At 70.9% G+C, this 57088-nt stretch carries 53 protein-coding genes (2 of these 53 cut by a window edge); 14 read left to right on the top strand and 39 right to left on the bottom strand.

Going from position 1 to position 57088, the window contains the following annotated elements:
* On the bottom strand, positions 1–621 hold the start of the coding sequence (gene yczR, locus ABD466_RS04735; RefSeq protein WP_344655672.1) for a MocR-like transcription factor YczR. Its footprint begins 897 nt before the window's first position; 621 of the gene's 1518 nt are visible here — the first part of the coding sequence; the start codon lies at positions 619–621; the stop codon falls past the left edge of the window.
* Between the two features lie 117 nt (positions 622–738).
* Between yczR and yczE the strand changes: the two genes are divergently transcribed.
* The gene (gene yczE, locus ABD466_RS04730; RefSeq protein WP_344655671.1) at positions 739–1560 is read left to right on the top strand and encodes a membrane protein YczE; all 822 of its coding nucleotides are present in this window, start codon (positions 739–741) and stop codon (positions 1558–1560) included.
* Between the two features lie 66 nt (positions 1561–1626).
* Here yczE and ABD466_RS04725 read toward each other — a convergent pair whose 3' ends face one another.
* The 5 genes from ABD466_RS04725 to ABD466_RS04705 form a co-directional block, all read right to left on the bottom strand.
* Positions 1627–2094 (bottom strand): pyridoxamine 5'-phosphate oxidase family protein, encoded by a 468-nt coding sequence (locus ABD466_RS04725; RefSeq protein ID WP_344655670.1) that lies wholly within the window; start codon positions 2092–2094, stop codon positions 1627–1629.
* 13 nt (positions 2095–2107) lie between these two features.
* Positions 2108–2866, bottom strand: a complete 759-nt coding sequence (locus tag ABD466_RS04720) for an SseB family protein (protein WP_344655669.1) — start codon at positions 2864–2866, stop codon at positions 2108–2110.
* A 79-nt stretch (positions 2867–2945) separates the two neighbouring features.
* Complete coding sequence (aspS, locus tag ABD466_RS04715) at positions 2946–4718, bottom strand: aspartate--tRNA ligase (RefSeq protein WP_344655668.1); 1773 nt, start codon at positions 4716–4718, stop codon at positions 2946–2948.
* Entirely contained in the window at positions 4715–5977 is a 1263-nt protein-coding gene (gene hisS, locus ABD466_RS04710) for a histidine--tRNA ligase (RefSeq protein WP_344655667.1), read from the bottom strand. The genes aspS and hisS overlap by 4 nt, the downstream gene beginning before the upstream one ends.
* 17 nt (positions 5978–5994) lie before the next feature.
* Complete coding sequence (locus ABD466_RS04705; protein ID WP_344655666.1) at positions 5995–6690, bottom strand: MBL fold metallo-hydrolase; 696 nt, start codon at positions 6688–6690, stop codon at positions 5995–5997.
* Positions 6691–6895: 205 nt separating this feature from the next.
* Here ABD466_RS04705 and ABD466_RS04700 point away from each other — a divergent pair, with 205 nt between their 5' ends.
* The 3 genes from ABD466_RS04700 to ABD466_RS04690 all read left to right on the top strand — a co-directional run bounded on the left by ABD466_RS04700 (position 6896) and on the right by ABD466_RS04690 (position 9968).
* Entirely contained in the window at positions 6896–7759 is an 864-nt protein-coding gene (locus ABD466_RS04700; protein ID WP_344655665.1) for a peptidylprolyl isomerase, read from the top strand.
* Positions 7760–7978: 219 nt separating this feature from the next.
* The gene (locus tag ABD466_RS04695) at positions 7979–9223 is read left to right on the top strand and encodes a DUF349 domain-containing protein (RefSeq protein WP_344655664.1); all 1245 of its coding nucleotides are present in this window, start codon (positions 7979–7981) and stop codon (positions 9221–9223) included.
* A 190-nt stretch (positions 9224–9413) separates the two neighbouring features.
* Positions 9414–9968, top strand: a complete 555-nt coding sequence (locus ABD466_RS04690; RefSeq protein ID WP_344655663.1) for a hypothetical protein — start codon at positions 9414–9416, stop codon at positions 9966–9968.
* A 24-nt stretch (positions 9969–9992) separates the two neighbouring features.
* Here the strand turns inward: ABD466_RS04690 and ABD466_RS04685 are convergent, their stop codons facing one another.
* The 16 genes from ABD466_RS04685 to ABD466_RS04610 form a co-directional block, all read right to left on the bottom strand.
* Positions 9993–10988 (bottom strand): RpnC/YadD family protein, encoded by a 996-nt coding sequence (locus ABD466_RS04685; RefSeq protein WP_344655662.1) that lies wholly within the window; start codon positions 10986–10988, stop codon positions 9993–9995.
* Positions 10989–11075: 87 nt separating this feature from the next.
* Positions 11076–13478, bottom strand: coding sequence for a RelA/SpoT family protein (locus ABD466_RS04680; RefSeq protein ID WP_425558533.1), 2403 nt, complete (start codon positions 13476–13478; stop codon positions 11076–11078).
* Between the two features lie 548 nt (positions 13479–14026).
* Positions 14027–14608, bottom strand: a complete 582-nt coding sequence (locus ABD466_RS04675; RefSeq protein ID WP_344655661.1) for an adenine phosphoribosyltransferase — start codon at positions 14606–14608, stop codon at positions 14027–14029.
* 30 nt (positions 14609–14638) lie between these two features.
* Complete coding sequence (gene secF, locus ABD466_RS04670; RefSeq protein ID WP_344655660.1) at positions 14639–15814, bottom strand: protein translocase subunit SecF; 1176 nt, start codon at positions 15812–15814, stop codon at positions 14639–14641.
* Positions 15814–17736, bottom strand: a complete 1923-nt coding sequence (secD, locus tag ABD466_RS04665; protein ID WP_344655659.1) for a protein translocase subunit SecD — start codon at positions 17734–17736, stop codon at positions 15814–15816. The genes secF and secD overlap by 1 nt, the downstream gene beginning before the upstream one ends.
* Positions 17737–17942: 206 nt before the next feature.
* Positions 17943–18371, bottom strand: coding sequence for a preprotein translocase subunit YajC (gene yajC / locus ABD466_RS04660; RefSeq protein ID WP_344655658.1), 429 nt, complete (start codon positions 18369–18371; stop codon positions 17943–17945).
* A gap of 293 nt (positions 18372–18664) precedes the next feature.
* Complete coding sequence (gene ruvB / locus ABD466_RS04655) at positions 18665–19678, bottom strand: Holliday junction branch migration DNA helicase RuvB (RefSeq protein ID WP_344655657.1); 1014 nt, start codon at positions 19676–19678, stop codon at positions 18665–18667.
* 120 nt (positions 19679–19798) lie between these two features.
* Positions 19799–20275, bottom strand: coding sequence for a hypothetical protein (locus tag ABD466_RS04650; protein WP_344655656.1), 477 nt, complete (start codon positions 20273–20275; stop codon positions 19799–19801).
* 84 nt (positions 20276–20359) lie between these two features.
* Complete coding sequence (gene ruvA / locus ABD466_RS04645; protein WP_344655655.1) at positions 20360–20986, bottom strand: Holliday junction branch migration protein RuvA; 627 nt, start codon at positions 20984–20986, stop codon at positions 20360–20362.
* Positions 20987–21022: 36 nt separating this feature from the next.
* Positions 21023–21535 carry a crossover junction endodeoxyribonuclease RuvC gene (gene ruvC / locus ABD466_RS04640; protein ID WP_344655654.1) on the bottom strand — a complete coding sequence of 171 codons (513 nt, stop codon included), beginning with the start codon at positions 21533–21535 and terminating at the stop codon, positions 21023–21025.
* Positions 21536–21689: 154 nt separating this feature from the next.
* The gene (locus tag ABD466_RS04635; RefSeq protein ID WP_344655653.1) at positions 21690–22079 is read right to left on the bottom strand and encodes a RidA family protein; all 390 of its coding nucleotides are present in this window, start codon (positions 22077–22079) and stop codon (positions 21690–21692) included.
* 79 nt (positions 22080–22158) lie between these two features.
* Complete coding sequence (locus ABD466_RS04630; protein ID WP_344655652.1) at positions 22159–22914, bottom strand: YebC/PmpR family DNA-binding transcriptional regulator; 756 nt, start codon at positions 22912–22914, stop codon at positions 22159–22161.
* 30 nt (positions 22915–22944) lie between these two features.
* Positions 22945–23541 (bottom strand): pyridoxal 5'-phosphate synthase glutaminase subunit PdxT, encoded by a 597-nt coding sequence (pdxT, locus tag ABD466_RS04625; protein WP_344655651.1) that lies wholly within the window; start codon positions 23539–23541, stop codon positions 22945–22947.
* A 15-nt stretch (positions 23542–23556) separates the two neighbouring features.
* Entirely contained in the window at positions 23557–24483 is a 927-nt protein-coding gene (pdxS, locus tag ABD466_RS04620; RefSeq protein ID WP_344655650.1) for a pyridoxal 5'-phosphate synthase lyase subunit PdxS, read from the bottom strand.
* Between the two features lie 207 nt (positions 24484–24690).
* On the bottom strand, positions 24691–25233 hold the full coding sequence (locus ABD466_RS04615; RefSeq protein ID WP_344655649.1) for a LemA family protein: 543 nt from the start codon (positions 25231–25233) through the stop codon (positions 24691–24693).
* A gap of 101 nt (positions 25234–25334) precedes the next feature.
* Complete coding sequence (locus ABD466_RS04610; RefSeq protein WP_344655648.1) at positions 25335–25850, bottom strand: CGNR zinc finger domain-containing protein; 516 nt, start codon at positions 25848–25850, stop codon at positions 25335–25337.
* A gap of 37 nt (positions 25851–25887) precedes the next feature.
* On the opposite strand from ABD466_RS04610, the gene ABD466_RS04605 reads away from it, so the two are divergent.
* A complete protein-coding gene (locus ABD466_RS04605) occupies positions 25888–26511 on the top strand; it encodes a hypothetical protein (protein WP_344655647.1) in 624 nt (207 codons plus the stop codon).
* 92 nt (positions 26512–26603) lie between these two features.
* On the opposite strand, the gene ABD466_RS04600 is transcribed toward ABD466_RS04605, so the two are convergent.
* The 5 genes from ABD466_RS04600 to leuA form a co-directional block, all read right to left on the bottom strand.
* Complete coding sequence (locus ABD466_RS04600) at positions 26604–27452, bottom strand: LLM class flavin-dependent oxidoreductase (RefSeq protein WP_344655646.1); 849 nt, start codon at positions 27450–27452, stop codon at positions 26604–26606.
* Positions 27453–27613: 161 nt separating this feature from the next.
* On the bottom strand, positions 27614–28789 hold the full coding sequence (locus ABD466_RS04595; protein WP_344655645.1) for a glycosyltransferase family 4 protein: 1176 nt from the start codon (positions 28787–28789) through the stop codon (positions 27614–27616).
* A complete protein-coding gene (locus ABD466_RS04590) occupies positions 28786–29736 on the bottom strand; it encodes a phosphatidylinositol mannoside acyltransferase (protein WP_344655644.1) in 951 nt (316 codons plus the stop codon). Before ABD466_RS04590 ends, ABD466_RS04595 begins: the two co-directional genes overlap by 4 nt.
* Complete coding sequence (gene pgsA / locus ABD466_RS04585; protein ID WP_344655643.1) at positions 29733–30350, bottom strand: phosphatidylinositol phosphate synthase; 618 nt, start codon at positions 30348–30350, stop codon at positions 29733–29735. Before pgsA ends, ABD466_RS04590 begins: the two co-directional genes overlap by 4 nt.
* 105 nt (positions 30351–30455) lie before the next feature.
* Complete coding sequence (leuA, locus tag ABD466_RS04580) at positions 30456–32147, bottom strand: 2-isopropylmalate synthase (protein WP_344655750.1); 1692 nt, start codon at positions 32145–32147, stop codon at positions 30456–30458.
* Positions 32148–32266: 119 nt separating this feature from the next.
* Here leuA and ABD466_RS04575 point away from each other — a divergent pair, with 119 nt between their 5' ends.
* From ABD466_RS04575 to ABD466_RS04560, 4 genes are all read left to right on the top strand, one after another.
* The gene (locus tag ABD466_RS04575; RefSeq protein WP_344655642.1) at positions 32267–32947 is read left to right on the top strand and encodes a FadR/GntR family transcriptional regulator; all 681 of its coding nucleotides are present in this window, start codon (positions 32267–32269) and stop codon (positions 32945–32947) included.
* 251 nt (positions 32948–33198) lie between these two features.
* The gene (locus tag ABD466_RS04570; RefSeq protein WP_344655641.1) at positions 33199–35388 is read left to right on the top strand and encodes an elongation factor G-like protein EF-G2; all 2190 of its coding nucleotides are present in this window, start codon (positions 33199–33201) and stop codon (positions 35386–35388) included.
* A gap of 152 nt (positions 35389–35540) precedes the next feature.
* Positions 35541–36170, top strand: coding sequence for a class I SAM-dependent methyltransferase (locus tag ABD466_RS04565; protein WP_344655640.1), 630 nt, complete (start codon positions 35541–35543; stop codon positions 36168–36170).
* 30 nt (positions 36171–36200) lie between these two features.
* The gene (locus ABD466_RS04560) at positions 36201–36869 is read left to right on the top strand and encodes a hypothetical protein (protein ID WP_344655639.1); all 669 of its coding nucleotides are present in this window, start codon (positions 36201–36203) and stop codon (positions 36867–36869) included.
* A gap of 14 nt (positions 36870–36883) precedes the next feature.
* Here ABD466_RS04560 and ABD466_RS04555 read toward each other — a convergent pair whose 3' ends face one another.
* Complete coding sequence (locus ABD466_RS04555; RefSeq protein ID WP_344655638.1) at positions 36884–37291, bottom strand: thiol-disulfide oxidoreductase DCC family protein; 408 nt, start codon at positions 37289–37291, stop codon at positions 36884–36886.
* A 173-nt stretch (positions 37292–37464) separates the two neighbouring features.
* Positions 37465–38040 (bottom strand): HIT family protein, encoded by a 576-nt coding sequence (locus tag ABD466_RS04550; RefSeq protein ID WP_344655637.1) that lies wholly within the window; start codon positions 38038–38040, stop codon positions 37465–37467.
* Positions 38041–38140: 100 nt separating this feature from the next.
* Between ABD466_RS04550 and ABD466_RS04545 the strand changes: the two genes are divergently transcribed.
* The 3 genes from ABD466_RS04545 (at position 38141) to ABD466_RS04535 (ending at position 42662) form a co-directional block, all read left to right on the top strand.
* Positions 38141–40681 (top strand): DEAD/DEAH box helicase, encoded by a 2541-nt coding sequence (locus ABD466_RS04545; protein ID WP_344655636.1) that lies wholly within the window; start codon positions 38141–38143, stop codon positions 40679–40681.
* A 155-nt stretch (positions 40682–40836) separates the two neighbouring features.
* Positions 40837–41676, top strand: a complete 840-nt coding sequence (locus tag ABD466_RS04540; protein ID WP_344655749.1) for a site-2 protease family protein — start codon at positions 40837–40839, stop codon at positions 41674–41676.
* Positions 41677–41717: 41 nt separating this feature from the next.
* Positions 41718–42662 (top strand): TIGR03621 family F420-dependent LLM class oxidoreductase, encoded by a 945-nt coding sequence (locus ABD466_RS04535; protein WP_344655635.1) that lies wholly within the window; start codon positions 41718–41720, stop codon positions 42660–42662.
* A gap of 72 nt (positions 42663–42734) precedes the next feature.
* Here the strand turns inward: ABD466_RS04535 and ABD466_RS04530 are convergent, their stop codons facing one another.
* The 3 genes from ABD466_RS04530 to ABD466_RS04520 are packed head-to-tail and all read right to left on the bottom strand — an operon-like array spanning position 42735 to position 46537.
* Positions 42735–45179 (bottom strand): Tex family protein, encoded by a 2445-nt coding sequence (locus ABD466_RS04530; RefSeq protein WP_344655634.1) that lies wholly within the window; start codon positions 45177–45179, stop codon positions 42735–42737.
* Positions 45180–45234: 55 nt separating this feature from the next.
* On the bottom strand, positions 45235–45741 hold the full coding sequence (locus ABD466_RS04525; protein ID WP_344655633.1) for a nucleoside-diphosphate kinase: 507 nt from the start codon (positions 45739–45741) through the stop codon (positions 45235–45237).
* Positions 45742–45793: 52 nt separating this feature from the next.
* A complete protein-coding gene (locus ABD466_RS04520) occupies positions 45794–46537 on the bottom strand; it encodes a class I SAM-dependent methyltransferase (protein WP_344655632.1) in 744 nt (247 codons plus the stop codon).
* 219 nt (positions 46538–46756) lie between these two features.
* Between ABD466_RS04520 and ABD466_RS04515 the strand changes: the two genes are divergently transcribed.
* Complete coding sequence (locus ABD466_RS04515; RefSeq protein WP_344655631.1) at positions 46757–48973, top strand: MMPL family transporter; 2217 nt, start codon at positions 46757–46759, stop codon at positions 48971–48973.
* Between the two features lie 152 nt (positions 48974–49125).
* Here the strand turns inward: ABD466_RS04515 and ABD466_RS04510 are convergent, their stop codons facing one another.
* The 3 genes from ABD466_RS04510 to ABD466_RS04500 form a co-directional block, all read right to left on the bottom strand.
* Positions 49126–50568 carry an FAD-dependent monooxygenase gene (locus ABD466_RS04510; RefSeq protein ID WP_344655748.1) on the bottom strand — a complete coding sequence of 481 codons (1443 nt, stop codon included), beginning with the start codon at positions 50566–50568 and terminating at the stop codon, positions 49126–49128.
* Positions 50569–50594: 26 nt separating this feature from the next.
* Positions 50595–51488, bottom strand: a complete 894-nt coding sequence (locus ABD466_RS04505; RefSeq protein WP_344655630.1) for an alkaline phosphatase family protein — start codon at positions 51486–51488, stop codon at positions 50595–50597.
* 68 nt (positions 51489–51556) lie between these two features.
* Positions 51557–53062: a helix-turn-helix domain-containing protein gene (locus ABD466_RS04500; RefSeq protein WP_486334153.1), complete on the bottom strand. Its 1506-nt coding sequence runs from the start codon at positions 53060–53062 to the stop codon at positions 51557–51559.
* 767 nt (positions 53063–53829) lie between these two features.
* On the opposite strand from ABD466_RS04500, the gene ABD466_RS04495 reads away from it, so the two are divergent.
* Positions 53830–54285 (top strand): WhiB family transcriptional regulator, encoded by a 456-nt coding sequence (locus tag ABD466_RS04495; protein ID WP_344655628.1) that lies wholly within the window; start codon positions 53830–53832, stop codon positions 54283–54285.
* Between the two features lie 154 nt (positions 54286–54439).
* Here the strand turns inward: ABD466_RS04495 and ABD466_RS04490 are convergent, their stop codons facing one another.
* The 4 genes in view from ABD466_RS04490 to ABD466_RS04475 are tightly spaced (at most 42 nt apart) and all read right to left on the bottom strand, a layout consistent with a single transcriptional unit that may run on beyond the window.
* Complete coding sequence (locus tag ABD466_RS04490; protein ID WP_344655627.1) at positions 54440–55261, bottom strand: TrmH family RNA methyltransferase; 822 nt, start codon at positions 55259–55261, stop codon at positions 54440–54442.
* Positions 55262–55290: 29 nt separating this feature from the next.
* Positions 55291–55887, bottom strand: a complete 597-nt coding sequence (locus ABD466_RS04485) for a TetR/AcrR family transcriptional regulator (protein WP_344655626.1) — start codon at positions 55885–55887, stop codon at positions 55291–55293.
* Positions 55888–55896: 9 nt separating this feature from the next.
* Complete coding sequence (locus ABD466_RS04480; RefSeq protein ID WP_344655625.1) at positions 55897–56910, bottom strand: aldo/keto reductase; 1014 nt, start codon at positions 56908–56910, stop codon at positions 55897–55899.
* A gap of 42 nt (positions 56911–56952) precedes the next feature.
* Positions 56953–57088 carry the 3' end of a hypothetical protein gene (locus tag ABD466_RS04475; RefSeq protein ID WP_344655624.1) on the bottom strand. It continues 599 nt past the right edge of the window, so 136 of the gene's 735 nt are visible here — the last part of the coding sequence; the start codon falls outside the window, past its right edge; its stop codon occupies positions 56953–56955.

Here is a 57088-nt window from a genome sequence, read left to right as displayed (position 1 = left end):
CAGGACGTTCGCGTGCTGGGCGCCGGAGGTGACGACGATCTGGTCGGGCGTGGTGGGCAGCCCCCGCTCGATGTAGCGCTCGGCGATGAGCTCACGCAGCTCCGGCAGCCCGGCCTGGTAGTAGCCGGTGGCGCCGGCCAGGGCGGCCAGTTTCGGGCCGGACTCGGCCAGCGCCTCGCCGAGCAGCTGCGCGGACAGTCCGAAGGACGCGCAGGACAGGTCGACGGCGACCTCGGTCGAGCCGGGCTCGCTGGGCATCAGCCAGCCGCCGTAGCCGTTGGGGCCGGAGCCGGGCGGGAGCATGGTCCAGGTGCCCGAGCCGCGGCGGCTCTCCAGGAAGCCGTCCTCGCGCAGCAGATCGTAGGCGGCGGTGACGGTGGTGCGGCTCATGCCCAGGGCGGCGGCCAGGTCGCGTTCGGCCGGCACCCGGGTCCGCAGCGCGATCCGGCCGTCCAGGATCAGGGCCCGGACGCTGTGCGCCAGGGCCCGGTAGGCCGGGCGGCGCTCGGGGTCGGCGGCCTGCTCCGGGCCGCCGAGATGGGAGACCTCGCGGATCAGCCGCGCCAGGCGCGTGCTGCCCACCGTGCGGTCGGTCGTCACCAGCTCCACCGGACCGGCCATGCCACCCTCCTTCGATTGGCCCTGGGGACAAGGCCACTTGGCCTCAATACTGATGGAAGTGGCCCGCTTCAGCAAGGATCCGGGGCCAGTTTGTCCGAACAGCCAGGGGAGGCAGGCATGACGGCGACGACGACCGGGCGGGCCGTGGGGGCCACGGCGTTGAGCGACCGGGCCGAACGGGACCTCGTCACGAGGCGTGAGGAGCGGATCGCCGAGCCGGTTCCGGTCCTGGAGTGGCTGCGGAGGGGGCTGCGGTGGACGCTGGCCCTGATCCCGCGGGACCGGCGGGCGCACCGGCTCGTGCAGCTGGAGCTCGGGTTGGTGCTGTACGGGATCAGCGACGGCATGATCCTGATGTCGGGGTTGGGGGCCAATCCGTGGGACGTGTTCCACCAGGGCCTGGCCAAGCACGTCGGGATCCAGGTCGGCACCATGGTGATCCTGGTCGGCGTGGCGGTGATGCTGCTGTGGATCCCGCTGCGGCAGAAGCCCGGGTTCGGGACGATCAGCAACGTGGTGGTCATCGGGCTGGCGATGAACGCCGCGATGGCCTGGATGCCCTCGCCGCACGTGTGGTGGCTGCGCTGGGCCGAGATGCTCGGCGCGGTGGTGCTGAACGGCGTGGCGACCGGGGCCTACATCGGGGCGGGCATGGGTCCGGGCCCGCGGGACGGCCTGATGACCGGCTACGCGGCGCGCGGCCACTCGATCCGCGTGGTGCGGACCTCGATGGAGATCGCGGTGCTGGCCTCCGGCTGGCTGCTCGGCGGCACCGTCGGCATCGGCACCGCGGCCTACGCCCTGCTGATCGGGCCGCTGGCGCACCGGTTCATCCCGCTGCTGGCCCTCAAGCCGAAGGGCGGGGACGAGCCGGCCGCCGCCGGGAGGAAGGCCCCGCGGCTGACCACGCACCGGCTGGCCGGGCCCGACAACTGCTGAGCTGGGGGGATCACGGAGCGCGTCGTCCTCGGTGGGGCCCTGGACGGCGCGCTCCGGCGTGCCGTCTCAGAACCCGCGCACCTTGGCGGGCCGGATCCGGGTGGCCACCGAGTAGGGAGCCATGGCCTCGCCGACCGACGAGCCGAAGTACTTCGCGGCGCGGGCGCGGTACTTGGCCTCGAACGCCAGCACCTCCCCCGCGCCCGGATGGCCGGCGCCGAGGAACTCCACGTCCCCGGTGAAGACCATGACCTCCAGGTCGTGCACACCGCCGTCGAAGTGCAGAGCGACGGTCGGCCGCGCGCGCATGGACCGCAGCCGGGCCGCGTCGTCCTTGTGGAAGATCAGAAAGCTGCCGTCGCCCCAGGCGTCGTCCTCGTCCGGCGTCCACAGGAACCAGACCGGGTTCGGTTGCGGGATCCCCGCGCTGTTGACGGTGACCAGCCAGACGATCTCCTCTTCGAGGAGGCGGCGCCGGGTCGCGGCGCCGAACTCGGTGGCCGGGTCGGGCAGGACGTGCGGGGCCTCAGTCATGCGGCCACGATAACTAAGCGGTCAGTTTGAGGACGGCCTGACACAGGTCGGTGGGCAGGACGAAGGAGTCGGTCTCCGTCATGTTCAGCACGACGCCGTCGACGCCGTCGTAGTCCGCGAGCTGGAACAGGGCGGCGGCGGCCATGTCGGCCCCACCGGTGACCCCGCCGTCCCGCTTCTGGTGCTCCATGAACAGATCCGGCGCGGTGTAGGCCATGACGTAGTTCCCGGGCGGGTGCTCCATGCTGACCACGCGCGGGCGACCGGTCTCGTCGACGGGAACCACGTAGTGCTCGAAGCGCGCCAGGCGCGGGCCGAGGTCGTCGGTGGTGTCCACGAGCGCGGTCTCGACCTTGAGGGCGTCGATCCAGCGGGCCAGGTACGCGAGCAGCTCGTCGTCGACGCCCATCAGCCACTCCTGCTCGGCCGGCGCGGCCGGGTTCACCCGGACCTCCGTCGTGCCGCGGGTGAGCGCGCCGAACACCTCTGTGCCGGGCACCGGGCCGCCGGCCGCGGCGAACGCGCCGCCGGCCTCGATCGCGGCCTGGACCTGGTCGGCGTCGGTGAACAGCCACAGCCGGCCGGGGCCGGGCGCCTGGCCGAGGGCCGGGGTGGGGATCATGCGGTCGTAGACCTTGCGCTCCGGGAAGGCCTCGTCGAGCCACATCATCGGGGCGTACCAGCCGTCGTGCGCCAGCAAGGCCCGCACAACGTCGCTGCGCGAGGCGTGCCCCCGCGCGTAGTCCGCCAGAACCTCGGTCACCGCTGCCATGAACCCTCTTTATCAGGGTTCGCAGAGAGACGACAAGGCGGGTGCGGAATCACCCGCACCCGCCCCGGGAATCGCAGGATCACGCCTTGGCGGCGCCCTTGGGCTCGTAGACGGCGTCCACACCGGCCTCCTTGCGCTGCGCCGGGGTGATCGGCGCCGGGGCGCCGGTCAGCGGGTCGCCGCCGGTGGCGGTCTTCGGGAACGCCATCACGTCGCGGATGGTGTCCGCGCCGGTCAGCAGCGCCACCAGCCGGTCCAGGCCGAGGGCGATGCCGCCGTGCGGCGGCGGGCCGTAGTTGAAGGCCTCCAGCAGGAAGCCGAACTGCGACTGCGCCTCCTGCTCGGTCAGCCCGATCGCGTTGAACGCGCGCTCCTGCACGTCCTTGCGGTGGATACGGATCGAGCCGCCGCCCAGCTCGGTGCCGTTGACCACGATGTCGTAGGCGTTGGACAGCGCCGAGCCGGGGTCCTTGTCGAAGGTGTCGAGCGAGTCGGCGGTCGGCGCGGTGAACGGGTGGTGCATCGCGTGCCAGCCGATCTGCTCGCCGGAGGCGTCCTCGATGGGCTCGAACATCGGGAAGTCCACGACCCACAGGAACTTCCACGCGCCCTCGTCGATCAGGCCGCCGCGCCTGCCGATCTCCAGCCGCGCCGCGCCCAGCAGATCCTGCGAGGCGGTGCGCTTGCCGGCGGCGAAGAAGACGGCGTCGCCGGGCTTGGCGCCGACCTTGTCGGCCAGGCCCGCGAGGTGCGCCTCGGACAGGTTCTTCGCGACCGGGCCGCGCAGCTCGCCGGTCTCGGCGTCGATGACCACGTAGGCCAGGCCCCTGGCACCGCGCGCCTTGGCCCAGTCCTGCCAGCCGTCCAGCTCCTTGCGGGTCTGCGCGGCGCCGCCGGGCATGACCACGGCGCCGACGTAGGGGGCCTGGAACACGCGGAACTCGGTGCCGGCGAAGTACTCGGTGAGCTCGGTGAGCTCCTGCCCGAAGCGCAGGTCCGGCTTGTCGGAGCCGAAGCGGGCCATCGCCTCGTGGTACTTCATGCGCGGCAGCGGCAGCGGGACGTCGACGCCGAGCGTCTCCTTCCACACCGCGGCCACCACGGCCTCGCCGACCTTGAGGATGTCCTCCTGGTCCACGAACGACGCCTCGATGTCCAGCTGGGTGAACTCCGGCTGCCGGTCGGCGCGGAAGTCCTCGTCCCGGTAGCAGCGGGCGATCTGGTAGTAGCGCTCCAGGCCGGCGACCATCAGCAGCTGCTTGAACAGCTGCGGCGACTGCGGCAGGGCGTACCAGGTGCCGGGCTGCAGGCGCACCGGCACCAGGAAGTCACGTGCGCCCTCCGGGGTGGAGCGAGTCAGCGTCGGGGTCTCGACATCGAGGAAGCCGTACTCCTCCATGACGTCCCGGATGACCTTCGTGGCCTTGGACCGCATGCGCAGGGCCCGGGCCATCGGCTCCCGCCGGATGTCGAGGTAGCGGTACTTCAGCCGCATCTCCTCGTTGATGTTCGAGCTCTTGTGCTCGTCGATCGGGAACGGCAGCGGCGCCGCGGGCGAGAGCACCTCGACGGTGTCGACGACGACCTCGATCTCCCCGGTGGGCAGATCCGGGTTCGCGTTGCCCTCGGGGCGGACCCGGACCTCGCCGGTGGTCACGACGCAGTACTCGTTGCGCAGGTCGTGGACGGACTCGCTCTCGCGGACCACGACCTGGACGAAGCCGGAGGCGTCGCGCAGATCCAGGAAGGTCACGCCCCCGTGATCGCGCCGGCGGGCGACCCACCCGGCCAGCGTGACAGTGGTGCCGGCGTCGGACGCGCGGAGCGTCCCCGCCTCATGGGTGCGGATCACTTCAACTTCTCCTGAATCGTGGTGAGGATGTCCGTGAGGGAGACGGATTCCTGCTCCCCTGTGGCCAGTTCCTTGATCTGAATGACATTCTCCGCGATGTCCCGCTCGCCCAGCACCAGCGCATAACGCGCGCCGGAGCGGTCGGCGGCCTTCATCGCGGGCTTGATGCCCTTGTTGCCGTAAGCGAAGTCGGCGGCGACACCGGAGCGGCGCAGGGTGGTGACGAGCTTGAACAGGCGCTCGCGGGCCTGCTCGCCGAGCGGCACCGCGAACACGTCGAGCCGGTCGGCACCGGGCTGCGGCACCCCCTCGGCCCGCATCGCGAGCAGCGTGCGGTCGACGCCGAGCGCCCAGCCGACGGACGGCAGGCTCGGACCGCCGAGCTCCTCGGACAGGCCGTCGTAGCGGCCGCCGGCACCGATCGCGGTCGGCGAGCCGGTGATGCCGCTGTGGACGTACTCGAAGGTGGTGCGGGTGTAGTAGTCGAGGCCGCGGACCAGCTTCGGATCGTCGACGAAGGCCACTCCGGCCTCGGTCAGCAGGCGCCGGACCTCCTCGTGGTAGACCTTGCAGGCCTCGCAGAGGTTGTCGCTGATCAGCGGGACGTCGGTGAGCTGTTTCTGCACCGCCTCCCGCTTGTCGTCCAGGACGCGCAGCGGATTGATCTCGGCGCGCCTGCGGGTCTCCTCGTCCAGGTCCAGGCCGAGCAGGAACTCCTGGAGCTTGGCGCGGTAGGCCGGGCGGCAGTTCTGGTCGCCGAGGGAGTTCAGCAGCAGGCTGTACTCGGTCAGGCCGAGGTTCTTGTAGATGTCGTCGCCGGCGATCAGCAGCTCGGCGTCCAGCGCCGGATCCTCCGCGCCGATCGCCTCGGCGCCGACCTGGGAGAAGTGGCGGTACCGGCCGCGCTGCTGCTTCTCGTAGCGGTAGAAGGAACCGGAGTACCAGACCTTCACCGGCAGGCTGCCGCGGGTCAGGTTGGCCTGCAGGACGGCGCGCAGCACGGCCGCGGTGCCCTCGGGGCGCAGGGTGACCTCGTCACCCCCACGTGTGGTGAAGGAGTACATCTCCTTGGTGACGATGTCCGTGGACTCGCCGACGCCGCGCTTGAACAGCGCGGTGGACTCGAACGTGGGCGTCTCGATGTAGCCGTAGCCGGACAGGCGCAGCGGCGCGGCCATGGCGTCGCGCACGGCCAGGATGGCGGCCGAGTCCGGAGGCAGGAGGTCGAAGGTGCCCGGCGCGTTCTGGAACTTGCTCATGATGTCTGTGGGTATCCCTACATGCCGCGGGGTTTGACCGACGGCGGCGCCGCCTCCGTCAGGAACGGGTTCGTGGCGCGCTCACGGCCGATCGTGGTCTGGGGGCCGTGGCCGGACAGGACGACGGTCTCGTCCGGCAGCGGCAGGCAGACACGGGCCAGTGACGCCAGCAACTCGTCGCGGCTGCCACCGGGGAGGTCCCAGCGGCCGACCGCTCCGGCGAAGAGCAGGTCCCCGGTGAACAGCACGTGGGGGATGTCCTGCAGGCCGGGAGTCCGGAACGTCACTGAGCCCTTGGTATGGCCGGGAGCGTGGTCGACGGTGATCTCCAGGCCGGCCAGGTCCAGCACCACACCGTCGGTCAGTTCCCTGACGTCGTCCGGTTCGGCGAACTCGACCCGGCCGAAGATCGGCGTGCCGGGCGCGATGCCCAGCCACTTCTGCGGGTCGGTCAGCATCTCGCGGTCGCCCGGGTGCACGTAGGCGGGGACGCCATAGTCTCCGCAGACCGGGACGACCGACATGGTGTGGTCCACGTGACCGTGCGTGAGCAGGACGGCGACCGGCTGCAGCCTGTGCTCCCGGACCACCTCCTCGACGCCGGCGGCGGCGTCCTCGCCGGGATCGATGATCACGCACTGCTCCCCGGCGCCGGGCGCCACGAGATAGCAGTTCGCACCCAGGCTTCCGGCTGGGAATCCGGCGACAAGCACGCGCGCCCCACACTTCGGTCAGCGGTCAGGAGATTTTCCCTACGCAGGTTACCGGGGGCGGCGGACCCTTTGCGAACTCATTGGAAGCTCACAGCTGATTTCTAGGGAATGCACCGTACACTGTCCCGCTGAAGCTCGAGCACCCCATATCCGACACTCGACACGACCTGGCCGACAGGGTCGACCACATCCCGGAGGCGAATCGGTGACCAGCAAGGACCGGCAGCGCGAACTGGAGCGCGCCCGCTACGAGCGCGTCCAGGCCCGCTTGGCGGAGCAGCAGGCGGCCGCCAGCAAGCGCAACAAGATCACGGCCATCGTGGCCGCCGTCGCGGTCGTCGGGATCGGGGTCACCGTCGCGCTCGTGACGAAGAGCGGCGGCGACGACAAGAAGAGCCCGGCCGCGAGCTCCACCCCGTCCAGCCCGGCTTCCCCGTCCAGCCCGGCTTCGTCCTCCGCCTCCACAGCGCCCAGCTCGCCCAGCTCCCCGGACGCCAGCCCGAGCTCCAGCGCGCAGCAGGTGGGTTACCAGAAGACCGGTCAGGCGTCCAAGGACGTCGGCGTGCCGACCTACGACGCGGCCGCCGCGGCCAAGCCGTACACCGCCACGATCCACTTCAGCTCCGGCGACCTCACCTTCGACGCGCTGACCACGAAGGCGCCGTACACCACCTTCTCCTTCGAGTACCTGGCGAAGAAGGGTTACTTCGACAACACGAAGTGCCACCGCCTCACCACGCAGGGCATCTACGTGCTGCAGTGCGGCGACCCGTCCGGCACCGGCTCCGGCGGCCCGGGCTACCAGTTCCAGGACGAGAACCTGACCGGCGCCACGTACCCGGCCGGCACCATCGCCATGGCCAACGCCGGCCCGGGCACCAACGGCAGCCAGTTCTTCATCGTCTACAAGGACACCCAGCTGCCGGCCAACTACACCCCGTGGGGCAAGATCACCGGCGGCCTGGACGTGGTCACCAAGATCGCGGCCGGCGGCGAGGACGACAGCAACAACGCCGGCGACGGCCACCCGAAGCTGCCTGCCGACATCAAGAGCGTGACCATCAAGTAGGCGGATTCGGCGCACCGGGCCCCTCCGCGTCCTCGGTCCTGGACTCGGCGTGACCGAGCCGGGATCGGGGGCCGGTGGGGTGGGGAGTGACGCGGGCCGTCCCCCACCCGGGACGGTCCGCGCTATTGTGTCCCACTGGATGACCGGGATCCGGATCCGTGCAGGTGTATGTGGCGGACCCGTCAGCAGACACCCGGTTCGAGAACTTGGAGGCTCATCGTGGGCGAGGCACCGGAGGCTTGGGGCCGGGTCGCCGAGGACGGCACCGTCTACGTCCGGACCGCCGACGGCGAGCGGCAGGTCGGCTCGTGGGCGGCGGGGTCCCCGGACGAGGCGCTGGCCTACTACCAGCGCAAGTTCGACGGCCTGAAGGTCGAGGTGGACCTGATCGCCAACCGGCTGAAGCAGTCCGGGCCCTCGGCGCCGTCCCCGAAGGACGCCCTGGACAAGATCGGCAAGCTCCGCGAGCAGATCACCGGCGCCGCCGCGGTCGGCGACCTGGACGGGCTGCTGGCCCGCCTGGACGGCCTGGTGGAGCTCGCCGAGCAGCGCCGCGCCGAGCACCGGGCGGCCCGTGAGCAGCAGCAGGCCGACGCCCGCGCGGCCAAGCAGGCCCTGGCCGAGGAGGCCGAGCGGCTGGCGGTGTCCACGGAGTGGCGGGTGGCCGGCGAGCGGATGAAGGTCCTGCTGGACGAGTGGAAGGCCGCTCCGCGCCTGGACCGCAAGACCGACGACGAGCTGTGGCACCGGCTGTCGCAGTCCCGCTCGGCCTTCGCCAAGCGCCGCAAGCAGCACTTCGCCGAGCTGGACCAGCAGCGGGTGCAGATCCGCGCGCACAAGGAGCGGCTGATCGCCGAGGCCGAGGCACTGCAGGACTCCACCGACTGGAACCCCACCGCCGGCCGCTTCCGCGACCTGATGGGCGAGTGGAAGACCGCCGGGCGCGCCCAGCGCGACGTCGAGGACGAGCTGTGGAAGCGCTTCAAGGCGGCGCAGGACACCTTCTTCGCGGCCCGCAACGCGGTGCTGGACGAGCGCAGCGGCGCCGAGCGGGAGAACCTGGCGGCCAAGGAGCTGCTGGTGGCCGAGGCCGAGGCGCTCCTGCCGATCACCGACCACCGCGCCGCCCGCGTCGCCCTGCGCTCGATCAACGAGCGCTGGGAGGCCGTCGGCCCGGTACCGCGCGACGCCCGCCAGCGGATCGAGGGCCGGCTCCACACCGTGGACCGCGCGATCGCCGACGCCGAGGCCGCCGAACTGTCCCGGAAGGACCCGGAGAAGCGGGCCCGCGCCGAGGCCACCGTGGAGCAGCTCCGCACCGCGATCGCCAAGCTGGAGACCCAGGCCGAGAAGGCCCGCGCGGCCGGCCAGGACAAGAAGGCCGCCGAAGCCGAGGCGTCCATCGCGGCCCGGCAGGAGTGGCTGGCCGAAGCCGAGAAGGCGCTGGAGGAGTTCACCCGCTGAGGCCGGCGGAACCGGCTGTGAACCACGACGTCCGGGCGCCCTCCCACGGGAGCGCGCCCGGACGTTTTCGCGGGGCGCCGTGAGGAACCCGACGTCCGGGCCACGCGGCCGCTCCCGCGGCACCTGGCGGGCCATGGCTCTTCAGCCATCGGGCTATTGCCCGGTGGCTGTGATCGCTAAGGTGTGCGACGTGCGGATGCGAGTCCTGGCGCGGACGTTGTCTCCGGCGCGTAAGGGGTTGATCGTGGCGATCGCCGCGTACCTGGCGGTGCTGCTCGCCCTGCTGCTCACCGGACAGGGCACCCGGGCCGCGCTGTGGGTGGTCACGGGTGGCTTCACCGTGCTCGCCGGCGGCCTCCCGTGGATGCTGCTGGCGCTGTGCACGGACTACGTCGTCAACCCGGCCGCATGGCGCCGCACCATCGTCGTGGAGGGCGTGGCGGCCTCCGAGAGCTACACGGTGCCACCGCACCCGTCGGACGAGAGCTACGTCCTGCACCGCGTGTACGAGTTCACGACCCTGCACGGCGAGACCCGGAGGGTCGGAAGCCGGGCGACGTTCCGCGAGTCGCCGGACGGCCGGGTCGGGATCCGCTACGACCCGCGTCACCCGACGGACATCTGGCCGGCGCGGGTGGCGCTCTCGACGCTCGCGACGGGGACCGTGCTGGCGGTCCTGATGCTGACGGCGGCGGTGTTCGCGCTCGGCGGGGCGATCGGCTTCGGGACGGCGACGTTCACGTAGGATCCGGCGGTCGGCGACGGGTGATCAGTCGGCGTCGAAGACCTCGGCGGCGGTGGTCGCGATGAGGACCCGGTCCAGCCAGATGTCGAGCTGGCGGAGGTCGGCGCATCCCTCGATACGTTCACGCTGCTCGGCCGACAGGGCGATGCCCCGTGTGATGACGAAGCGGAGCAGCATCTCGACACGCGAGTCGATCCGGCCCTCGCGACGTCCCTCGTCGCGCCCCTCGGCGAGACCCTGAACGCGTCCCTCGACCCGCCCCTCGATGCGTCCCTCGGCTCGCCCCTCAAGGCGCCCCTCCGCACGCCCTTCAAGCCGTCCTTCGGCGATGAGCTCCCGCGAGAGGGACGATCGGTAGAAGGAAAGGTCAATGGCCATGATCTGCCTCCAAATCGCGCGGGCCGGAGTGTCATCCAAGCCGATGAGGGTGAGTTCGGCCAGGTCGTTGGCCTGTTTCTGGTCGTCCAGGGACTTCAGCGCCGATGCCAACGCCCTCAGTATCGCATCGACACCCTCGTCATACGCATGGGTGAGCGCCGAAAAGACCGCCAACGGGACGTCTCGGCGGGCCGTTTCCTCATCGCGGATCGGGGGCACGTTGTGAGGCCCGACGACGAGCGGACGCATCGTCAGCGCCGCCCAGTCGCCCACCCCTCGCTTGACCGGCTGCGACGCCCACTTCGCAACGCGCCGATCGTGGCAGACCACCAGCAGGAGGACGGGCAGGCGATACTTGTCCGCCAGATAGGCCAGGTAGTACATCCACGAATACAGCTTGTCCGGATCACAGGAGCGCTGAGCTTCGACGAGCACGAGGTACTCGGCTCCGTCAGCCGTCTCGCAGCGCAGAAGGGTGTCGACGCGCCGCTCCAGAGGATGGATTTCCGTGACATCCCCCGAGATGACGGCCACCGTGTCCGGCGCCGGGATATCCAGCCCTAACGCGCGAAAAGTCCGCCCCAGCATCTCTGAGTCGTGATGAAAGATGCGATGCATCGCTTCGTGTGAGGAGCCGACCATGGTCGGACTCTATCCATCCGCATCTAGGCGAATCGTCCTCAAACGCAGAATTTCACTCGAAAGTGTGCGCTAAGCCCTGCTCCGCACTCAGCTGTGCTTCGAACTCGTCACCCGATACACGTCGAAGACCCCTTCGACGCCCTTCACCGCCTTCAGCACCGCGCCCAGATGCGCCGGGTCCGCCATCTCGAACGTGAACCGCGAGATCGCCACCCGGTCGCGGCTGGTCGTCACCGACGCCGACAGGATGTTGACGTGCTGGTCGGACAGGACGCGCGTCACGTCCGAGAGGAGCCGCGACCGATCGAGCGCCTCGACCTGGATCGCGACGAGAAACATGGACGCCCCACCGGGCGACCAGGACACCTCCACCATCCGTTCGGGCTGCGCAGCCAGCGACTCCACGTTCGAGCAGTCCGCGCGGTGGACGGAGACGCCCGAGGCGCGGGTGATGAACCCGACGATGTCGTCGCCCGGAACGGGCGTGCAGCAGCGGGCCAGTTTGACCCAGATGTCGTCCGCGCCCTTCACCAGGACTCCGGGGTCGCCCGAGGGGCGGGCCTGGCCGCGGCGGGACAGCTTCTCGATGTTGCCCGGGACGGTGGCCTCGGCCAGGTCCTCGGTGGCGCCCTCCTCGCCGCCCAGCAGGTGCAGGAGGCGATGCACCACGTGCTGGGCCGAGACGTGGCCCTCGCCGATGGCGGCGTACAGGGCGCTGATGTCGGCGTGGCGGAGGTCGTGGGCGACGGTGGCCAGGGACTCGGAGGTCATCAGGCGCTGCAGCGGCAGCCCCTGCTTGCGCATGGCCTTGGCCAGCTGCTCCTTGCCCTGCTCGACCGCCTCCTCGCGGCGTTCCTTGGTGTACCACTGGCGGATCTTGTTGCGGGCGCGCGGGGAGGCGACGAAGGACAGCCAGTCGCGGCTCGGGCCGGAGTTCGGCGCCTTGGAGGTGAAGATCTCCACCACGTCGCCGTTGTCGAGCTTGCTGTCCAGGGGCACGAGGCGGCCGTTGACCCGGGCGCCTATCGTGTGGTGCCCGATCTCGGTGTGCACCGCGTACGCGAAGTCGACCGGTGTGGAGCCCGACGGCAGCGCCATCACCATGCCCTTGGGCGTGAAGACGTAGACCTCGGCGGTGGACAGGTCGAAGCGCAGCGCGTCCAGGAACTCGTTCGGGTCCGCGGTCTCCTTCTGCCAGTCCAGCAGCTGCCGCAGCCAGGCCATGTCGCCGCCGGGGTTGGTGCCGGCGCCGTTGGACGGCTTGCGGACGCCCTCGACGGCGTCCTCCTTGTACTTCCAGTGCGCCGCGACGCCGTACTCCGCCCGCCGGTGCATCGCGAAGGTCCGGATCTGCAGCTCCACCGCCTTGCCGCCGGGCCCGATCACCGTGGTGTGCAGCGACTGGTACATGTTGAACTTCGGCATCGCGATGTAGTCCTTGAACCGGCCGGGGACCGGGTTCCACCGCGCGTGGATGGCGCCGAGGGCGGCGTAGCAGTCGCGGACCGAGTCCACCAGGACCCGGATGCCGACCAGGTCGTAGATGTCGGCGAAGTCGCGGCCGCGCACGATCATCTTCTGGTAGACCGAGTAGTAGTGCTTCGGCCGGCCGGTGACGGTGGCCCGGATCTTGGCCTCGCGCAGGTCGGTGTGCACCGCGTCGATGACCTGGCTCAGGTACTCCTCGCGCTTGGGCGCGCGCTCGGAGACCAGGCGCACGATCTCGTCGTACATCTTGGGGTAGAGGATGGCGAACGCCAGGTCCTCCAGCTCCCACTTGATCGTGTTCATGCCCAGCCGGTGCGCCAGCGGGGCGTAGATCTCCAGGGTCTCGCGCGACTTGCGCTCCTGGCTCTCGCGCTTCATGTAGCGCATGGTCCGCATGTTGTGCAGCCGGTCGGCGAGCTTGATCACCAGCACCCGGATGTCGCGCGCCATGGCCACGACCATCTTGCGCACGGTCTCGGCCTGGGTGGCCTCGCCCAGCTTCACCTTGTCCAGCTTGGTCACGCCGTCCACCAGCAGCGCGATGGTGTCGCCGAAGTCGGCGCGCAGCATGTCCAGCGTGTAGTCGGTGTCCTCGACGGTGTCGTGCAGCAGCCCGGCGCACAGCGTCGGCACGTCCATGCCGAGCTCGGCCAGGATCGTGGTCACCGCCAGCGGATGCGTGATGTACGGGTCGCCGCTCTTGCGGCGCTGGCCGCGGTGGTGCCGCTCGGCGATCGCGTAGGCCTGCTCGACCGGCTTCAGGTCGGCCTTCGGGTGGTTGGCCCGGATGATCTTGAACAGCGGCTCCAGGACCTGCGGCGGGCCGCCGCTGCGGGCGCTGCCCAGACGGGCCAGGCGGGCGCGGACCCGGCTGGAGCTCGGGCGCGACGGACCCGTGCGGGCGGCCTCGGCGGACGGCGCCGGGACCGGCGGGGCCGTCGGCAGCGCGGGCACGGCCGCGGGGGCCTTGGGCGCCTGCCCGGAGGGCTGGGCCTTGGACACCGACGGGGCGGGCGCGGACCGGGCCGCTATGACCGAGGGGGCGGACGGCGCCGCGGCGGCCGGAGCGCCGGACTGCGCGCCGCGAGGCGCGGACTCAGGGGAGGCAGAGGGGGCAGCGGACGCACCGGCTCCAGCACCACCGGACCGGCCGTGCGAGCCGGTTCCGGCTCCCGCACCGCCACCGGATTCGGCGCCCCGGCTCGAACCGCCGGACTGGCCGCGAGCAGACTTGCCGGAAGCGCCGGCACCACGCTCTCCGTCACCTTCGCCGGGGGCAGCACCCGCGTTCGCCCCACCGGCCGGCCGGCCGGATCCCCGCCGGTCGCCACCGGACGCCGCTTCGCCCTTCGCTCGGCCGGACTTCGCAGCAGCATCGTTCCCACCGGCCGCCGGTCCCCGCACGGCGGCGTCCTCGCCGCCCGCACCGGATCCGGCCGTCGTCCCGACCTGCTCCTTCGTCGCCAAGCGCGGCCCCTCTCACGTCTGTGGGTGTGCCCAGTGTAACGACCGCTGTATAGACATTGTTTCCCACTCCGGCATTCGCCAGCTCACACCAGGAGCAGAGTGTGGATCCCGATGTCCGGTGCGGACGCCGCGAACCGCTCGCGTCCTCCTAGGAAGCCCAACTCCATCAGCACCGACAACCCCACCGGCACCGCTCCGGCGTCCCGCACCAGCTTCGCGGCCGCCACCGCGGTGCCGCCGGTGGCCAGGATGTCGTCCACGATCATCACGCGCTCGCCGGGCACGAAGGCGTCGCGGTGCACCTCTATGGTCGCCGTCGCGTACTCCAGCGCGTAGTCCTCACGGTAGGTGGCGCGCGGCAGCTTGCCGGCCTTGCGCACCGGCACGAACCCGACGCCGGCCGCCAACGCCACCGGGGCGGCCAGGAGGAAGCCGCGGGCCTCCAGGCCGGCGATGCGCGTGGCCCCCGACGCCCGCACCTGCTCGGCCATCGCCCCGACCACGGTGCCGAACGCGGTGGGGTCGCCGAGCAGCGGCGTGATGTCCTTGAAGACGATGCCCGGCTTCGGATAGTCCAGGACGTCGAGAATGCGAGTGGCGAGGACCTGGTCCAGAACGGAACGTTCCGGAAGGTCCCCGCCACCGGGAGGTGCGGGGAAGCTCACCGGGTGAGCTTACCCCGCGCTCTCAACGTCTCAGCGCCGCTTGCCGCTGGGCCGGTTCCGCCCGCGGTCGCCGCGCACCGGCTGGTTGCGCGGCCCGCGCGGGACGTCCCCGCGCGCCGAGCCGGCCTCGGCCACGTCCCCGAGCTCGTCGCCCCCCTCGCCGAGGAAGGAGCCGGGCACGCGCTCCTGCACCGGCACCGTGCGCTCGGCCCGGGCCGCGGCCTTGGCCTGCGCGCCGGCCGCCTTGCGCTTGAGCGCTCGCATGTCCGGCTCGCGCTCCTTCAGGTCGGCCAGCAGCGGCGTCGCGATGAAGATCGAGGAGTAGGTGCCGACCGCGATACCGACGAGCAGGGCCAGCGCCAGGTCCTGGAGCACGCCCGCACCGCCGCTGACCGTGGTGCCGGCCAGCAGCAGGGCGGCCACCGGGATCAGCGCGATCAGCGAGGTGTTCAGCGAGCGGATCAGGGTCTGGTTGACGGCCAGGTTGGCGGCCTGCGTGTAGCTCTGGTCGGTCTTGCTGGTGCCCAGGCCCGCGGTGTTCTCCCGGACCTTGTCGAACACCACGACGGTGTCGTACAGCGAGTAGCCCAGGATCGTCAGGAAGCCGATGACGGTGGCCGGCGAGACCTCGAAGCCGACCAGGGCGTAGATGCCGGCGGTGATCACCAGGTCGTGGGCCAGCGCGATGATGCCGGACAGCGCCATCTTCCACTCGTAGAAGACCGCCAGGTACAGCATCACCAGCGCCACGAAGATGATCAGACCGGTGATCGCCTTGTCGGTGATCTCATGGCCCCACGATCCGGAGACCGCGGTCACCGACACGTCGGTGGGCTTCACGCCGTCTCCGGCGTGCGCGGCCACCGCGGTGCGCACCTTGTCCTGCTCGTCGGCGTTCAGCGGCGTGGTCTTGACCACGATGTGCCGGCCGTCCTTGGCGCTGTTCGAAGTCTGGACCGACGGGTCCTTGACGATCCCGGCGACGCTGCTCTTGATCGTCTCGGTGCTGGCCGTGGCCGACTTGACGTCGAATTGCGACCCGCCGCGGAAGTCCAGGCTGAAGTTCAGCCCGAGCACCAGCAGCGCCACCGCCGAGACGAGCAGCAGCGCGCCGGAGATGGTGTACCAGCGCTTCTGCTTCCCGATGAAGTCGTAGGAGACCTCGCCGCGGTACAGGCGGTTGCCCCAGCTGTTGGAGGCGGACATCAGGCTTCCATCCCTTCCGCAGAGCCCTCACGACGGGCGGCGGCGCGGCGGTCGACGATCGATTGGCGCAGACCCGGGGATTTCTTGGCGCCCAGGCGGTTCGGGTCCAGACCGGACCACGGGTGGCCGTCGGCGAAGAACTTCCGGCGGGCGAGCAGGGTGACGATCGGCTTGGTGAACATGAACACCACGAGGATGTCCAGCAGAGTGGTGAGGCCCAGCGTGAACGCGAAGCCCTTCACCGTGCCGACCGAGACCTCGTACAGGACGAAGGCGGCCAGGAAGGACACGAAGTCCGAGGAGAGGATGGTGCGGCGGGCCCGGGTCCAGCCGTGGTCCACGGCGGTGCGCAGGGAGCGGCCCTCGCGGACCTCGTCGCGGAGGCGTTCGAAGTAGATGACGAACGAGTCCGCGGTGATGCCGATGGCCACGACCAGACCGGCGACGCCGGCCAGCGAGAGCCGGAAGCCCATCGCCGGGCCCAGCAGGGTGGCCAGCGAGTAGGTGAGGATCCCGGAGATCAGCAGCGAGGCCACGGCCACGACGGACAGGCCCCGGTAGTAGGCCACCAGGTACGCGATGACCAGCAGCATGCCGATCCCGCCGGCGATCAGGCCGGCGGTGAGCTGGTTGCCGGCCAGCGAGGCCGACACCTGCGAGACGTCGCCCTGCTCGAAGGTGATCGGCAGCGAACCGTACTTCAGCACGTTGGCCAGGTTCTCGGCCTGGGACTGGGTGAAGGTGCCGGTGATCCGGGCGTTCCCGTCGGTGATCGGGTTCTGCACGGTGGCCGCGCTGTAGACCACACCGTCCAGGTCGACGGCGAACATGCCCTGGTTCTGGTACAGCGTGGTGGTGACGGCGCCGAAGTCCTTGGCGCCCTTGCTGTTGAAGGACAGGTCGACTTCCCAGCGCCCGGTCAGGACCGCGTTCGAGCCGCCGGTCTGCTCCGGGTTGGCCGAGGCGCTGGTCAGGTCCTTGCCGTCGACGTCGGCCGGCGCCAGCAGCCAGGGCAGGTGGGTGGTGAAGTCACACCCGACCGCCCACTGGTTGGCCGCGAACAGGCTGCCGAGGTCCGTCGGCGGGGTGGTGCAGTTGATGGTGCTGTACAGCTGCAGCGCCTTGGCGCTCGGCGACTGCTCCTTCACCGTGCCGTCCGGGGACTTCTCCGGCGGGGCCGAGGAGCTCGGCGCGGCCGGGGTGGTGGGGGCGGACGGGTTCGACGACGGCGTCGCGGAGCCGGAGGCGCCGGAGCTCTTCGGGCTCGCGGTGGCGCCGCCGGAGGCCGTGCCGGACGGCGTGGCGCCGCCGGTGGGCGTGGCGGTCGGCGCGTCGGCGGCCTTCAGGCCGGCGTCGGCGACCCGGTGCTGGGTGCCGGTGGCGGTGGCGGACGGCGTGCTCGCCTTCGTGGTGGCCGAGGACGACGGCGTGCCGCTCGGCTTGGTGGCCGAGCCGGACGGGGTCCCCGCGCCGGAGGGCGTGGCCGAACCGGAGGGGCTGCTCGTCGGCGTCGTCGGCGGGACGGCCGGCTGCGGCGCCACCGTGGTGCGCGGCGCCACGCCGAACTGCGACAGCGCGGTCTGCGGCACCACGACCCGGAAGTACAGCTTCGCGGTCTGGCCCAGCTGCTTCAGCAGTTCCGAGGAGTTCTTGCCGGGGAGGTCGACCTGGATCGCCGAGCTGCCCTGCTTGGTCACCTCGGCCTCGGACACGCCCTGGCCGTTGACGCGGTTCCGCATGATCTGCAGCGCGGTGTCCATGTCGCCGGCCGACGGGGTGCCGCCCTTGGCGGTCATCGTCATGGTGGTGCCGCCCGCCAGGTCGATACCCAGCTGCGGCGAGCGGTGCCCGGTGCCGATCATGGTGCCACCCAGCACCATGATCAAGGCGGCCAGCACCGTCAGGGGGGTCCATGGGCTCATCTTGCGGTTCCGGGACCGCGGAGCCTTCGATCCGGCCAAGGGATTCGTCCGTCTCTTCGTGTCGTGTCGTGTGCCGGCCGGGGCGTCGGTCACACCCCACGCCGCCCGCCGCCTCGGCCCGGTTTCACGTTCCGTGGCGGCGGTGCGACCTTACAGGTTTTCGCTGAGGAAACCCTCTGTCTTGTGAAGCCTCCTTGAGGCGGGGGTTACGGCTTCGCGACAGGCTCGGCTTCCTCGGACGCGACTTCCGAGGGGACCGCGTCCTGCACCGAGGGGGTCACGTCCCGCGCGTCGGCCTTCACGCCGTCCTCGGCGTCGGCCTCGGCGGCCGGCGCGTCGCCGATGCCGCCCGGCGCGGGGGCGTCCTCCTCCTCGTCCGGCATGATGATGCCGACGATGGCGGGCTTGCCGAACTTGATCCGCGTCCCCGGGGTGGTCTCCACGATGGCCCAGTCGTCACCGACCTCGACCACGGTGCCCATGATCTGGGCGGTGGTCCGCACCTGGGCACCGGGCTGCAGGTGCTGGAGCATGTCCACCTGGTTCTGCCGGGCGCGCTTCTGCGGGCGGATCATCATGAAGTAGAACATGGCCCCGATCAGGACGATCCAGATCAGGAAGACGGGAGATCCCATAAGTGTCGCTGGTCCTTGGTTAGACCGCCGGCGCGGGGCCGGGAGGTCGCTGGTAGGCGGTGGGGGGCACCGCCCGACTCGCGGGAGTTTATGCGAGCCGGTACGCCCCGAACAACGGTCCGGGGCCCGCGGACGGTTCCCGTGACTTAACGTAGTCGAAATCATCCGGAACTTGTGAACCGGCTGGGGCCGGCGAGAGGCGAGTTGCCTGATGGGGGCGCTGTGGCGGAGGAATCGTCGGCGATTCGCCGAATCTGCCCGATCTCGTCCGCATCGCGGACGGGATCACCCGGTCACGGGGCACTGAGCCCGAAATGCGCCCACGCCGCGGAGGTCGCGATCCGCCCCCGCGGGGTGCGGGCCAGCAGGCCCTCGCGGACCAGGAACGGCTCGGCGACCTCCTCGACCGTCTCGGCCTCCTCCCCCACCGCCACCGCCAGCGTGGACAGTCCGACCGGGCCGCCGCCGAACAGCTTCAGCAGGGCGTGCAGCACCGCGCGGTCCAGACGGTCCAGACCGCGCTCGTCGACCTCGTAGACGTCCAGCGCGGCCCGCGCGACCTCCAGCGTCACCCCGCCGTCGGCCTTCACCTCGGCGTAGTCCCGGACGCGGCGCAGCAGCCGGTTGGCGATGCGCGGGGTGCCGCGGGAGCGGCCGGCGATCTCCCGGGCGCCGTCCGGGTCGATGCGCACGCCCAGCAGCCGCGCCGAGCGGTTGACCACCCGCTCCAGGTCCTCGGGGCCGTAGAACTCCAGGTGCGCGGTGAACCCGAAGCGGTCCCGCAGCGGGGCCGGCAGCAGTCCGGAGCGGGTGGTGGCCCCGACCAGCGTGAACGGCGGCAGGTCCAGCGGGATCGCGGTGGCGCCGGGGCCCTTGCCGACGATCACGTCGACCCGGAAGTCCTCCATCGCCATGTACAGCATCTCCTCGGCGGGCCGGGACATGCGGTGGATCTCGTCGAGGAACAGCACCTCGCCCTCGGCCAGCGAGGACAGGATGGCCGCGAGGTCGCCGGCGTGCTGGATGGCCGGCCCGGAGGTGATCCGGATCGGCACCGCCAGCTCGGCGGCGATGATCATGGACAGCGTGGTCTTGCCCAGGCCGGGCGGTCCGGACAGCAGCACGTGGTCCGGGGCCGCCCCGCGCAGCCGGGCCGCGTCCAGCACCAGCGAGAGCTGGTCGCGGACCTTGGGCTGCCCGACGAACTCGGCCAGCCGCTTGGGCCGCAGCGCCGCCTCGGCCGCCTGCTCCTCGGCGTCGCCGGTGACGGCGGCGCCGGAGACGAGGCGTTCGGTTTCCTGTTCCACGGCGGCGGTTCTCCTGGCTGGGCTCGATGGGGGCTGGACGTGGTCGGACGGACGGAGCGAGGTCGGGAGGCGGGACCCGTCCATCCTGCCAGGCCCCGCCGACGGAGCGCGGGGGCGGGCTCAGGCCGCCCGGAACAGCAGGGGCCTGAGCAGCTCGCCGAGGGCCATCATCAGGCGCGGGCCGGGCGGGATCCAGTCGCGCGGCGGGTGGTAGTGCACGAAGTCGAAGCCGAGGCGCCAGGCCAGCGCGCCGTCGGTGGCCAGCTGGTCGCCCACCACCAGGCCGGGACGGGGCAGATCACGGTACTCCTTGGTCCGCAAGGGCTTGACCGCCGAGGACCGGTAGCCGACCCGGGCGTCCGGCAGGCCCGGCAGCACGGTGGGGCGCCGCGCCGAGTTGGTCGAGAACAGCACCACCTCGCGGCCCGGCACCCGGCCCAGGCGGCGGAGCGTCTCGACGACGCCGGAGTCCAGCGTCACGGTGTCGGTGCCCCAGATCGCCACCAGGGGTTCGACGTCGAAGACGAGCGACCGCGCGGACTGGGCCTCCATCAGGGTCCAGACCTCGTCCATCGTCACCGCGTCGTACAGTGCCACGCGCCCCATCGTCCGTCTCCGCTCGCCGTCCGCCGCTTCGCCTTCCACCCGCTCGACCCGCGTCCCGGGCGCGTCCTCGCCCGCCTACTTCTTCATGGTCCGCAGCGCCGCCTTCAGCAGCGGCCCGAGCTGCACCGTCTGCCCGGCCGCCTCCTGCTCGGCGGCCAGCGGCGCGACCGCCGTCACCGCGTCGTCGGCCTCGCGCGCCGACCAGCCCAGGCCGGTCAGCGCCTCCAGCAGTTGGATCCGCCACGAGCCCAGGCCGGCGCGGGTCCAGCCGTTCTGCACCTGGCCGGGAACCGCGCCGCTGGGCGGCCCCAGCCGCTCCTTGAGCTCCAGCAGCAGCCGCTGGGCGCCCTTCTTGCCGATGCCGGGGACCTGGGTCAGCGCCGCCTCGTCGCCGGTCATGAAGATCATCCGCAGCGTGTCCGGGGCGTGCACCGAGAGCATGGCCTGCGCCACCTTGGGGCCGATGCCGCTGGCGGTCTGCAGGAGCTCGAACACCGTGCGCTCGTCGTCGGTGGCGAAGCCGTAGAGGGTGAGCGAGTCCTCGCGCACCACCAGCGCGGTGAACAGCTTGGCCGGCTCCCCGACGGTCAGAGCGGCCAGCGTCGAGGGCCCGCAGTGCACGAGCATCCCGACACCGCCCACCTCGACCACCGCGCTGGACGGGGTCACCGCGGCCACCGGGCCGGACACGAAGGCGATCACACGCCACTCCTCACTGTGCTGGTCGTGCTCATGGGCTCACCGCTGCTTCGCGATCGCCGCCGCGAGCCGGTTCTGGGCCGTGCCGCGCCAGATGTGGCAGATCGCCAGCGCCGCGGCGTCGGCGGCGTCGGCCGGCTTGGGCGGCTCGGCCAACCGCAGCACCCGCGCCACCATGGCCGCCACCTGGTCCTTGTCGGCCCGCCCGGACCCGCTGATCGCGGCCTTGACCTCGCTGGGGGTGTGCAGCGCGACCGGCAGCCCGCGGCGCGCCGCCACCAGCATCGCCACCGCGCTGGCCTGGGCGGTGCCCATGACGGTGCGCACGTTGTGCTGGCTGAAGACCCGCTCGACGGCCACCGCGTCCGGGCGGTGCGCCTCGAACCACTCCTCCAGCCCGGTCTCGATCAACAGCAGCCGGCGGGACAGGTCCAGGTCGGCGGGAGTCCGCACGACGCCGACCCCGACCAGGGTCAGCGGGCGTCCGGCCGTCCCCTCGACGACGCCCACGCCGCAGCGTGTCAGCCCCGGATCGACCCCCAGCACCCGCACGCGCGCCCGACCTCCGACGATGTCTGAAACAGCAGTTCCCTTCCGCCGAAGCCTAGCGGCGCCGGAGGACAGGAACGACGAAGCCGGGCCGCGTGGGGTGGGCCCGGCTTGGTTCCAACGCTGTTCGCGGTGCGGATCGCGGCACTGACGGAGTTCACGCGGCGGCGATGATCTCCACTTCCACCAGCCATTCCGGCACCAGCGTCTGCGCGCACATCATGATCGTCGGCACCAGGCGGCCGCCGAGCGCGTCCACCCGGGCTCGGGAGACCGGCTCGTCGTACTCCACGTCCCGGATGTACTGCACGACCCGGACCACGTTGTCCACGGTCATGTCGGCGGCTTCCAGCAGCCGCCGCAGGTTGTCCCAGACCAGGCCGATCTGGGCCTTGATGTCCTGGCCCGCGACGCCCTCGGGATCCAGGCCCATGGTGCCGGAGGTGTAAAGGAAACGAGTGGGATTGCGCACTTCGGCGGCGTGCGCGTACTCACCGCCCACCGGGGCGTATATGCCGTCGGTCGGGCTGTGCTCGACGATTTCCATGCCGGAAACCATATAAGGGTTCGAACCTGTGTGACAGGTTCGAACCCTTATACCGGAAGAACTCGCGCCGAACGCGCGATTACGCGTCGATCTTCTCCATGACCTCGTCCGAGACGTCGAAGTTGGCGTAGACGTTCTGCACGTCGTCGCTGTCCTCCAGGGCCTCGATGAGCCGGAACACCTTGCGCGCGCCGTCCTCGTCCAGCGGCACCTGCACCGAGGGCAGGAAGGAGGACTCGGCCGACTCGTAGTCGATGCCGGCGCCCTGCAGCGCGGTGCGCACCGGGATCAGGTCGCCGGCCTCGCTGACCACCTCGAAGGCCTCGCCGAGGTCGTTGACCTCCTCGGCGCCGGCCTCCAGCACGGCCAGCAGGATGTCGTCCTCCTTCAGCTCCCCGGCCTTGGGGACGATGACGACGCCCTTGCGGGTGAACAGGTAGGACACCGAGCCCGGGTCGGCCATCGAGCCGCCGTTGCGGGTCATGGCCACCCGCACCTCGGAGGCGGCACGGTTGCGGTTGTCGGTGAGGCACTCGATCAGGACCGCCACGCCGTTCGGGCCGTAGCCCTCGTACATGATGGTCTGCCAGTCGGCGCCGCCCGCCTCGGCCCCGGAGCCGCGCTTGATCGCGCGGTCGATGTTGTCGGCCGGGACCGAGTTCTTCTTCGCCTTCTGCACCGCGTCGAAGAGCGTGGGGTTGCCTGTCACATCTCCGCCGCCGGTCTTGGCCGCGACTTCGATGTTCTTGATCAGCCGGGCGAACAGCTTGCCGCGCTTGGCGTCGATGACCGCCTTCTTGTGCTTGGTGGTCGCCCATTTGGAGTGGCCGGACATTACCCCTGCTCCCTAACTACGAAAATTCATTCAGGCTGCGCGGACGAGATCCACGAAGTATTCGTGCACCCGGTGGTCCGTGGTCAGCTCCGGATGGAAGGACGTCGCCAGCAGGTTGCCCTGCCGGACCGCGACGATCCTACCGGTGGCGGGGCCGCTCGTGACGCGAGCCAGGACCTCGACACCCTCCTCGACGCTCTCGACCCAGGGCGCGCGGATGAACACGCCGGTCAGTTCGCCGACGCCGTCGAAGGCGATCGGCTCCTCGAACGACTCGGTCTGGCGGCCGAAGGCGTTGCGGCGCACGGTGATCGGCAGGCCGCCGAACGTCTGCTGGCCCGCCGCGGCGTCCACGATCCGGTCGGCCATCATGATCATCCCGGCGCAGGTGCCGAAGACCGGCATCCCGTCCGCGACCCGCTTGCGCACCGGCTCGAACATCTCGGCGGTGGTGGCGAGCTTCCACATCGCGGTGGACTCCCCGCCCGGGATGACGAGGGCGTCGACCTGCTCCAGCTCGTGCGGGCGGCGGACGAGGACCGGGTTCTGGCCGATCGCCTTCAGGGACGCGGCGTGCTCACGGAAGTCGCCCTGCAGCCCGAGCACGCCGATCGTCTTGTCGCTCATGTGGTCCCCGGCGCCTTACCAGCCGCGGGACGCATAGCGCTGCTCGGCCGGCAGGGTGTCGAGGTTGATCCCCACGATCGCCTCGCCGAGGTTGCGGGAGACCTTGGCGATCAGGTCCGCGTCGTCGAAGTGGGTGGTGGCCTCGACGATCGCCTTGGCGCGCTTCTCCGGGTCGCCGGACTTGAAGATGCCGGAGCCGACGAACACGCCCTCGGCGCCGAGCTGCATCATCATCGCGGCATCGGCCGGGGTGGCGATGCCGCCGGCGGTGAACAGCACGACCGGCAGCTTGCCGGTGGTCGCGATCTCCTTGACCAGTTCGTAGGGCGCCTGGTGGTTCTTGGCGGCCAGGAACAGCTCGGACTCGTCCAGCGTGGTGAGCTTGCGGATGTCCGCGCGCAGCTGGCGCATGTGCCGGGTGGCCTCGACGACGTTGCCGGTGCCGGCCTCGCCCTTGGAGCGGATCATCGCCGCGCCCTCGGCGATCCGGCGCAGCGCCTCGCCGAGGTTGGTCGCGCCGCAGACGAAGGGGACGGTGAACGCCCACTTGTCGATGTGGTGCGTCTCGTCGGCCGGGGTCAGCACCTCGGACTCGTCGATGTAGTCCACCCCGAGCGCCTGCAGCACCTGGGCCTCGACGAAGTGGCCGATCCGGGCCTTGGCCATGACCGGGATGGAAACCGCCTCGATGATCCCGTCGATCATGTCCGGGTCGCTCATCCGCGCCACGCCGCCGTCCTTGCGGATGTCGGCGGGGACCCGCTCCAGCGCCATGACCGCCACCGCGCCGGCGTCCTCGGCGATCTTCGCCTGCTCGGCGTTGACGACGTCCATGATCACGCCGCCCTTGAGCATCTCGGCCATGCCGCGCTTGACCCGGGCGGTACCGATCTGCGGCTGCTCAAAAGCCTGCGCCTGCGCGCTGTTCTCGTTCGCGGACACGGGTGACCTCACAAGGGAAGGGTTTGTCGGATGAGCGGACTGCTCCCGAGGCACCATCCTAGAGGGCGCGCAAGTGTGATCCACCTGACAATGTGGCCAGGTCAGCGGGTAGGAGTGGACGATGAGGCGACTTGCGCCTGATGGGGTCCGTCAGAACCGCAGCTCTGTGACGGTCCTTACACTTACCGCGGTCGCCACACTGTACCGCTACCCGGCGGCCACACCCCGCAGGCCCACGGGTTCCTCGTCGTCCATCTCGAACGTCTGCGGGAACGGCGCGTGCCCGGCGAGCCGGAACCACCGCACCAGCCGCTGCCGCCGCAGCACCCACGTGACCCGCACGGCGTCGTTGTAGAAGTGCCGCGCCAGCTGCACCCGCCGCCACGACGAGTCCAACTCGGTCAGCAGCGCCCCGCCCCCGGGCCGCTCCTTGAGCGCGAGACTCTCCTTCGGATCCTCGAAGACGTCCCGCAGCACCCGCGTCAGATTGGTCTCCGCCAGGTCCCGCGACTCCGCCGCCGCCTCCCGCGCCGTGTGCGCGGCGTCATCGAGCAGGATCGACGCCGCCGGATCCAGCAGCCGCGACGCCGCCAGGTCCAACGACACCGAAGCCCGCCGCACCAGCTGCGCGTCCAACGCGGCCCACGCCGCATCGCGCCGCGTGTGCAGCCGGTCGAGCCGGTTGGCGGTCCAGCTGAGGTAGACGCCGATGAGGACGACGACCGCGGCGGCGTAGACGAGGATGGACATGGTTGGTGAGCCTAGTGGGCCCGCGGGGGTCAAGGCGGCGGGCTGTCAGCGGGCGGGCGGCGGCGGCTTCGAGTGGACCAGCCCGCAGGCAGTCTGACCACTCACTCCTTCGCCGCTCGCGCCCGATACGCCGCCACCGTCGTCCGGCTCGCGCAGGCGTTGGAGCAGAACCGCCGGGTGCGGTTGCGGGACTGGTCGACGAAGTAGTTGCCGCAGCCCGCGGCGGCGCAGCGGCCGAGGGTCACGGACGGGTCGCCGGCGGTCACCAGGGCAAGTTTGGCCGCGATGAGCTGGCCGGCCCAGCGGCGGGGTTCGGTGCCGTTGCGGCTGAAGTGGATGTGCCAGCCGCCGAGGCCGTCGTGGTCGGAGAGGTGCATCTCCGGTGGGTAGTCGCGCAGGAGCCGGTGGACGGCCTCGGGGGGTTCGCCGTCGACCAGCTGGGCCAGTGCGGCGCCCACCAGGTCGGGCAGGTCGCCGTAGGAGCCGTCCGGGGGCGGCGTGACCTCGTGTTCTTCGAAGAAGGCGCCGACCAGGTCGCCCGAGGGGTCGAGGGTGCCGGTGTTGGCCAGCTCGACCGCCAGGCGGATCACGTTCCCTATGTAGTCACCGTATTGCACTTGACCGCCTACATCGCCGCTTCCTACTGTAGGTCCCATGGTAGCTGACAACACCTACATAGCCCGGCGGTTGCAGCAGCTCGGGGAGTGGGACGCCGCGCTGGACGCGCTGGGACCGGACGCCGACCCCGAAGTGCGGGCCGACATAGCCGTGGAACGCTGGTTCTTCCGGATGGAGGGGCACGACGACGCGGAGAAGGCCGTCGCCGCGGTGGATCAGGACTCGCCGATCGCCCATCTGCTGAACGCGCGCATGGCCTACAGCCGGTTGCTCTTCCGGCGCGACCCCCGCCCCGACGACCGCGAGGTCTCCGAGGCCTCCTACCGGGCCGCCGCCGCGGCCGCGCGGAGCGAGACGGAGCGCGGGTGGATCGAATTCCACTGGGCCGTGTTGCACGACAACATCGACGACGACTTCGCCACCGCCGCCCCGCTCTACGACTCAGCCCTCGCCATCGCGCTCGCCACCGGCGACGGCCTCCTGGAGTCCATCGTCATCCGGCACACGGCGCAGCGTGAGGAGGACGCCGACAAGCGGATCGGGATGTTCCGCCGCTCGCTGCACCTGCGTGGCGCCGCCGGCATCCGGCCGCAGGTCCTGGCGGCCCAGGCCGCACTGGCCTACACCTCCCCGAGGACGACCCCGAGCGCGCAGACCTGATGAAGATCTTCCGCGCCGGGGCCGAGGAACTGCGGATCGGCTGGCTCCTGGCGGATGACGAGGACTGAGCCGAGCGCTGGTCAGAACATTGGTCAGAGGGCGTCGGCGAGCCGCTCGACCTGCTCCGGATCACGTCCGTAGCAGTAGAGCATCACCTCGTCGACGCCGAGGTCCTCGTACTGCCTGACGGTCTGCCGGATCCGCTCTCCGCTGGTGAGCATTCCGGCGACCATCTGGTCCGCCCGGCCTCCGGTGAACCGGTAGTAGTCCCCCATCGCCGTCCGCGCGTCGTCGACGACGTCGTCCGGGCCGAGCGCCGCGTTGGCCTGCGCGACGATCCGCGGCTCGCCGGTACGCCCGGCCTCAGCCCAGGACCCGCGCACCGTCTCGATCAGCCCACCGGCCCACGACGGCGGCGCGGCGGCCAGGAACCCGTCCCCGAACCGGGCGACGCGGGCCAGCGCGGCGGGCTGGAACGCGCCGAACAGCACCTCGGGGCCGCCAGGCCGGTGCGGTGCCGGGCCGACCGGGCCCGCCGTCCCGCTCCAGTCCTCGCCGGCCCAGATCCGCCGCATGACGGCCATCTGCTCGTCCAGGCGGCGGCCCCGCGTCCGCAGGTCGACGCCGGCGACCTCGTGGTCGTCCTCCCGGCCGCCGACGCCCAGCCCCAGCACGAACCGCCCGCCGCTGATCCGGTCGAGCGTCGCCGCCTGCTTCGCCAGCAGTGCGGGCTCGCGCAGCGGCGCCAGCAGCACCTCGGTCTGCACCCGGATGCGGCTGGTGGCGCCCGCGACGGCGGCCAGGGCGACGAGGGGTTCGGGGTTGTCGTAGACGAGCCGGTCCAGCAGGCCGAGGGTGCTGAACGGTCCGGCGTCCGCACGCCGGGCCCAGTCGAGCAGCACGGCGGGGTCGCTGACGGGCAGGCCGATTCCGACCTTCATGGGATACCTCCAAAAGGGCGCGACACATGACGGTGCCGCCCCCTCCGGGACCTCGGCCTGATCCGAGGCGCAGGGCTCCCTTTCTGCGGCGTTCATCTTCGGGAGCTCCCGTACGGAGTGCCGTCAGCTTACAAAGCGCCCGGGTTCCCGATCAACCGGGATCAGGGTTCGAACGGCTCCCCCGCCGCCAGTGCCTCGATGTTCTGCGCGGGCGCCGCCGCCAGCGGGTCGGTGGTCACCATCTCGTAGACCGCGAGCAGGTCGGCGGCCACCACGGACCAGTCGTACCGGCGCACCGCCAGCGACGCGGCCTCGGCCAGCCGTGCCCGCTCCACCGGGTTCTCCAGCAGCTCGATCGCGTCCTCGGCCAGCGCGTGCGCGTCCCCGGTCGGGAACAGCCGGCCGACCTGGCCGCCCTCCAGCACCAGCCCGAACGCGTCCAGGTCGCTGGCCAGCACCGGCGCGCCCGCGGACATCGCCTCGACCAGGATGATGCCGAAGCTCTCGCCGCCGAGGTTGGGCGCCACGTACACGTCCACGCTGGACAGCAGCCGCGCCTTGTCCTCGTCGGAGAGCCGGCCCAGGAACTCCACCTGACCGCGCACGTTCTCCGGCAGGAACGCCGCCGCCTCCTCGATGTCCCCGCCGCCGAGCACCAGCAGCCGCACGCCGGGCCGGGCCGCCGCGATCTCCGGGAACGCCTCCAGCAGCGTGGCCAGCCCCTTGCGGGACTCGTTGATGCGCCCGATGAACGCCAGCGTTCCACCCGCACCGGGCTGGGTCTGCCACTCCGGCTTGGGCTCGGCCCGCTCGTAGAACTCGACATCGACGCCGTTCGGGATCACCACGGCGTCGCCTCCGAGGTGCTCCACCAGCGTGCGCCGCGCGTACTCGGACACCGCGATGCGGGCGCTGATCTTCTCCAGCGTCGGCTGCAGGATCGGGTAAGCGACGGTCATCGCCCGCGAGCGCGGGTTGGCGGTGTGGAAGGTGGCCACTATCGGTCCGGAGCTGACCCAGCAGGCCAGTATCGACAGGCTCGGCGAGCTGGGCTCGTGGACGTGCAGCACGTCGAACTCGCCGTCGTGCAGCCAGCGCCGCACCCGCGCGGCGGACAGGAACCCGAAGTTCACCCGCGCCACCGAGCCGTTGTACGGCACCGGCACGGCGCGCCCGGCGTGCGTGACGTACGGCGGCAGCGCGGCCTCGTCGTCGGCCGGCGCCAGCACCGACACCTCGTGCCCCAGCCGGATCAGGTGCTCGGCCAGGTCGCGGACGTGGTTCTGCACGCCGCCGGGGATGTCCCACGCGTAGGGGCAGACCACCCCGATCTTCACGACGCCTCCACGGTGTCGGCCGGCCTCGGCTTCGGCGCCTTCGCCGGATCCAGGTCGGCGAGGAAGAACTTCTGCAGCATGTGCCAGTCCGTCGGGTGCGCCGCGATGCCGGCCGCGTAGGCGTCGGCGAGCTGCTGGCTCATCGCGGCGATCTTCTGCTGCCGCGTGCCCTCGGCCGGGACCGGGATCTCCGGCAGCACCCTTATCGACATCTTCGCGGAGGACGGGTACCAGAGCTGGACAGGCAGCAGCACCGCGCCGGTCTGCACCGCCAGCGCCGCCGGGCCGGCCGCGATCCGCGTCGCCTCACCGAACATCTGGACCTCCGCACCGTTGGCGCTCAGGTCCCGGTCGGCCACCAGGGCGACGATCTTGCCGGCCCGCAACCGCCGCGCGAGCGTGCCGAAGACCGTGGGGCCGGCGTCGTGCGGCAGCACCTCCATGCCCAGGCCCCGCCGGTAGTCGAGGAACTTCTCGCCCACCGCCTCCGGCTTGAGGTGCTCGGCGACCGTGGTGAAGCCCTCGCCGGTGAAGTTTATGAGCCACATGCCCGCGTGGTCGTAGTTCCCGGTGTGGCCCAGGGCCAGGATCGTCCCGCGCCCGGAGGCCATGGCCGCCTTGAGGATCTCTATGTCGTCGGCGGGGAAGTCGACGCTGTCGGTGACCCGCTCGCGGCTCCACACCGGGGCGCGGAACTGCTCGCAGTACTGGCGCAGCGCCGAACGCATGGCCAGGTGCGAGGCCTCGCGCAGCTCCTTCTCGGGCGTGTCCTTGCCGAGCACCCGCAGCAGGTTCTTCTCCAGCTGCCGCACCTGGCCGGTACGCCGGGCCCAGAGCCGGTCGGCGATGAAGTCGAAGAGCCGGTACGCCGCGCGTTCCGGCAACAGCTTCACGGCGGACCAGGCCGCCCCGTACCCCCACTCGACGACCCGGTCCTTCGTGCTCACTCGGCCGCCTCCCCCTTCAGCAGGACCCCGCGGACCATCCAGACCCGCTGCACCAGCGTGACGAACGATCCGATGGCGATCGCCCACAGCGTGATCGCCTGGATGTACGGTACGCCGAGCCCGTCGAGCCCGGTGGCGACCAGCGCGCCGACCACCCGCTCGCCGCGCTCGACGATGCCGACGTTCTTCTTCACCCCGAGGCCCTCGGCCCGGGCCCGCGCGTAGGACACGACGGACCCCAGCGCCATGCAGACCATGCAGACCACGAACAGCACCGGCTGGTCCCCGCCGCGCGCGAACCAGTACGCCAGGCCGCCGAAGATCGCGGCGTCGCCGAGCCGGTCCAGGGTGGAGTCCCAGAACGCCCCGAACTTGTCGGTGCGCTTCAGCTCCCGGGCCATGATCCCGTCGACCAGGTCGGAGAACACGAACGCGGTGATGACCAGCGTGCCGACGAAGAACGACCCGCGCGGGAAGAAGCACAACGCGCCGGCGATCACGCCCAGCGTGCCGACCAGCGTCACCGCGTCCGGGCTGATCTTCAGCTTCAGGAAGAACAGCGCGGGACCTCTGAAGATGGCGGTGAAGAAGGCTCGCGCGTAGCGGTTGAGCATGACCGTCCTGACGAAGGCGTTTGGGCGTGGGGTCGGTGGGGCAGGTGGTTCAGCGGCCAGCCGACCGCGAGGCCATCATAGGGGGCTGCCCCGGAACCGCCGGATTCACCGCTGGTTCACGGCCGACATCGCCGCCCGCACCGTCGCGGTCAGCACCGAGGTGTCCAGGCCGACGCCCCACACCTCACGGCCCTCGACGCGACAGCGGAGGTAGCAGACGGCGGCGCTGTCGACGCCTGCTTTCAGCGCCTGCTGGGTGTAATCCAGGACCTCGATCCGGATCCCCGCCTCGGCCAGTGCGGCGGTCAGCGCGGACAGCGGCCCGTTCCCCGAGCCGGCGACGCGGACGTCGGAGCCGTCGGTCCGGTTCAGGACCACCGTGGCATGGTGCTCGCCGGGCGCGGTCTCCTCGAAACCGGACTCGGCCAGGGTCCAGGCGCCGTCCTCCCCCGGCGCCAGATAGGTCGCCCGGAACAGCTCCCACAGATCCTTCGGCTCCATCTCGCGGCCGTGCTCGTCGGTGGCGCGCTGCACGACCTTCGAGAAAACCGGCTGGAAGTCCTTCGGCAAGTCGACCCCGTAGTGGGTGCGCAGCAGATAGGCCATCCCGCCCTTGCCGGACTGGCTGTTGACCCGGATCACGCCCTCGTAGCTGCGCCCGACGTCCGCCGGGTCGATCGGCAGGTAGGGCACGTCCCAGGGCGCCGCCGACGCCGCGACGCCCAGCTCGGCGGCCCGGGCCTCGTGGTGCGCCATCCCCTTGCTGATGGCGTCCTGATGCGTCCCGGAGAAGGCCGTGTAGACCAACTCGCCGCCGTAGGGGTGGCGGGGGTGGACCTCGATGCGGTTGCACTCCTCGACCACGGACTTGACGGCGTCGATGTCCGAGAAGTCGACCATCGGGTCGACGCCCTGCGCGTGCAGGTTCAGCGCCAGCGTGACCAGGTCGACGTTGCCGGTCCGTTCACCGTTGCCGAACAGACAGCCCTCGACACGCTGCGCCCCGGCCAGGACCGCCAGCTCCGCGCACGCCACGCCGGTGCCGCGGTCGTTGTGCGGATGGACGGACAAGATGACGTGCTCGCGGCGGGCCAGGTTGCGGCTCATGTACTCGATCTGGTCGGCGTAGACGTTCGGCGTCGCGACCTCGACGGTGGCCGGCAGGTTGTGCACCACCGGCCGGTCGGCGCAGGCGTCCCAGATCTCGGTGACGCGGTCGCAGACCTCGAGCACGTAGTCGGGCTCGGTCAGGTTGAACACCTCGGGCGAGAACTCGAACCGCATCCGGCCCGCCCCGCCCGCCCGGCGCCCGGCCAGCTTGGCGACCAGCTCGGCGGCGTCCTCGACCAGGGCCTCGACCTCGGCCCGGCTGCCGCGCAGCACCAGGTCCCGCCAGGCGGGCGCGGTCGCGGTGTACAGGTGCACCAGGACGTTCGGCAAGCCCACCACGGACTCGAAGGTGCGCTCGATCAGCTCGGGGCGGGCCGGCGTGAACACCGAGACGGTGACGTCCTCGGGGATGTCGTCGCGAGCGGCCAGCGAGCGCACGAAGTCGAAATCGGTCTGGCTCGCCGAGGGATAGGCGACCTCGATCTCCTTGTACCCCATCCGGATGAACAGGTCGAACATCTTCGTCTTGCGCGCGGTGTCCATGGGCTCGGCCAGCGCCTGGTTGCCGTCGCGCAGGTCCACCGGCACCCACAGCGGTGCGGCCTCGAAGCGGTTGCCGGGCCACGTCCGCCCGGTCAGCGGCACGTCCACGCGCTCGAACACGCTCCGGTAGCGGTGGGAGGGCATCGGGCTGGGCTGTTGGGGGTTCCAGAACGGCGTCATGGCGGCACCGTAGCACAACTCCTCAGACAAGCTGAGCACCTGAGTTGCTGAGCGGTGGCCTCGGAGTGGTAGAACTGGGAACCGTGACGCTCCGATCGATCCAGCCCAGCCCGCTGGTGGAACAGGCCGCCCAGCAGCTGCGCGAACAGATCACCGGCGGCGCGTGGCCGGTCGGCACCAAGCTGCCCGGCGAGACGACGCTGGCCGCCGGCCTGGGCGTGGGCCGTTCCACGGTGCGCGAGGCGATCCGCGCCCTGGCCGGCGAGGGGCTGCTCCAGCCGCGGCAGGGCGCCGGGGTGTTCGTGCTGGCCACCGAGGCCAGGGCCGACTTCGGCGACCACCTGCGCAAGGCCGCGATCGCCGACGTCTACGAGGTCCGGATGATGATCGAGACCCGGGCCGCGCGGCTGGCCGCCGAACGCCGCACCCCCGCGGACGTCGCCGCGCTGGAGACCGCCCTGGACCGCCGGACCCGGGCCGCGCGCCGCTCCGACGCGGAGTTCATCGACGCCGACATCGCCCTGCACACCGCGGTGGTCGCCGCGGCCGGCAACCCGGTGCTCACCGCATTGTTCGAACAGTTCGCCCCGGCGTTGCGGGCCGGCCTGACCGAACTGGTCCGCACCACGGGCCGAGCGGACGAGAACCTCGGGCACGCCGCGCACGCGGCCCTGGTGGCGGCGGTCTCCGAGGGGAACCCGGACCGGGCCGAGACCCTGGTCTCCGAAGAGATCGCCGCGACCACGCTGCGCCGCCTGGCGTGAGCCCCACTCGTCCCCCGGACGGGCTCCTCCGGATCCTGGGGCGAGGGATGCGTGGGGGCCCAGTGGACTACGCCCCCTTGTCCTGACTCGCATATAGGAGTTGGCTGCAAGGAACGGCCGGGTAACGAATTCTGTACAGCCGGTACATCGATCCGTCGCCCCGGTGTCGTGACCGGGTCTGAAAAGATCAGCTCCGGCTCGGCTCGTGAACAACGGCAGAGCCGCCCTGACAAGGAAAAGGAGCACGCTCGATGGCGGACAAATCAGGCGGACAGGGCGGCCACGCCGGGGCCGCCGGCAGGGTAGCCGCGCCCTCCCGGCCCGAGCAGATCAGGAACGTGGTGCTGGTCGGGCACACCGGCGCCGGCAAGACCACGCTGGTGGAGTCGCTGCTGGCGGCCACCGGCACGGTGAACCGGCCCGGCCGGGTCGAGGAGGGCACCACCGTCACCGACTTCGACGAGGTCGAGCAGCGGCAGCAGCGCTCGGTGGCGCTGGCGCTGGCCCCGGTGGAGTTCGACGGGATCAAGGTCAACCTGCTGGACGCCCCCGGCTACGCCGACTTCGTCGGCGACCTGCGGGCCGGGCTGCGCGCCGCGGACGCCGCGCTGTTCGTGGTCTCCGCCGCCGACGGCGTCGACGGCTCGACCCGCCTGCTGTGGGAGGAGTGCGCGGCGGTCGGGATGCCGCGCGCCGTGGTGGTCACCAAGCTGGACTCGGCGCGCGCCGACTTCGACGAGATGGTGGCCATCTGCCAGCGGGTGTTCGGCGACGGCGTGCAGCCGCTGTACCTGCCGCTGCTGGACGACGAGGAGCACGTGGGCGGCGTCATCGGCCTGCTGTCGCAGAAGATCTACGACTACTCCGAAGGCGACCGCGCCGAGCGGGACGCCGAGGAGGCGCACGTCGAGGGCATCGAGGAGGCGCGCAACGCGCTGATCGAGGGGATCATCGCCGAGAGCGAGGACGAGACCCTCATGGACCGCTACCTGGGCGGCGAGGACCTCGACATCGACGTGCTGATCGAGGACCTGGAGAAGGCGGTGGCCCGCGGGTCGTTCTACCCGGTGCTGCCGTACTCGGCGATCGTCGCGGGGGCCGTCGCCGTCCCGCCGGCCCTGGGCTCGATCGAGCTGCTGGAGCTGATGACGAAGGCCTTCCCGTCGCCGCTGGAGCACGAGGTGCCGCCGGTGACGTCCCCGGAGGGCAAGCCGAAGGGACCGCTGACCTGCGACCCGGCCGGGCCGCTGGTGGCCGAGGTGGTCAAGACGACGACGGACCCCTACGTGGGCCGGATCAGCGTCGTGCGGGTGTTCTCCGGCACGCTGCGCCCGGACCTGCCGGTGCACGTCTCCGGCCACGGTCAGGAGGCCCGCGGGCACGCCGACCACGACGTCGACGAGCGGGTCGGCGCGCTGTCCAGCCCGCTGGGCAAGACCCAGCGCGGGATCGACGCCGGGATCGCCGGGGACATCGTCGCGGTGGCGAAGCTGCTGCACGCCGAGAGCGGCGACACGCTGTCCGGCAAGGACGACCCGATGCTGATCGAGCAGTGGCTGATGCCGGACCCGCTGCTGCCGGTGGCGATCCGCGCCCACGCCAAGAGCGACGAGGACAAGCTGGCGCAGTCGCTGTCCCGGCTGGTCGCCGAGGACGCCACGCTGCGGCTGGAGATGAACCCGGAGACCCGGCAGCTGGTGCTGTGGTGCATGGGCGAGGCCCACATGGACCTGGTGCTGGACCGGCTCAAGAACAAGTTCGGCGTGGCGGTGGACACCGTCCCGCACCGGATCTCGCTGCGCGAGACGTTCGGTGCCGCGGCCAAGGGCCACGGGCGGCACGTGAAGCAGTCCGGCGGCCACGGCCAGTACGCCATCTGCGACATCGAGGTCGAGCCGCTCCCGGCCGGCAGCGGCTTCGAGTTCGTGGACAAGGTGGTCGGCGGCGCGGTGCCGCGGAACTTCATCCCGTCGGTGGAGAAGGGCGTGCGGGCGCAGATGGAGCGCGGCGTCATCGCCGGCTACCCGGTGATCGACCTGCGGGTGACGCTGTACGACGGCAAGGCCCACTCGGTGGACTCCAGCGACATGGCGTTCCAGACGGCCGGCGCGCTGGCCCTGAAGGACGCCGCGGCCAAGACCAGCGTCCTGTTGCTGGAGCCGGTGGACAGCCTGGAGATCCAGGTGGCCGACGAGTACGTCGGCGCGATCATGGGCGACCTGTCGGCGCGGCGCGGCCGGGTGTCCGGGTCGGAGCCGTCCGACAACGGACGGACCCTGATCCGCGCGGACGCGCCGGAGGTGGAGATCGGGCGCTACGCGATCGAGCTGCGGTCGCTGTCGCACGGCACGGGGACGTTCACGCGGACGTACCTGGGGCACGAGCCGATGCCCCCGCAGCTGGCGACGAAGATCAAGGCGGAGGCCGAACAGGAGGACTGAGGGTCCTGAGCTCCTCCGGGGGCCTCTGAAGGGCTCGGCGTCGCGGCGGCGGCCGACTGAGGGGCCCGGCGCCGGGGCGGCGCCCGACGGAGGCCGCCCCCCGCCGCGCGTCTGCCCGCCCGCAGGGCTCGTCCGTCTGGGAAGATCGCGCTGTGAGCACCGAATACTGGAACGAGTCCGGACCCTCCAAGACGTTCGGGAATCCGCTGGAGCTCTCCTGGCTGGAGCCGTTGGGCTCGGAGGCGGCCGTCCTCGACTACGGCTGCGGCTACGGGCGCCTGGTCGGCGAACTGCGCGCGGCGGGCTTCGCCGACGTCGAAGGCGTCGACATCTCGGCGGCGCTGATCGAGCGGGCCCGGCGCGAACACCCCGGGGCCCGGTTCACCGTCCTCGCCGAACCGCCGCGCCTGGACCGGGACGACGCCTCCGTGGACGCGGTCCTGCTGTTCGCGGTGCTCACCTGCATCCCGGACGACGAGGCCCAGCGCGGCGTGCTCGACGAGATCCGGCGGGTGCTCAAACCCGGCGGGCTGCTCTACCTCAGCGACTACTGCCTGCAGGACGACGAGCGCAACGTGGCGCGCTACCGTGAGCACGAGACCCGGTTCGGGGTGCACGGCGTGTTCGAGACCAGCGACGGCGCGGTGTGCCGGCACCACGAGCGGGAGTGGCTGCGCGGGTTGCTGTCAGGATTCGAAGTGCTGCGGGAGCGGGACGTCCCGGTGACGACGATGAACGGGAATCCCGCCGTCGCGACGCAGTTCCTGGCGCGGCGCGACTGACGGATCCAAGGATCCGCGGGGGAGGATCGCATGGCCCGGATACCGAAAGCGCAAGAGCTGCTGGTAGGGATGGCCGCCCTGCCGGCGTCAGTGATGGGGAACGCGCTCCTGCGCCTCACGAGACCCGGTTCCGGGCCTCGCCTGTACGGGCTGGCAGACACCGCGCCGGCCGGAGGGCCGCTGAGCGTCGACTCCTTCAGCGCCGACGGCCTGCGGACGCTCACGGCGGTGGCGCTGGCCTACGGCGACTCGGTGGACGTGACCGGGCCGCTGGTGGTGGTGCACACCGAGCTGCGTCCGGAGCGGCGGCCCGACGCCGAAGCGGTGGTGCGGATGACGGCGGCCACGCTCGCGCGGCGGGACCAGCTGCTGGCCGAGGGGAAGTACCTGGAACTGGACGACACCGATCCCCAGGAGGTCCTCGACCACGGCCAGTGGTCCGAAGCGGGGGTGGAGGTCGTCGTCGACGGCGGCGCCCCTCGGCACGAGGCGGTGTCGGTGGTCCACCCGCGCGGCGACGAGGCCGACCGGACGGGGTTCTGGGCGTTCAGCACCCCGGCCGAGCAGGCGCGCGTGATCGTCGCGGGGCGTCATCCATGTCCCGAGCAGGTGCTCCTGGCCAGGGTGACCGACCTGGAGCCCTACTTCTCCGGGAACCGGTCCCGGGCACTCCGCTTGGTGAAACTGGCATTCAGTTGAGCCGGACGGACCGGCTACGCGCCGATGCCGCTCTCGCGGGCCGCCGGCGGTAGCGCGCACGCGGCGGTGCCTCCCGGCATCTTCTGCCGGTTGTCGGCGATGAGGCGGTAGACGCCGGCCGCGAGCCAGCGCAGCGGCGGGGTGCGCAGCAGCCATCCGGCGACCGCGTAGACGCCGCCCGCGGAAATCAAAAGGCGCGCAACAGCTTGCGCGCCTCCGTGGATCCGGCCTGAGCGGTCGACCCACAACACTTCGTGGGAGGCCCGCTCCTCCGTTGTCCCGTACAACGCGAGATCCGCGAACTGGTAGGCGGTCACCTCGGCGTCGATGGGGAGGCGCTTGAAGACGTTGACCGAGCGCGTGCAGAACCCGCAGTCGCCGTCGAAGATCAGCACCGGCTTGTCAAACCTGGACTCACGCATTGACCCTCCGTTTGCAGATGCCTGAGTCGGACTGCCCCCTAGTAATGCACAACAAGGCAAGGACCCAACTTCATCCCGCCCCCACCAGGTCGTACGCGGGCTGCCCTCTAGCACCAGGGTAAAGCACGCACAAACTTTCGCTAACCTGGGGCGGCTTTGTCAACGACCGAGTATCACTCGGGCCACGCGTCGGCCAGCAGCTTCCGCGTCTCGCCCAGCAACTGCGGCAACACCTTCGTATGCCCCACCACCGGCATGAAGTTGGTGTCCCCGCCCCATCTCGGCACCACGTGTTGATGCAGGTGCGCGGCGATCCCCGCCCCGGCGACATCCCCCTGGTTCATCCCGATGTTGAACCCCTGCGCCCCCGCGGCCGCCCGCACCGCCACCATCGCCCGCTTGGTGAACTCCGCCAGCTCAGCCGTCTCGGGCAGCGTCAGGTCGGTGTAGTCCGCGACATGCCGATACGGCACCACCATCAGATGGCCGCCGTTGTACGGATACAGGTTCAGCACCGCGTACACGAGCTCCCCGCGAGCGATGACCAGCCCCTCCTCATCCGACATCGCCGGAATCAGACAGAACGGATCCTGCCCGGCATCCGGCCCGGTCGGCTTGTTCTCCCCCTTGATGTACGCCATCCGATGCGGCGTCCACAGCCGGCGGAAGCCGTCCGGATCCCCCACGCCGCGCTGTTCGTGCAGCTCTGCCGGGGTGTTCGGGACGTCGGGCGAATCCGGCATGGTCATGAAATGACAGCTTAGGCGGTGCCCCTTTCGGGACGGAACAGCGCCTGGTCGACATCACCAGCGCAGGCCGCGGCCGGGACCGCATAAAGTTGAGCGCATTATGGCCACCCTCACCGATCGCCTCCCCACCGCCGACGACCCCGACGCCCTCTTCGACGCCTTCAGCGAGTGGGCCGGGGAGCAGGGGATCACCCTCTATCCGGCGCAGCAGGAAGCGCTGATCGAGGTGGTGAGCGGGTCCAACCTGATCCTGTCCACGCCCACCGGCAGCGGGAAGTCGCTGGTGGCGGCCGGTGCGCACTTCGCGGCGCTGGCGCGGTACCGCGAGGATCCGAAGCAGCGGACGTTCTACACCGCGCCGATCAAGGCGCTGGTGAGTGAGAAGTTCTTCGCGCTGTGTGCGATGTTCGGGGCCGACAAGGTGGGGATGCTGACCGGGGACGCGAGTGTGAACCCGAACGCGCCGATCATCTGCTGTACCGCCGAGGTGCTGGCCAACCACGCTCTGCGGGAGGGGGTGGCGGCGGACATCGGGCAGGTGGTGATGGACGAGTTCCACTTCTACGCCGAACCGGACCGGGGGTGGGCGTGGCAGGTGCCGATCCTGGAGCTGCCGAACGCGCAGTTCATCCTGATGTCCGCGACGCTGGGCGACGTCAGCCGCTTCGAGAAGGACCTGACCCGGCGGACGGGCCGGGCGACCGCGGTGGTCTCGTCCGGACAGCGCCCCGTGCCGCTCTACTACTCCTACCGCGAGACGCCGCTGCACGAGACGCTTGAGGAGCTCCTTCAGACCAATCAGGCGCCCATCTACGTCGTGCACTTCACCCAGGCCGCGGCCATCGAGCGGGCGCAGGCGCTGATGAGCGTCAACGTCTGCACCAAGGAGGAGAAGGCCGCGATCGCCGACATGATCGGCAACTTCCGCTTCACCGCGGGCTTCGGCAAGACCCTCTCCCGCCTGGTCCGGCACGGCATCGGCGTGCACCACGCGGGCATGCTACCGAAGTACCGCCGGCTGGTGGAGCTGCTGGCGCAGGCCGGGCTGCTGAAGGTGATCTGCGGCACCGACACCCTCGGCGTCGGCATCAACGTGCCGATCCGCACCGTGCTGTTCACCGGCCTGACCAAGTACGACGGCGTGAAGACCCGCCAGCTCAAGGCCCGGGAGTTCCACCAGATCGCCGGGCGCGCCGGCCGCGCCGGGTTCGACAACGCCGGCTACGTCGTCGCGCAGGCCCCCGAGCACGAGGTCGAGAACGCCAAGCGCGTCAACAAGGCCGGCGGGGACAAGAAGAAGCTCTCCCGCGTGGTCCGGGTCAAGGCCCCCGAGGGCTTCGTGTCCTGGGGCAAGCCCAGCTTCGACCGCCTCATCGCGGCCGAGCCCGAGCCCCTGACCTCCAGCTTCCAGGTCAGCCACGCCATGCTGCTGAACGTCATCAGCCGCCCCGGCGACGCCTTCGACGCCATGCGCCACCTGCTGGAGGACAACCACGAGGACCGGAAGTCCCAGCTCAAGCTGATCCGCAAGGCCATCGCGATCTACCGCGCCCTGCTGGCCGCCGGCATCGTCGAGCGCCTGGACGAGCCGGACGAGCAGGGCCGCGTGGTCCGTCTCACGCGCGACCTGCAGTTCGACTTCGCCCTGAACCAGCCGCTGTCCCCGTTCGCCCTGGCCACGCTGGAGCTCCTGGAGCCGGACTCCCCCACCTACGCCCTCGACGCCCTCTCCGTCATCGAGTCCACCCTCGACAACCCCCGCCAGGTGCTCTCCGCCCAGCAGAACAAGGCCCGCGGCGAAGCTGTCGCGCAGATGAAGGCCGACGGCATCGAGTACGAGGAGCGCATGGAGCTCCTGGAGAAGGTCACCTACCCGAAGCCTCTGGAAGAGCTCCTCTACGCCGCTTACGACGTCTACAAGCGCAGCTCTCCCTGGGTCGCCGACTACGAGGTCGCCCCGAAGTCGGTCGCGCGGGACATGTTCGAGCGCGCCATGACCTTCGCGGAGTACGTGAGTCTCTACACCCTCCCCCGCTCCGAAGGCCTTCTGCTCCGCTACCTCGCCGACGCCTACAAGGCGCTGAAGCACACCATGCCCGAGGAGATGCGCAACGACGAGGTCAACGACCTCATCGAGTGGCTCGGCGAGCTGGTCCGCCAGGTCGACTCCTCCCTGCTGGACGAGTGGGAGGAGCTGGTCAACCCCGGCGAAGAGGCCCCCGCCATCACCCCCCACAACTTCGACGAGCGTCCGCCGCCGGTCACCGCCAACGCCCGCGCCTTCCGCGTCATGGTCCGCAACGAGCTCTTCCACCGCGTCGAGCTGTTCGCCCTGAAGAAGTACGACGCCCTCGGCGAGCTCGACTCCGCCGCCGGCTTCGACGCCGAGCGCTGGTACTACGCGATCGAGGACTACTTCGAGGCCCACGACGACCTCGGCACCGGCCCCGACGCCCGCGGGCCCAAGCTCCTGATCATCGACGAGAAGCCGGAGGGCCGCCCCGGCACCTGGCTGGTCCGTCAGATCTTCGACGACCCCGAGGACGACCACGACTGGGGCATCACCGCCGAGGTGGACCTGGCCGCCAGCGACGAGGCCGGCACCGCCGTGGTGACCGTCACCGAGGTCGGCCAGCTCTGATCCGGGATCGTTCGACATTCTGGTCCGGGATCGTTTGACCGTCGCGCCACGTTGGTCCGGTGGAGCGCTTACGATGGCGCGTCGGGACGACCCCGACCAGCCGTCACCGGATGTACCCAGCCGACTACCGCCGATATCCGAGGTGAGTGAAGCAGATGGCCCGCAACAACCTCCGCCTGGTGGCCGGCGAGTACCGCCCCGACTGGTCCCAGCAGGCGCGCGGCGGACCCGTCTCGCCCATCTTCCTGGCCCTGATAGCGGGCAGCTTCGCCAGCGGCATCGCCCTCTACCGCGGCTTCGGCAGCGACCGTGCCGGCGTCTTCATCTTCGTCCTCTGCGGCTGGCTCGTCTCCCTCTGCCTCCACGAGTTCATGCACGCCGCGGCCGCCTACTGGGGCGGCGACCACACCGTCGCCAACAAGGGCTACCTCCGCCTGGACCCCCGCTTCTACGGCCACCCGGTCCTGACTTTCATCCTTCCCCTGTTCTTCCTCCTGATCGGCGGCCTGCCCCTGCCCGGCGGCGCCGTATCGATCGAGTCCCACCGCCTCCGCGGCAAGTGGAAGGACTCCCTGGTCTCCGCCTCCGGCCCGGCGGTCAACGTGGCTTTCAGCGTGATCCTGCTGATCATCCTCAACACCTGGGGCCCGGGCTGGATCTACACCACCGCCGTCCCCGACCACGCCGCCTTCTGGTCGGCCCTGACCTTCCTCGCCTACATCCAGGTCGCGAGCGCGATACTGAACCTCCTCCCGATCCCCGGCCTGGACGGCTACGGCATCATCGAGCCCTTCCTCAGCTACGAGTGGCGCCGGATGGCCGCCCAGATCGCCCCCTACGGCATCCTGATCGTCTTCGCGCTGCTCTACGCGCTCGGTCCGGACCGCAACTTCATCGCCAACTGGGCCCACGACATCCTCGACGGCCACGTACCCGTCAACGGCGAGTACTTCGGCTACCACCTGTTCCGCTTCTGGGACAAGCTCGGCGGCTGACCACCCGCCGTAGTCCGAGGGGATCCTGAAAGATGATCCCCATGCGTCCCTTCCGCTTCCTGGCGACCTTCGACGAAGACAACGACCTCGCCAAGCTGCCCGAGCTCGCCCGCCGCGCCGAGGCGATCGGCTGCGACAGCTTCGTGATCCCGGACCACCTGATGTATCCGGCGCCGCTGCTCCCGCTGGCCACCGTCGCGGCGGCCACCGAGCGCCTGCGCGTGGGGACCTTCGTCCTCAACGTCTGCCTCCGCCACCCCGCGGTCCTGGCCCAGGAACTCGCCACCCTGGACGGACTGTCCGGCGGCCGCCTCGACATCGGCATCGGCGCCGGCTGGAACAAGCCCGAACACGACGCCATCGGCATCCCCTTCGAGCCGGTCGGCACCCGCATCGAGCGCCTCACCGAGGCCATCGCCATACTCAAGGGCTGCTTCGCCGAAGGCCCCTTCTCCTTCACCGGCAAGCACTACACCATCACCGACTTCGACGCCGCCCCCGCGCCGGTCCAGCGGCCCCACCCGCCCCTGTTCCTCGGCGGCGGCGGTAAGCGGCTTCTGACCCTGGCCGCCCGCGAAGCCCAGATCATCGGCCTGGCGCCCCGCATCATCCCCGGCGACGTGCCCGGTCTGGACGCCCCCAGCATCACCGCGGCCGCCACCGAGGAGAAGATCGGCTGGATCCGCGAAGCCGCCGGCGACCGCTTCGCCGAGATCGAGCTCAACACCTACGCCAGCGGCGGCCCCACCATGGTCACCACCGAGACGCGCGCGAAGCTCCAGGACCGCGCCGACCAGATCCGCACCTCGACGGGTGTGGAGCTGACCCTCGACGAGCTGATGGAGTCGCCGCACGTGTTCATCGGCAGCACGAAGGAGCTGACCGCCAAGTACCTGGAGCTGCGCGAGCGGTTCGGCATCAGCTCGTTCCTGGTCAACGACATCGAGGCCATGGCACCGGTGATCGAGGAGCTGGCGGGACGCTAGAGCGGTCCGACGGAACGGACGAACGCTGAGAGCCCGCCGCAGGCAGACCTGCGACGGGCTCTCGCTCCATCCTCACGCCAGACCGGCGCGCCTCAACGCGTCCGCGAGCGCCCCCTGCGGCTCGCTCCCGCCGCGTCGGTCGCCACCACGGCCACCGCCGCCCTGGCCGCCGCGCCGGTCTCCGCCGCCGCCACCGCCACCGCGGCCGTCACGACCGTCACGTCCGTCGCGGCCACGGCCACCGCCGCCCCCGCCGCCGTTCTCCCCCGACTGTCGCTGCCGCCCGGGCCCGCCCGCGCCGCCGCCACCGCTGCCGGCCTCGTCGTCCAGCCGCAGCGTCAGAGCGATGCGCTTGCGGGCGACGTCCACGTCCAGCACCTTCACGCGCACCACGTCGCCGGGCTTGACCACGTCGCGCGGGTCCTTGACGAACGTCTTCGACAGCGCCGAGATGTGGACCAGTCCGTCCTGGTGCACGCCGACGTCGACGAACGCGCCGAACGCGGCGACGTTCGTGACCACGCCCTCCAGGATCATCCCCTGCTTGAGGTCGCCGATCTTCTCGACGCCCTCCTTGAAGGTCGCCGTCTTGAACGCCGGCCGGGGGTCGCGCCCGGGCTTCTCCAGTTCGGCCAGGATGTCCGTCACCGTCGGGACGCCGAAGGTGTCGTCGGCGAACTCCGCCGGCTTCAGCCCGCGCAGCGTCTTGGTGTCGCCGATCAGCTCCTTGATCCCGGCGCCGGTCGCGGCCAGGATCCGCCGGACGACCGGGTAGGCCTCGGGGTGCACCGACGACGCGTCCAGCGGGTCGTCGCCACCGGGGATCCGCAGGAAGCCCGCGCACTGCTCGAACGCCTTCGCCCCCAGCCGCGGCACGTCCTTGATCGCGGTGCGCGTCGCGAACGGCCCGTTCGCGTCGCGGTAGGCGACGATGTTGTCCGCCAGCGACGACCCGATCCCCGACACCCGCGTCAGCAGCGGAGCCGACGCGGTGTTCACGTCCACCCCCACCGCGTTCACGCAGTCCTCGACCACCGCGTCCAGCGACCGCGACAGCTTGCCCTCGGCGAGGTCGTGCTGGTACTGCCCGACGCCGATGCTCTTGGGGTCGATCTTCACCAGCTCGGCCAGCGGGTCCTGCAACCGCCGCGCGATCGACACCGCGCCCCGCAGCGACACGTCCAGCGACGGCAGCTCCTGCGAGGCGAACGCCGACGCCGAGTACACCGACGCGCCGGCCTCGGACACCACGATCTTCGTCAGCTTCAGCTCCGGCATCCCCGCCACGAGCTCCGAAGCCAGCTTGTCGGTCTCGCGCGAAGCGGTGCCGTTCCCGATCGCGATCAGCTCGACCTTGTGCACCTTCGCGAGCGAGGCCAGCTTCGCCAGCGACTCGGCCCACTTGTTGTGCGGAACGTGCGGGTAGATGGTGTCGGTCGCGACCACCTTCCCGGTGGCGTCCACCACCGCGACCTTCACCCCGGTCCGGTAGCCGGGGTCCAGCCCCATCGTGGCGCGGGTGCCGGCCGGCGCGGCCAACAGCAGGTCGCGGAGGTTCGCGGCGAACACCCGCACCGCCTCGTCCTCGGCCAGCGTCCACAGCTGCATGCGCACGTCCACTGCCAGCCGCACCAGGATCCGCGTCCGCCAGGCCCACCGGACCGTGTCGTTCAGCCACTTCACGCCCGCGCCGGCCGCCGTCGGCGACGGGATGCCGAAGTTCTTGGCGATGCGGACCTCGTAACCGCTCTGCGTGACCGGCGCGCCGGGCTCCGGGTCCTCCGGCTCGGGGTCGAAGGTGAGGTCGAGCATCTCCTCCTTCTCGCCCCGCAGCAGGGCCAGAATCCGGTGCGACGGCAGCGCCGTGAACGGCTCGGCGAAGTCGAAGTAGTCGGCGAACTTCGCGCCGGCCTCCTCCTTGCCCTCGCGGACCTTGGAGGTGAGCCGGCCGCTGCTCCACATCCGCTCGCGCAGCGCCCCGATCAGGTCGGCGTCCTCACCGAACCGCTCGACCAGGATCGAGCGCGCTCCGTCCAGCGCCGCCGCGGCGTCCGCGACGCCCTTCTCGGCATCCACGTAGGCGGCGGCGGTGGCGGTCGGGTCCAAGGTGCTGTCGCCGAGCAACGCGTCGGCCAGCGGCTCCAGCCCGGCCTCGCGGGCGATCATCGCCTTGGTGCGCCGCTTGGGCTTGTAGGGGAGGTAGATGTCCTCGAGCCGCGACTTCGAGTCGGCGGCCAGAATCTGCGCTTCGAGCGCGTCGTCCAGCTTCCCCTGGCTCCGGATGGACTCCAGGATCGCCTCCCGGCGCTCCTCCAGCTCCCGCAGGTAACGCAGGCGCTCCTCCAGTGTGCGCAGCTGCGCGTCGTCGAGCCCCTCCGTCACCTCCTTGCGGTACCGCGCGACGAACGGCACGGTCGCACCGCCGTCCAGGAGCTCGACCGCCGCCCGTACTTGCCGGTCGGCGACGCCGAGCTCCTCGGCGATGCGCAGGTGGATGGACGCTGCTGTCGCTGCCACGCGTGGTACTCCCGCCAGGTGAAGAGCTGCTAACTCGCGAGAGCGATCCTAGGCCCTAGAGCACGAACTTCTCGGCCACCGTGGAGTACTCGAAGAGTTCTTCGGCCGTGAACCAGAGCGCGACTTCCTGCTTCGCCTCGTCCACGTTCCCCGAGGCGTGCACCAGGTTCGCCACCGCGATGCCCTTCTCGGTCGCGTACGCCTTGTTCTGGTGCGCGAAGTCGCCGCGGATGGTGCCGGGCGCGGCCTCGTTCGGGTAGGTGGAGCCGACGATCTTGCGGACGGTCCGCACCGCGTCGATGCCCTCCAGCACCAGCGCCAGCACCGGCCCGGACTGCATGAACGTCGCGGTCGCGTTGTAGACCCCGGCGCCGAAGCGCTCCTCCAGGTCGAAGTAGTGCTTGCGGGTCAGGTCCGCGTCCATCCAGACCATCTTCGAGCCGACCACCTTCAGCAGCGCGTCCTCGAACCGGGTCAGGACCCGCCCCATCATCCCGCGGGCCACGGCGTCGGGCTTGAGCAGGACGAGCGTCCGCTCGACGGGGGCGCCGTTGTCGGTCATATGCGTGGTCCTTCGCTGTTCGACGATCGTTTCCGGGACTGCTATGAGCATCTTATTGGGCGCGTGCGATCGTGATGATTTCCCGGCTCCCCGCCGTCAACGGGCCCCGCCCCCAATCCCCGAACTGGTGCTCGACGGCGAACCCGGCATCCCGCAGGAACCCGTTCAGCGTCTCCGGCACGTGGAACCGCAGCGTCGTCCGGGAGACCCGCAGCGGCGTGCCGTCCGGACGGGCGACGGTCTCGCTGAACGTCACCAGAGGACCCTCCACCCGCTCCACCTCGTGCCAACCGCGGAGCGACCGTCCGTCAGGCAAGGTCACGGTCCCGCCGTCGGCCGGATTCCAGTCCTCCCACGCGCGGGCCCACAGATGCCGCGTGCCGAAGACGAAACCACCCCCGGCCCGCAACGCCCGGCGGATCGCGACCAGCGAATCGCGGAGGTCGTCCTCGTCGGCCAGGCACTGGAACGCGTTGCTGGCCATGGTGGCGAGGGCGAACTCGCCGTCGTACCGGAGACCGGCCGCCGTCCCCAGCACCCACTCGACATCGTCGCGTCGCCGGGCCCGCTTCAGCATCGCCGCATCCGGATCCACGCCGACCAATCGCCCGGCGTGCCCCTCGTCCCGGGCGACGTGCAGCATGCTGCCCGTCCCGCACCCCACGTCCAGCACGGACTCGGCGCCCGCCACCGCGTCCGAGAAGAACCGGTCGTGCGGGAACCCGACGCGGTCCCACGGGTTCTCCACGTCGTACAGCTCGGCTGCGTCGTCGTCAGTGAAGGTGTCATTGAGCATCATTTCTCACCTTTTCACCCGTTATCCGTATACCGATACGGAACTTCCCTCGTCACCAACGCGGTATCAGAGTTCGCCACCCCGTTGCCAAAACGCGTTGTATCGCGTGTCACAATAGGAGGGTAACGAGTCCGTGTTCCGGACCCGCATCCACTGGGGGACAGTCCGCGGACAAAGGTCGCGATAGCCTGAGGGGGCTCTTTCGTGAGTGGTAATGCGTTGACCAACGCAGAGTCGGAGCCGGGCGGGTTCGCCCGCTTCGTCTCCGGACGCAAATCCAAATGGGTGGTCCTCGTCCTGTGGATCATCCTGCTGGCCGGCCTCGGGCCGCTCGCCGGCAAGATCAACGACGTCCAGAAGAACGACATCGGGGCCTGGCTCCCCAAGTCGGCGGACTCCACCAAGGAAGTCGTACAGGAGCAGAAGTTCCAGCCGCCGATCTTCCCGGGCCTGGTGGTGTTCCAGCGGGACGGCGGCCTGACCGACGACGACAAGAAGATCGTCGACGGCCTCAAGGCCAAGCTGACCGACCCGGCGAACGCCACGTTCAAGGACAAGAAGAACCCGACCGTCGACGAGAAGAAGACCTGGGCCTACAAGTTCTCCACGGTGGTCGCCTCCGGCGTCCAGGAGATCCCGGCGCCCAAGTCGCTCGCGGTCCTGAACATCCCCATCGATCCCGGGACGGCCGGCTGGAACAAGCTCGGCGACGTGGTGACGGCGATCAACGACGAGATCGGCACCCCGCCGGCCGGACTCAAGGTGCACGTCACCGGAGCAGCCGGTAACGCCGCGGACTCGATGAAGTCGTTCAAGAAGGTCGACGGCGCCCTGACATACGTCACCTTCGGCGTCGTCATCCTCATCCTGCTGCTGGCCTACCGCAGCCCGGTGCTGTGGATCCTGCCGATCTTCTCGGTGGCCTTCGCCTACACCGGCGCCTCGGGCATGGTCTACCTGCTGGCCAAGCACGCGGGCCTGACCGTCAACGGCTGGAGCGCCTTCGTGCTCCCGGTCCTCGCGGTCGGCGCCGGCGTCGACTACGCCATGCTGATCCTCGCGCGCTACCGCGAGGAACTGCGGCGCTACGAGGACCGGCACGAGGCGATGGCCCACGCGATCCACCGCGCGGGTCCGGCGGTGTTCGCCAGCTCCGCGACGGTCGCCGTCAGCATGCTGTGCCTGCTGCTGGCCGAGATGAACTCGACCAAGGGCCTGGGCCCGGTCTCGGCGGTCGCCGTCGGCTTCTCGCTGATCGCGATGACCACGCTGTTCCCCGCGCTGCTGGTGATCCTGGGCCGCTGGGTGTTCTGGCCGGTCAAGCCGTCGTTCGGCTCGGTCGAGCCGACCGCGTCCGGCGTGTGGGCGCGCATGGGCCGGCGGGTGGCCAAGCGGCCGCGCGCCGTCTGGGTCGGCACCACCCTGATCCTCGCGGTGTGCGCGGTGGGCCTGAGCTCGCTGAAGCTGCACCCGTTGAACGGGGCGGAGAGCTTCACCGACAAGCCGGACTCGGTGGTCGGCGCTCAGATCCTGCAGGACAACGGGCTCGGCGGCACCGGCAACCCGATCTACGTCACCATGAACCGCGCCGCGCGGGACGAGGTGGCCGGCAAGATCCAGAGCGTGCCGGGCATCGTGACCGGCAGCGTCACCCCGCCGCAGGGCCTGCCGGACGTCAAGGACGGTATCGGGCTGCTGCAGGCCACCACGACGGCTCCGTCCGACTCGCCGGCCGGGCGGGACACCGCCATGGCGGTGCGCGCCGCGGTGCACTCGGTGCCCGGTGCCGATGCCCACGTCGGCGGCTGGGCCGCGATGGCGAAGGACTCCGCCACGGCGGCGTCCCACGACGACAAGACGCTGATCCCGGTGATCCTCCTCGTCGTGTTCGTGATCCTGGCCCTGCTGTTGCGAGCAGTGCTGGCGCCGCTGCTGCTGATGTTGACGGTGGTGCTGTCCTTCGGCGCCTCACTTGGCATCAGTGCCCTGATGTTCCACGGACCGTTCGGCCTGGGCGGCGAGGACAACTCGTTCCCACTGATCGTGTTCGTGTTCCTGGTGGCACTGGGCGTCGACTACAACATCTTCCTGATGACCCGGATCCGCGAGGAAGCCGTCAGGAACGGCACCCGGCGGGGCGCGCTGATCGGCCTGGCGGCCACCGGCGGCGTCATCACCTGGGCCGGCCTGGTGCTCGCGAGCACCTTCGGGGTCCTGGGCACGCTGACCATCACCTTCGCCGCGGAGCTCGGCTTCGCGGTGGCGCTCGGCGTGCTGCTCGACACCCTGATCGTCCGCTCGGTGCTGGTCACCGCGCTGACGCTGGACATCGGCAAGCGCATGTGGTGGCCGAGCAAGCTGTCCTCGGCTCCCGAGCCGGACGGCGGCACGCTCGAGGCGGCGCGCGCCGCGGACGACGGCGTGCTGGTGTCGTAGTGCGGTAGCACCGCTTTGAACGAAAGCGGTGCTCTGAACGAAAGCGGTGGGGAGGCCCTGACGAGGGGCCTCCCCACCGCTTTCGCTATCGCCGCGTGGAAGTGACCTGCTGCACCAAAGTCCTGGCGGAGACGCCGACGCGGAGATCCGGCTCAGGCTCCGGAAGCCCTGATCGCCAGCGCGACCTCCTCGGCGCCGGGCGTGTCCGCCGCCCAGGCGATGTAGCCGTCGGGCCGAATGAGGCGCACCGGTCCCCCGTCGGCCGGGACCGCGGTCCGCACCCCGGCCTCGGCCGCCGGCTCGTGCAGCTCCGTCGGTGCCAGCAGCACGAAGCCGCCGCCGCGCAGTGCTTCGAACAGCCGGGACGGGCTGCCGGTGAGCGGCACGTCGCCGGCCCGGTGGCCGGTCAGTTCGTGGGCGCCGGCCGGGGCGGCGTACCTGACCCAGAGTCCGGACAGCGCGAACCCGATGCGCCGGTTGACCAAGGGTCGTTGCAGTGCGAAGTGCATCGCCAGGTTGCGGAGCTTGCGGGCCGGGGTCGCCTTGATCTGCGCCGCGCGCAGCAGCCGGCCCGAGCCCTTGATCACGGCGGTGCCGACCGGGTAGCGCTCGGACTCGTAGGTGTCGAGCAGGGCGTCGCCCGCGCGGCCGCGCAGGACCGCGGCCAGTTTCCAGGACAGGTTCGCGGCGTCCAGCAGGCCGGTGTTCATGCCCTGGCCGCCGGCCGGGCTGTGGGTGTGGGCGGCGTCGCCGGCCAGGAAGACCCGGCCGGCGCGGTAGTGCTCGGCCTGGCGCTCGTCGCTGTGGAAGCGGCTGGACCAGCGGGGCTCGCCCATCCCGAAGTCGGTGCCCAGGGTGGCGTGCAGGACGGCGCGGACCTCGTCGAGGTCCACCGGCTCGCTCTCGGCCTTGGGGTGGGACTGGTCCCAGGCGATGATCCGGTGGTAGCCGTCCTTGAACGGGGCGACGAAGGCGAACTTGTCGCCGTCGGTGTTGGTGGCGATCCGCAGGCTCGGCGGGTCCGCCAGCACGGCGTCGACCAGCATCACCGAGGCGACGACGGTGTGGCCGGGGAACTCCACGCCGAGCAGGCGGCGGATCGAGCTGTCGTGCCCGTCGGTGCCGACGACGTAGGCGGCGCGCTCCTCGCGGGTGCCGTCGGCGTCCCGCACGGTGAGCGCGACGCCGTCGGCGTCCTGGCGCAGGCCCACCACCTCGGTCTCGTGGCGGGTGACGACGCCGAGCCGGTCCAGCCGCGCCTGGAGCACGGCTTCGGTCTCGTACTGCGGGACCACCAGCAGGTAGGGGTAGGGCGTCGGCAGTTCGGAGACGTCCACCACGGCCGTGTCGAACAGGCGCAGCGCCTGGACCGGGGCTCCCTTGGCGATCAGGTCGTCCGCGATGCCGCGGGCGTCGAAGGCCTCCAGGGTGGTGGCGTGCACGACCAGCGCGCGGCTCAGGTTGGACCGGCCCGCGTGGCGGCGCTCCACGAGCGTGACCGGCACGCCGGCCTCCGCCAGGTCACCCGCGAGCAGCAGCCCGGTCGGACCGGCCCCGACGACGACCACCCGGCCGCCGGCGTTCTCGTCGATCATCTCTGACACGGACGGACGCTAACGGATCAGGACCCTGTCGTCCAGATCCCGGTGATCGGCGCGGCCTGGGCACTCGCGCCCGCGTGCGGGAGCCCGTACAGGTCCTCCAGCGTGCGGAGCATCGCGTAGTGGTCGATGTGCTGCGCCGTCGGGCCGGGCTTCACTCCGGCTCCGACGATGATCGTGGGGATGACGTTGGCCTCGGTGAAGTCGTCCTCGTCGAACGTGACGACGAGGAGGCTGTTGTGAGCGGGTGCCCAGTCGGCGTAGGCGCCCAGGCCGGCCTTCAGCCAGGCGTCGCCGGTCGCCACGCCGCAGTCGTGCATGTCGTCGCACATGTTCGGGACGACGAACGAGACCGTGGGAAGCTGCGAGAAGTCCTGCGGGAAGGCCGCGAACGTGCGGTTGTCGGCGGCGGGCACGTCGCTGAAGTCGCGCCAGGGGTTGTGTTTGGAGGCGTAGTCGCCGCCGGGGCCCTTGCCGGTGCAGGCGGTGAACCCGTCCGAGGGCATGGACTCGGAGTAGCCGGCGAAGGTCTTGCCGGCCGCGATCAGCTCGCCACCGAGGTCCGGGCCGGCGAACTTGCCCGCTGACAAGCAGTCGTCCCCGGACACGCCCTGGGTCGAGCCGGAGAACAGGGCCAGGTAGTTCGGCTGGCTAGGGTGGGTCACACCGGTCGAGTTCGTGAACGTCGCCCCGCGGGCGGCGAGCGCGTTGAAGTACGGCGCCGTGGAGCTCCCGTGGACCTGCTTGTCCTCCTTGTTCTCGAACAGCACCACGACGACGTGGTCCGGCTTCGGCAGCGTTACCGGCGTTACCGGCGTCGCCGGCTTCGCCGCCGTGCGCACCTCGGCCGGGGCCTTACCGCCTCCGCCGGAACCGGAGCCGCACCCACCGAGCGCCAGCACTGCCGCAGCCATGAGAAGAGGGGTCCGCCGGATAGCCATAAGGCCATCATGGCGGCGGACCCCTGCTACGAGAACCAGCTTCAGGTCGCCAACCGCATCGTGGCACCCCACGACGAGTTCATGCGCATGTCCAGTTCCCGGACGTACTTGGTGTCGTCGTAGGTGTCCATCTTGCGGCGCACGTTGTAGATGCGGTCCCAGCCGATGCCGTACCAGTGCTTGTCCAGGTTCACCAGGGCCCGCTCCAGGGTGGCGCAGGCGGCCTCGATCTCCTTGGTGCGCACGTGGATGTCGGCCATGTCGGCCAGCACGATGGTGCGCTGCTTGGCCTCGGCGGGCTTCAGCGCCATCAGCGAGCAGAGCAGCGCCTCCGAGGCCAGTTCGGGGCTGCCGCCGTTGATGTGACAGAAGCCCTTGAAGCCGTTCAGGCGCGTGGCGTCGAAGTAGTCCAGCCACTCCGGGTCCGGGACGCTGGAGCGGTCGGCGTCGGACAGGGCCTCCTCCGCCCGGCCGATCAGGTCGACCGCGCGCTTGTGGTCGCCCAGGCGCGCCTCGATCTCGGCGTCGACGGCGTGCAGCCAGGAGCGCTGCACGGCGCTGACACCGCGGGCGGCGTGCGCGTAGGCGGCGCGCATCAGGTCCCGGGACTCGCCGGCCTTGCCGTCGAAGGCCGGGATGAAGGCCAGGTGCGCCAGAATCGCCGAACCGAGCTGGTGGTCGTCGGCCTCGCGGGCGGCGACCAGGGCGTTGCGGTAGTGCAGGCGCGCCGGATCGGCCCGTTTCAGGTCGAAGAACGCCAGCCGGGCGGCCAGCAGCGAGGCCTCGGCGAGCGAGCCGGCCAGCCGGGCCCGCTGGGCCTGCGGGCCGGTGCCGCCCAGCAGCGCCGCCCCGAGCTGGGCGTGCGCCACCGCCGGGGAGTACATGCGGGCCGGCGGGACGGTGTAGTAGAGCGATCGCTGCTGGCTGGTGATGAATTCATAGCCGTCGACCATCTGCCGGTCGAACGGGACCGCCCGCCCGGCCGGGTCGGACGCGGTCGGGAGCCGGTCGGCGGCCTCGGCCCCGTACGCGGTGGTCTCACCCGCCCCCGCGACGGTCAGCGCGGCGGCCGCGCTGGTGACGAATTCTCGGCGCTTCACTGGGTCGTGCCCTCCAGATCGGTCGGCGGGCCGCGTGCGGCACAGCCCTGCCATCCGTCCGTGTTGCGAGGCTCCCCCAGCTCCCCCGCCGTCCTCGGGCCCCGGCTCCGGAGCGCGCCCAGTGGCGGCGATCGGTGGCTGTGACGGTTCCGGCCGCGGCGCCCACGGCACCGACCATCCGACCTGGAACCCCATCTGCGCGACGGAGACGCCGAAGACCTCTTCCAGGACCCGCTGGTACGCAGGCAGCGGACACGGCGGATCCTCGCTCTCCCACCGGCGGACCTGCCGGACCGAGAGTGACAGCACCTTACCAAGCCCGCGGGAGGCTTTCTCGAACTCCGCGGCGAATTCCGCCTGCGTCCAGTGTCTGGACAGCCGCAAAGCTTTCAGAGCGGTGTTACCCGCCGGCTTTCTTCCCGGGGAGGAGCCTGAATCCACCTGCATGGCAGAACCCTTCGGTCCTTGCGCTACGGCGGACGGCCCCGCGCCGACCGCAGCCCGGGGCGACGGCGACCCGGGGGCCGGCCGTCGCAGGGGGCTGGTTCAGACGTTAGACCCGAACAAGCCTGCAATGGTAGTACAACCACCCGAAAGGACTATGGCGAATAGCTGCGAAAACAGGGACCCCTGAGGTGGGACGGGTGGAGCGCCAAGGCCCTTAGACGGGAAACCCCGAGGATACCGAGGGTCAGAGCCCGGTCGCGGGGTGTCAGCGGGGGCGATGACGCGGGGTCAGCAAGTGAGTACTCGGATGGAGTAGGGGCGAAGCGGGCGGACACAGGGTGGGGCGGCAGGGTGGTTTCTGGTGGCGGAGGGTTGGCGGGGATCGGCGACGGGTCGGCGACGGGGTGGCGGGATGTCGGCACGGCGGTCCGGTGAATGGAAGGCGTCGTTTTGGTGAAGTCTGAGATCCACTGCAAAACGACCCTTCTCTCGATCTATACCGAATACCTCACATATCGCCCCTGAACGCCATACCCAGACCCGACCCGATCTGCACCGCCGGTGCAGTCACGCATGCAATCCTCAGGGCCTCCATCGAAACGAGCTGAGAATATTCCGCCTCGATTCCCGGGAACACTGGACGCCCGTGATCCGTTACACCCGTAGCCCGGTATTGCCGCTGTACGGCTCCAGCTAGGGAGCGGTGGCCGTGCCGGGTGGGACACGGCAGGTGCGCGGGAGAGTTATGGAGGGGGTGAGCCGGAACAATGGCTCAGCAGACCACGATACGAGGGGCCGTCGGACCGATACCGGCCCGCTCGTCATCGGCTCGGACGGCGGCTCGCATCCCGCCGATCGCCGAGCTGAAGCTCGGGTGGCAGGAACGGGGACTGTGCCAGTCCGGAGACGCGACGGTGTTCTTCGCGCCGGACTCGGAACGGATCCGCGAACGGGAGAAGCGTGAAGCGGCGGCCAAGCGCGTGTGCGAGGAGTGCCCGGTGCGGCAGCAGTGCCTGGAGCACGCGCTGGCGCTGCCGGAGCAGTTCGGCATCTGGGGCGGTCTGACCGAACTGGAGCGGGCCGAGGAGGGCCGGCGCCGGCGCGGCGCGACCTCCGGCCGTGCCCCGGTGGTGGTGCCGATCCGGATCGGGACCCAGCGCGACCGCGGCTTCGCCGAGGCGCAGGCCCAGGCGTCCAGGGAGGGCACCGAGGTCGCGGCCTGAGCGCCGCGAGTGCAGGACAGCGTTTCAGCAAGACTCAGCAAGGCTCAGCAAGACGGAGAGTTCTCCGCGAGTAGCGCAGCCACAAGACATCGAAGCGCCGGGCGACCCGCAGGGGGTTCCCGGCGCTCGGTGTCTGCGCGAAGAACGCCGGGGTCTACTCCGCCGGCGCCGCGGCGATCGCGTAGCAGGCCACCGCGGCGGCGGCGGCCACATTCAGCGAGTCCACCCCGGCCGCCATCGGGATCCGCACCCGCAAGTCCGCGGCCTCCAGGGCCTGGTCCGAGAGACCGTCGCCCTCGGTCCCCAGCAGCAGCGCCACCTTCTCCTCCGGGCCGAACCGCAGCTGCGGCAGGTCCACGGCGGTCGGCCCCGGCGTCAGCGCGATGGTCCGGAACCCGTGGTCGGCCAGGGTCCGCAGGCCGCCGGGCCAGGTCTCCAGGCGGGCGTACGGCAGCGCGAAGACCGTGCCCATCGACACCCGCACCGAACGCCGGTACAGCGGATCGGCGCACCGGGGGGTCAGCAGGGCCGCGTCCATGCCGAGGGCCGCCGCGCTTCGGAAGATCGCCCCCAGGTTGGTGTGGTTGACGATGTCCTCCATCACCACGATCCGCTTGGCCCGCTCCAGCAGCGGACCCGGGTCCGGGACCGGGACCCGCTGCATCGACGCCAACGCGCCGCGGTGGACGTGGAAACCGGTCACCGCCTCCAGCAGCGGCTCCGCCCCCACATACACCGGCACGCCGGGTGCCGTCGCGTCGATCAGCCCCCGCATCGGCTCGACCCACTTCGGGGACAGCAGCATCGAGCGCATCGGGTAGCCGGCGGCCAGGGCGCGGCGGATCACCTTCTCGCCCTCGGCCAGGAACAGGCCCTCGGCGGGTTCGCGGACCTTGCGCAGCTCGACGTCGGTGAGGCCGGAGTAGTCGTGCAGGCGCGGGTCGGCGGGATCGGTGACTTCGATCAGTTCTCCCACGCCGCCCCATCCTGCCGCATGCCGCCCGGTCAGCTGGAACCGCGGGGCAGCAGGCCGTTCCGGAGCAGCGTCCAGACGCCCTCGAACGACGCGTCGATCCGCGGGCGCACCCACTCCGAGCGGGCCGAGGGGTGATGGAAGCGGCCGGTGGCGTCGAACAGCGCCCGCGCCGTGGCCGCGGGGTCGTCCGAGGCGATCTCGCCGCGCGCCACTCCCTCGGTGATCACCTTGGTCAGCTGCGCCACCACGAAGTCGACGTGCGCCACCACCGGCGTCCGCGCCTCATCGGCGAGCTCGGCGAACGCCGCGAAGAACTCCGGATCGTCCTGCGCCCGGGTCCACTTGGTCTCCGCCAGCGTCCACAGCAGCAGCCGCAACCGCTCCGGCGCGCTCCCGGCGCCGTCGGCGACCGCCGCCAGCGCCGGGTGCATCCGCCGCAGCCAGCGGTCGACCACGGCATCACGCAGATCCGCCTTGGTCGGGAAGTGCCGGTACACCGAACCATGGCTGACGCCGAGGGCGCGCGCGACGTCGACCACGGTGGTCTTGGCCGGGCCGAAGCGGCGCAGGGTCTCCTCCGCCGCCTCCAGGATCCGCTCGGAAGTCAGGGTGCCAGGGGTGCTCATCGCTGAACTCTATTTCTCCGAGTCCAGGTGGGCCATCTGCCCGGCGTCGTAGCGGTCGCCCGCGGCCGCGCCGGCCGGGACGGCCTTCTCGATCTCGGCGAGGTCGTCGGCGGTCAGGGTGACGTCCAGCGAGCCCAGCGACTCCGCCAGCCGCTCCCGGCGCCGCGCGCCGACCAGCGGCAGGATGTCCTCGCCCTGCGCCGCGACCCACGCGATCGCCAACTGCGCCACGGTCGCGCCCTTGCGCTCGGCGACCGCGCGCAGGGTCTCGACCAGGGCCAGGTTGTGGTCCAGGTTCGCGCCCTGGAACCGCGGCGAGTGGGCTCGGAAGTCGCCCTCACCCGAGCGGTCCTTGCTCCAGTGGCCGCTGATCAGGCCGCGGGACAGCACGCCGTAGGCGGTGACGCCGATCCCCAGCTCCCGCGCGGTGGGCAGGATCGCGTCCTCGATGCCGCGGGTGATCAGCGAGTACTCGATCTGCAGGTCGGAGATCGGGTGGACGGCGGCGGCCCGCCGCAGCGTGTCGGCGCCGACCTCGGACAGGCCGATGTGGCGGACGTAGCCGGCCTGCACCATCTCGGCGATGGCGCCGACGGTCTCCTCGATCGGGACAGTCGGGTCCAGGCGGGCCGGGCGGTAGACGTCGAGGTGGTCGACGCCGAGCCGGCGCAGCGAGTAGGCCAGCGAGGTCTTCACCGCGGCCGGGCTGCCGTCGAAGCCGATGAAGGCGCCGTCCGGACTGCGCTGGGCACCGAACTTGACGCTGAGCCGGTAGCGGTCGCGGTCGGTGCCGCGCAACGCGTCGGCCAGCAGCAGCTCGTTGTCGCCCATCCCGTAGAAGTCGCCGGTGTCGATCAGGGTGACCCCGGCGTCCAGGGCGGCGTGCACGGTGGCGATGGACTCGTCGCGGTCGGCGGGGCCGTAGAGGGCGGACATGCCCATGGCCCCGAGGCCGAGGGGGAAGACTTCGGGCCCGGTGTGGCCGAGCTTGCGGAACGGGCGGGGGCGGTCAGTCGTCGTCATGCCTCCACGATACGACTGACAGCTGACAGATATCAAGTTTTGTCAGTCCGAGATCGTCGACCCCGCGCTCGAGCCGGGACTGGAGGCCGGACCGGACGGGTCGGCGGACGGGTCGGCGGACGGGTCGGCGGACGGGTCGGCGGTGGCCGGGGCGTCGGCCTTCTTCCCCGGGACGGCG

Origin of the sequence: Catenulispora subtropica (assembly GCF_039531675.1) — a bacterium.
Lineage (GTDB): Bacteria > Actinomycetota > Actinomycetes > Streptomycetales > Catenulisporaceae > Catenulispora > Catenulispora subtropica.
The sequence above is the reverse complement of the archived record's forward strand: the minus strand, read 5'-3'. Positions and strand labels throughout refer to the sequence as shown.

Bases quoted from the DNA above. Each gene is read 5' to 3' on its own strand.
- ABD466_RS04485 (WP_344655626.1), bottom strand. From the start codon at position 55,887: ATGAGCACCCCTGGCACCCTGACTTCCGAGCGGATCCTGGAGGCGGCG.
- ABD466_RS04560 (WP_344655639.1), top strand. From the start codon at position 36,201: ATGGCCCGGATACCGAAAGCGCAAGAGCTGCTGGTAGGGATGGCCGCC.
- ABD466_RS04495 (WP_344655628.1), top strand. From the start codon at position 53,830: ATGGCTCAGCAGACCACGATACGAGGGGCCGTCGGACCGATACCGGCC.
- ABD466_RS04535 (WP_344655635.1), top strand. From the start codon at position 41,718: ATGCGTCCCTTCCGCTTCCTGGCGACCTTCGACGAAGACAACGACCTC.
- ABD466_RS04600 (WP_344655646.1), bottom strand. From the start codon at position 27,452: ATGAAGGTCGGAATCGGCCTGCCCGTCAGCGACCCCGCCGTGCTGCTC.
- ABD466_RS04615 (WP_344655649.1), bottom strand. From the start codon at position 25,233: ATGTCCATCCTCGTCTACGCCGCCGCGGTCGTCGTCCTCATCGGCGTC.
- ABD466_RS04510 (WP_344655748.1), bottom strand. From the start codon at position 50,568: ATGATCGACGAGAACGCCGGCGGCCGGGTGGTCGTCGTCGGGGCCGGT.
- ABD466_RS04505 (WP_344655630.1), bottom strand. From the start codon at position 51,488: ATGGCTGCGGCAGTGCTGGCGCTCGGTGGGTGCGGCTCCGGTTCCGGC.
- ABD466_RS04725 (WP_344655670.1), bottom strand. From the start codon at position 2,094: ATGACTGAGGCCCCGCACGTCCTGCCCGACCCGGCCACCGAGTTCGGC.
- ABD466_RS04555 (WP_344655638.1), bottom strand. From the start codon at position 37,291: ATGCGTGAGTCCAGGTTTGACAAGCCGGTGCTGATCTTCGACGGCGAC.
- yczE (WP_344655671.1), top strand. From the start codon at position 739: ATGACGGCGACGACGACCGGGCGGGCCGTGGGGGCCACGGCGTTGAGC.
- secF (WP_344655660.1), bottom strand. From the start codon at position 15,814: ATGTCCGCCTCCAACAGCTGGGGCAACCGCCTGTACCGCGGCGAGGTC.
- ABD466_RS04520 (WP_344655632.1), bottom strand. From the start codon at position 46,537: ATGCTCAATGACACCTTCACTGACGACGACGCAGCCGAGCTGTACGAC.
- ABD466_RS04570 (WP_344655641.1), top strand. From the start codon at position 33,199: ATGGCGGACAAATCAGGCGGACAGGGCGGCCACGCCGGGGCCGCCGGC.
- secD (WP_344655659.1), bottom strand. From the start codon at position 17,736: ATGAGCCCATGGACCCCCCTGACGGTGCTGGCCGCCTTGATCATGGTG.
- leuA (WP_344655750.1), bottom strand. From the start codon at position 32,147: ATGCCCTCCCACCGCTACCGGAGCGTGTTCGAGCGCGTGGACGTGCCG.
- ABD466_RS04685 (WP_344655662.1), bottom strand. From the start codon at position 10,988: ATGGTCGGCTCCTCACACGAAGCGATGCATCGCATCTTTCATCACGAC.
- hisS (WP_344655667.1), bottom strand. From the start codon at position 5,977: ATGAGCAAGTTCCAGAACGCGCCGGGCACCTTCGACCTCCTGCCTCCG.
- ABD466_RS04480 (WP_344655625.1), bottom strand. From the start codon at position 56,910: ATGACGACGACTGACCGCCCCCGCCCGTTCCGCAAGCTCGGCCACACC.
- ABD466_RS04635 (WP_344655653.1), bottom strand. From the start codon at position 22,079: ATGGAAATCGTCGAGCACAGCCCGACCGACGGCATATACGCCCCGGTG.
- ABD466_RS04500 (WP_486334153.1), bottom strand. From the start codon at position 53,062: ATGCAGGTGGATTCAGGCTCCTCCCCGGGAAGAAAGCCGGCGGGTAAC.
- ABD466_RS04540 (WP_344655749.1), top strand. From the start codon at position 40,837: ATGGCCCGCAACAACCTCCGCCTGGTGGCCGGCGAGTACCGCCCCGAC.
- ABD466_RS04545 (WP_344655636.1), top strand. From the start codon at position 38,141: ATGGCCACCCTCACCGATCGCCTCCCCACCGCCGACGACCCCGACGCC.
- ABD466_RS04720 (WP_344655669.1), bottom strand. From the start codon at position 2,866: ATGGCAGCGGTGACCGAGGTTCTGGCGGACTACGCGCGGGGGCACGCC.
- pgsA (WP_344655643.1), bottom strand. From the start codon at position 30,350: ATGCTCAACCGCTACGCGCGAGCCTTCTTCACCGCCATCTTCAGAGGT.
- ABD466_RS04550 (WP_344655637.1), bottom strand. From the start codon at position 38,040: ATGACCATGCCGGATTCGCCCGACGTCCCGAACACCCCGGCAGAGCTG.
- ABD466_RS04525 (WP_344655633.1), bottom strand. From the start codon at position 45,741: ATGACCGACAACGGCGCCCCCGTCGAGCGGACGCTCGTCCTGCTCAAG.
- yajC (WP_344655658.1), bottom strand. From the start codon at position 18,371: ATGGGATCTCCCGTCTTCCTGATCTGGATCGTCCTGATCGGGGCCATG.
- ABD466_RS04605 (WP_344655647.1), top strand. From the start codon at position 25,888: ATGGTAGCTGACAACACCTACATAGCCCGGCGGTTGCAGCAGCTCGGG.
- pdxT (WP_344655651.1), bottom strand. From the start codon at position 23,541: ATGAGCGACAAGACGATCGGCGTGCTCGGGCTGCAGGGCGACTTCCGT.
- ABD466_RS04630 (WP_344655652.1), bottom strand. From the start codon at position 22,914: ATGTCCGGCCACTCCAAATGGGCGACCACCAAGCACAAGAAGGCGGTC.